Genomic DNA, 57,671 nt, shown 5'->3' with positions numbered 1-57,671 from the left:
TCGCGCTGTCGAGCGACAACGTCTTCGGGGACAATACCACCGCGCAGAACACGCAGATGACACCGACCTTCACCGGCACGCCGACCGCCGGCTACGCCGCCACCGCGGTGATCGGCTTGGCGCGCTGAGACGGGAAAGCTAAGAGGCGCGCCATGACCGGCGCGCCCCTGATCCTCTACAACAGCCTGACCCGCGAGCCGGAGACCTTCCGCCCGCTCGATCCGTCGAACGTGCGCGTCTACTCGTGCGGGCCGACGGTCTACCACTACGCGCATATCGGCAACCTGCGCGCCTATGTCTTCACCGACACGCTCGCGCGCGTGATCCGCTGGAAGGGGTGGCATCTCACCCATGTCATCAACATCACCGACGTCGGCCATCTCACCTCGGACGCCGACGCCGGGGACGACAAGATGGAGGCCGCGGCGCGCGCCTCCGGCCGCGACATCTGGGCGATCGCGCGCCACTATACCGAGGCGTTCGAGCGCAACCTCGCCGAGCTCGCCATCGTGCCGCCGACGCATCTGCCGCGTGCCACGGATCATGTCGCCGAGATGATCGCCTGGGGCGAGGCCATCGCCAAGCGTCACTGCTACCTGCTCGACGACGGCCTCTATTTCGACACCGGCACGGTGCCGGATTACGGTCGGCTCGCCGGCGGGCAGGACGACGCCGCGCACGCGCGGATCGAGGCGGTGGCAGGCAAGCGCCACCCGCAGGACTTCGCGATCTGGCGCCGAACCCCGACAGGGGAGACGCGCCAGATGGAATGGGATTCGCCCTGGGGACGCGGGGCGCCGGGCTGGCATCTCGAATGCTCGGTGATGAGCCGCCGCTATCTCGGCGCGGCCTTCGACATCCACACCGGCGGGATCGACCATCGCGAGATCCACCATCCCAACGAGATCGCGCAGAACCAGGCCTATTGCGACTGCGCCGACACCGGCGCGCAGGTCTGGATGCACAACAATTTCGTCGTCGACCGCGGCGGCAAGATGAGCAAGTCGTCGGGCGAGTTCATGACGCTCGACCGGCTGGTCGAGCGCGGCTTCCACCCGCTCGCCTATCGGCTGATGTGCCTCCAGGCGCATTATCGCAGCGAGCTCGACTTCTCCTGGGAGAACCTCGCCGCGGCGCAGGTGCGGCTCAAGCGGCTGGTCCACGCCGTCGCGGCGCTGCGCGCGCGCGATCCCGGGGTCGCCAAGGGCGCGCCCGCGACTTATCGCGACCAGCTCGACGCCGCGCTGAGCGACGACCTCAACACGCCGCGCGCGCTGCCGGTGGTGGACGCGCTGCTCGCCGACAAGCGGGTCTCCGCGGCGGACCGGCTCGCGCTGCTCGACGAGGTCGACGCGCTGCTCGGCCTGGGGCTGGCGACGCTGACGCGTGAGGCACTGCGCGTCCGCCCGGCGAGCGCGACGATCGACGAGGCCGCTATCGCCGCCGCGCTCGAGCAGCGCCGCGCGGCGCGGGCGGAGAAGGACTTCGGCCGCTCGGACTCGATCCGCGACGAGCTCGCCGCGGCGGGGGTGGAGGTGATGGACGGCGACCCGCTGGGATGGGACTGGAAGGTTCTGGTCTAGACGACGCGCCCACCGCTTGTACCCCGGCGAAGGCCGGGCCCAGGTGGAGGACGAGAGTAGCCTCTACAACCGCTTTCCCATCTGGGCCCCGGTCTTCGCCGGGGAACAGCAGGAGGTACGAAGCCGCCTTTCCAATTAATCTAGGAGGAACCGCACATGCAGCTCGGGATCGAGGGACGTCGCGCCATCGTCTGCGCGTCGAGCCAGGGCCTCGGCCGCGCCTGCGCCGAGGCACTCGCCGCCGCGGGCTGCGCGCTGGTGCTCAACGGGCGCGACGCCGCCGCGCTCGCCACCACTGCCGACTCGATCCGCGCGGCGCATGGCGTCGCCGTCGAGACGGTCGCCGGCGATGTCGCCGACGAGCAGGTCCAGGGCGCGCTGGTCGAGGCCGCGGGTGGCGCGCCCGACATCCTCGTCAACAACAACGGCGGACCGCCGCTGCGCGACTTCCGCGCGATCGACCGCGACGCGTTGCGCGCCGGGGTCGAAGCGAACATGATCACGCCGATCCGCCTCACCCAGCGCGTGATCGACGGCATGGTCGAGCGCGGCTTCGGCCGGATCGTCTGCATCACCTCGGCCTCGGTGAAGGCGCCGCTCGCCGGGCTCGACCTGTCGAGCGGCGCGCGCGCGGGGCTGACCGGCTTCCTCGCCGGCGTCGCGCGGCAGGTGGCGCACGCCGATGTCACGATCAACTTCCTCCTTCCCGGCCAATTCGCGACGCGGCGGCTCGACAGCGTCCACGCCGCCGCCGCGCGGGGACAGGGGATCGACATCGAAGAGGCGGCGCGGCGCGGCGCCGAGCGGATTCCGGCGCATCGGTACGGCGAACCCGACGAGTTCGGCGCCGCCTGCGCCTTTCTCTGTTCCGTCAAGGCAGGCTATATCACCGGGCAGAGCCTGTTGATCGACGGCGGTGCCTATCCTGGTATCCTATGAGGCCGGATCGACACCGATGAACGTTGCGAGTCGCGCATGTTTCGTTCAAGGCGCGCGGCGAAATGGAAGGAAGATTACCGATGGCCACGTCATGGGCCCCCGACAGCTGGACCAAGGCCGAGGCACGCCAGCTTCCTGACTATCCCGATGCCGCCGCACTCGACGCCGCGACGCACCGGCTCGCCACCTTCCCGCCGCTCGTCTTCGCGGGCGAGGCGCGCAACCTCACCGCCGATCTCGCCAAGGTCGCCGAGGGCAAGGCCTTCCTGCTCCAGGGCGGCGACTGCGCCGAGAGCTTCGCCGAATTTCACGCCAACAACATCCGCGACACCTTCCGCGTCATCCTCCAGATGGCGGTGGTGCTCACCTTCGCCTCCAAGCTGCCCGTGGTGAAAGTCGGGCGGATGGCGGGCCAGTTCGCCAAGCCACGCTCAACCGCGACCGAGGTGATCGACGGCGTCGAGCTGCCGAGCTACCGCGGCGACAACGTCAACGACATCGCTTTCAGCCCTGAGTCGCGCTTGCCCGACCCCGAGCGGATGGTCCGCGCTTACGCGCAGTCGGCGGCGACGCTCAACCTGCTGCGCGCCTTCGCGCAGGGCGGTTACGCCAACCTTCACCAGGTGCATCGCTGGACGCACGACTTCATGGGCCGCAGCCCCTGGGCGAAGAAATATGCGGAGACCGCCGACCGCATCGGCGAGGCGCTCGACTTCATGGAGGCGTGCGGGATCAGCCCCGACACCGTGCCGCAGCTGTCGCAGACCACCTTCTACACCAGCCACGAGGCGCTGCTGCTCCCGTTCGAGCAGGCGCTCACGCGGCAGGACTCGCTCACCGGCGACTGGTACGACACCTCGGCGCATTTCCTCTGGATCGGCGACCGCACGCGCTTCGAAGGGTCGGCGCACGTCGAGTTCCTGCGCGGCATCGGCAACCCGATCGGCGTCAAGTGCGGGCCGTCGCTCGAGCCCGACGCGCTGCTGCGCATGCTCGACACGCTCAATCCCGGGCGCGTGCCGGGCCGGATGACGCTGATCACGCGCTACGGCTATGACAAGATCGAGGCGCATCTGCCGCGGCTGGTGCGCGCGGTGACGCGCGAGGGCCATCCGGTGGTATGGAGCTGCGACCCGATGCACGGCAACACCGTCAAGGCGGCGACCGGCTACAAGACCCGCCCGTTCGACCGCATCCTCGCCGAGGTGCGCGGCTTCTTCGCGGTCCACCGCGCCGAGGGCACGCACGCGGGTGGCATCCACGCCGAGATGACGGGGCAGAACGTCACCGAGTGCACCGGCGGCGCGATCGACGTGACCGAGCAGAGCCTCGCCGACCGCTACCACACCCACTGCGACCCGCGGCTCAACGCCGGGCAGAGCCTCGAGCTGGCGTTCCTGCTGGCCGAGATGCTCAACGCCGAGATGGCGGAGCGGCGCAAGGCGGCGTGAGGGGCGTTCCCGGGGGGGCCGCGCGAGAAAAGCGTGCCGCCCCGGGGGCGATGCGGCGAAAGTCGCTTGACGGCGCATTCACCGCCTCCTAACAGCGCGCCTCACACCGCGCACGGCCCCTTCGTCTAGCGGTTAGGACGTCGCCCTCTCACGGCGAAAACACGGGTTCGATTCCCGTAGGGGTCACCAGCATCGCTCGGAAGCGCGGAAATCCAGGATTTACGCCAGCTTCACCGTCCGCAGGTATAGCGAACGGGTATAGAGCGCATGGTGCAGATGATCTCCCCCTGGAAACACCCGCAGACGGGTATCTACTATCTCTACAAGGAGCTGCCGCCGCATCTTCGCGCTGAGATGGGGAAGCGCCAGGTCCGGCGATCGCTGAAGACGCGTGACCCCGCGGAGGCCAAGCGTCTCTTCGTCCAGGCGCACGCCGAACTCGAGAGGGAGATGGCCGCCGCCGAGCAGCGGATCGCCGAGCAGCGTAAGTCCGACGAGATATCGTCCGCGCGAGCGGAGGCCGTCGTCGACGCGTTCATCCGTGGTCAGCACAACCCTGGACACTACGGCCGCTGGCCAACGCTTGGGCTCACGTTCTGGCTGGAGGACGCCGCAAGACGTGTCCTGAACCTCGATCACCCGCTCGCCATGCTTCCCGTCAACGACAGCCCGGAAAAATTGACCGCGCTGCGAGGGAATCCGCTGCCCGGCGACTGCTGGTTGGACGTGGTGCAGCAGATGCCGCCATCGGACTGGCTGCCGGCGTGCCGCAGCGTGCTTTCGCCGCTGAAGGATCAGGACCCGCCGATCGCGCAGATTCCCGCCAACGATCTGCTGATCATGCAGGTCTGGAACGCCCGCGTCCGCGAAGACAACGATCGGCTACGGTCCGACGTGGAAGCACCGCGTCGCCTTGCCACGAAGCCGCGGCTTCGGTCGGACCTGCGCTTTCGCGAATTGCTGAAGCTGTGGAAGGACGAGAAGGATCCGCGCCCTCAATCCTATGTCGAAGTCGAGAGAGCGACCGAGGACCTGATCGACTACGTCGGCGACATACCTGTCGAGACGCTCACCTCGGACATGCTGATGGACTACAGGGACGAGGCTCGTAAGCTACCCGCGACCATGCCGCGCGCAGACCGCGCGCTGGCGTTCAACGAGCGGCTGTCGCGCCACGAGCACAGCGGCACCCCGCGTGTCAGCCCACCGACGCTGAAGAAGCGCATCGGCTCGATCCAGGCGCTGCTCGGGTTCGCCCATCAGCAGCGTTGGATATCGCAGAACGCCGGCACCGGGGTGAGAATCACGGGCTACAGCCGGGTCGCACGCGGGCGCCGCAGCTTCATGCCCGGCGAACTGGCGCAGCTGTTCTCGTCCGATCTGTTCATGCGTCCCGACCAGCTGCTCGTTCGGCGCACGGACGTGAGCGATGTCACATTGTACTGGCTCTTCTTGCTCGGGCTCACGTCCGGAGCTCGCCTCGAAGAGGTGGGGCAGGCGCGGGTGACAGACGTCAAGATCGACGGTTCGATCCTGTACATCGACATCGACGACATGATGGACGCGGGCGCGGCTCCCGATTTCCCTGACAAGAGCGTAAAGACGACGGGCTCACGCCGCATCATCCCGATCCACGAGCATGTCCTGGCGCTCGGCTTCGCTGCCTACGTCGACGCGCTCCGCGACGCCGGCAGCGAGCTGCTCTTCCCCGATCTACGGCCGAGCACCTTCGGAAAGCTCACCAAGGAAGCAAGCCGCAGGCTGAACCGCTACATCAACGCGACGGTCAGCACCGATCAGCGCCTCGTGTTCCACTCGCTGCGGCACCGTTTCAAGGACGAGGGCCGCGGAGCCGACGTTCAGGAGCGCGTGCTTGATCAGCTCTGCGGCCATGTTCCCGCAACGGTCGGAGGCCGCTATGGCGAAGGAGCGGATCTCGATGCGCTGAAACGCAGTCTAGATCGGCTGAAGTTCGCCTCGGTCGACTGGTCACGGCTCGGCGTGGCCGCGGCAGTCGTGGAATGGGCGGCGATCGTCGAGGAGATCGTCGCGCGCTCCAGGGCCAGCGAAGGTAACCGGTCATGACTTCGCGGGATCGAGACCAGCTGAGCGTCTACCTCGTCTTCGCCGAACCCGGCAGCGTGTTCATACAGGCGGCCCGCAGCCTTGCCGGCGCAGGTGCAGCCGTGATCAGCCATGCAATGACCGCCTCCGGTGCCACGCCGCTCGTGATGCTCGATGGTTCACCCTTCGACATCGACGCGGTCGAGAGCGCGCTCCCGGTGGACGGATGCGTATGGATACGTCGGGACGACGGAGGCGAACCAGTCGCATCGATCGAACGTCGATTCCTGGCCCCCTAGCAAGGTCGGTGCTCGCCTTACGACCGGCGGAGACCGAGACACCTCAGTCAGCGAGAGCCTACACCGACCAGCCGAGTTCGATGCTCGACACTACTCCGGCATCGTCGTCGTGAAGCGGCTTCACAAAGCCGCCGAGCTCGGCGATCCGGATACACCCTCGGTCAAGATACATGTGCTCGCCAGACGGCAGGAAGAAATCGACCGGTAGATTGCCTCCCCCAACCGCCTCGGCGATGCGGATGAGATTCCGGTAGAAGACCGCTTGGCGAGCGGTGAGCCTCGCCGCGGCGTCTGCGTAACTCGAGGCCGGCATTCGCGCGTAACCGTTCCCGACCTTCCGGATAACCGGGCTCGGCGACCACGTCTCCAACGTCACGTCGACCACCATATGCTCCACCGCTCCAATGCAGGAATATCCTTAGCGGACCGATGGACATCGTGGCCGCTCGATCTACGCTGCGACTATGCGCATATTCATCAGCTCCTTGATATCGGGCTTCGAACAGCAGCGAGCCGCCGTCCGCCGGGCCGTGACGACGCTCCGCCACGAAGCTGTCATGGCCGAGGATTTCGGCGCGCAGCCGACATCGCCTCAGATCGCCTGCCTGCGCGGGCTGCGGGAATCCGACATGGTCATCCTGGTGCTCGGCGAGGGCTACGGCTTCGTTCCGCCGGGCTCCGCGCTCTCGGCGACGCATCAGGAGTATCGCGAGGCCCGCGAGACGAAGCCCGTTCTTGCCTTTCTTCAAGAGGGAATCGGCCCCGGCCCGGAGCAGGCCGCCTTCATCGCGGAGGTCCAGGCATGGGAAGGCGGACTGTTTCGCGGCACCTTCCGACATCCGGACGACCTTCAGGACGGCGTGACCCGCGCACTGCACGACGTAACCCTCGCGAATGCCACTGGTCCGGTCGACGAGCGGGAGATGATGGCTCGCGCCCTCGCCATGTTCTCACCGGAGAACCGCAACCAGGCGCTGCCGGCGATGCTGGAGCTGGTGGTCGTCGGCGGACCGGGTCAGCGCATTCTGCGCCCTGCCGAGATGGAGGCGCCGCAGTTGGTCGAGCACCTCGAACAGATGGCGCTGTATGGCGACAGCCGACTGTTCGACCGTTCCCTCGGGGTCATCAGCGGCCTGGATGGATCCGACCTCGTACTACGGCAGGAACGGGGTGCTTCCATCCGTATCACCGAGCAGGGATCGGTTTCGTTGCGAATGCCGCTGGACCGACCACGAAGCGCACGTGGCTTCGACGCCATGAGCGGCTTGGTCGTGATTGAGGAGACGGTGAAAGAAGGGATCGGCATTGCGCTTGCCTATGCCGCGGGAGTCCTCGAGAAGATCGATCGGACGCAGCGCCTGACCCATCTTGCGATCGCCCTTCGTATTGCGGGCGCCGAGCATCGCGGGTGGCGGACACTGGCGCAGCATGCGGCGAATACGACCTCGATACAGATCGGGCATGGCGGCATGCGAGAGCGGCAGCCGATCACATCGATGGTGCGCCGGTCCGTACTTGGGCTCGACCGTACTGCGCTGGTTGAAGATCTGCTCGTCCCGCTGCGACGGCAATTCCCAACGGCAGGCTAACAGCCGACGACCCAATCGCCGCCTGCCTTCAGTTTACACCGATAGCCGTATCCAGAAAACTCTTCCCTGAGGAACGTGAAGGCGGTTTACACGCGACTCGGCAGAAAAGCGTCGTTTCCGTTGGATTTGCAGACCGAAGCCTTTGCCATCCATCCGGAAATCATTCGCGATCCATCCAGAAAGCTGTTCGCTAAATATCACTCTCGATACGCACAATATTTCCGCTCTTTTACCGCTTTACCCAAGAGAGAGCAATTTCAGATATTCTCGTGCCATCCTGAAAATGGAGCGGCAGTTTACAAATCGGTTTACAATCATGTTTCATGCGATGCCAATTTTGGCGATGAGATTGGCTTGCGAGTGCGCCAACTTGTCCTTGTTGACGTATCGCTTCAGCATTTCCTGTACGCCGACAAGCGACCATCCGACGATGTCGGCGATCTGATCGGCGGGCAGTCCGGCGATGGCCAGACGCGTCACGAAATTTCCCCGCATGTCGTGCAGGTGCTTGTCAACGTCCGCCGCCATCATCGCACGGCTGAACGCCTTTCCGAGTCCGTCAGGCGACCACGGCTTCCAGTCGGCCATGGAGAGGATGGTCCTTGGCAGCGGCACACGCTTTCCGGGCAATCGGCCCCCCATCTCATCGGCATGGCGGGCCTTGATGGCGGCCAGCAGCTCCCTCGTCTCCGGGAGGAGCGGTATGATGACGGTCTTCTTGCGTTTGCTCTTCGACGTCTTCCAAGTGATGGTGAAGTCGTCGATGGCGTCCCACGTCACTTCTGCTAGATCCGTGCGCCGAAGGCCGGTGCAACCCTCCAGCTTCAATGCCTCCACCAACGGCGTCCTGCTCGTCGCGACGAACGCCTCGATGTCGTCCTTCGTCCAGACGATGACGCTTCGGTCAACCTCATAGAGTGGCGGAATTTTGAAGGCGCAGTTGATGTTCAGCCTGAAGGTGGACTGGCCGAAGCTCAGGATCCGTCGGATCGATTGAACCGCGTGGTCCGCTGCGCGCGCTTGCTCGCTCCAGCCATCCCTCCATTCGACGATGTCGAGCTTCATTTTCTGGTCGTCGAACACCGACAGCGGAACATCCCCGAATTTCTCGTTGATGCGGGGGATCCACGTCTGGAAAGTACGTTGGCTCCCTTTCGAAAGCCGGGCGTATTCACCGCTGGACTGCCAGCTGTCGGCCAGGTGCCGGAGCAAATAGGCGCCCTGTTCGGGACGAGCGCGGCGTGCGTCGGCCGCGGCGTCATGAAGCGACAACGTGAGCGGAGGCTTCCGCTCGCCCTGTGTGCGATGGATCAGCGGTCCGCCCCGCCAAGCGTAGACGTAGTGAGTCTTCACGCCCGAGGCGAGCCGCTTCGACACGACGTGAATGCCTGCTGCCATTCGCTATTTCCTTCCTGCCTTCCATTGATCGTACGCCGACCCTGTCGGCGCCTGCGTCGCCGTGATGATCCTGATGTTGCCGGTCGGCCCGACCTCGAAGCCGTCAACCTTGATTCCCGAGGCGCGCGCGACCTCAATCATGCGCTCGATCACCGCCTTGCGCGGATAGCGCTGCCGTTCGTTCGACACTTTCCGTCCCCCGCCATCATGCCGGGGATCCGGAGCCACGCTCGCGCGCGAATGCCGCGCGCCATGCATTACCGATGGCGATAGCGTCCTCGACGCCAACGTCGGCGCTCATTGATCTGCCTAGCGGACGATCGGTACGGATGAGGCCACCCGACAGGTCGGCGGATATCTTTCCCCTCGAGATGAGACGACCATATTCACGCATGGCGACGCCCGGTTGCACTCCTGCCCGGAGCGAGGCCTCGATCAGAACGTCGGCCAGCGTCTCGTCGTGGTTCGCGTCGCCCATTGCGCGCAATAGCGCGTCCCGAACGTGGTACATGCGACGACCGGGCACGAGCGGCACCACGCTGCACTCGGTCAGGAAGAGCTGCGTCGCTGCCAGCGTCCAGTCCGCCCATTCCTCCGTCAGCAGAGTCCAAGGCAGGCCGCAGGACCGATAGGCCTGACGCACCGCCTCGCGATCGGTAGCCTCGGCAGTCACCCCGCGCAGGATCGTGACGGCCTGGTACATATCTCGCCCGGCCACGTCCGCGTGCACCAATAGCGTCGGCGCGAGACCCGCCCCATCGACGCGCCGCCACGTGTCAGTAAGCTCATCCGCATTCCCCGAGCCAGCATGCGCCGGCTTGTAGATCGACCGCACACCGACGCAGCTCTCCATGCGGAGACACAGCGCGAGTTCCAGAACCGAGGTGCAGGACAGCACCGTACGGCTGCCCAGGCCACGGATCTCATAGCGCCCGTCCGCCCGACGTACGTGGTCGGGGGTGTAGGCAAGGCAGCGCGGCAGAACGCCGTCCGAAGCGATTGAGGCAAGCGGGGTGGACGTGACGAGGGTATCGACGGTCATGTGACTTCTCCGGGCATGAGGGTGCCGTTCGCGCATCGACGTTGCGCGAGGGCCGCCGTTCGGCAGCAGTCCCTTAACGAACATAGTAGGAACAGTTTCCGGATAGGACTACATTTTGTAGAAGTCCTATCCTGCAACTAGCTTGTCAGCCGCTCGTGGCGCCTGCGCGAAGGAAGCCAACAGCGATGAGAACGAAGGTCATCCCGCTTCAACCGAAGCTCCAGGGGCCTCGTCCCAAAACGGCGCACGCCCCGCCTCGGTCCATGCGCGACGGAAGGTCTCCGCCGTGGCGCGCCCCTTCTCCGTGATGATCCAGCGGCGTCCCGCCCCGTCGTGCTCGACCTCCATCATCTTCCGGTCCGGATCGGACATCTTCTTCAGGAGCGGCGAGATCGAAGTCTTAGTGACGGCCTTGTCCGCCATGTTCACGGCAAGGCCCCAGTTGACGATGTGGCTCACCGGGGCGCCTTCAGGAAAACGTTCGAGCGCAAGAAGGCAGATGATCCGGTGGGTGACGCGCGGTGCCCTTCCCCCACCGCCCCGAAGTGCGCTGTTGGCTGATGGCGACAGCGGCGCGCCGACCGTGAACCGATTGTCCCTCGCGTAGCTCAGAATGGTGTCGATCCCGCGCTCTTCCTCGTCGAGACCACTGAGCTTCTCGAGAAGCGGGGTCCGCTCGTCCTCGATAGCTGCCTTGCGGCGCAGAAGGGCCGCGACGTCGATCGTGACGTGGGACGGGGCGGAACCAGACTCGCGTTTGCTCATAGCACGATGATGTAAGCCAAGAGACTATGTAGTCAACCGCCTATTTCCTTCTTTTCAGACAGAATGGAGAACTTCACATGACGAAGGGTGACGACGACAGGCTTATCGAGGCCTTGATCGAGGAGATCAGCGCGCTCGGCCGTGCCATCGCAGACGCAGTGGGCCAGTCGGAGAGCCTCATCGACCGCAGGCTCGCCGCGATCAGGCGGCTGCACGAGGCCGCCGATCGGCACGTCCTACTCGCTGATTTGCCCACGACCATCAGCGCGTTGGCTACTTCCCGAACGCCGCCGCTGCTTGTGGACATGGTGCTGCTCGCCGTGCTCGAGACGGGCGACAACGGAGCCTCCGTCGCACACATCCACAGCACCCTGCGTCATCGCTACGCCAGGAGCATGGACGCCGATGCGGTGGAGTATGCCATCCGCCGTCTTACAGCGGACGGTCGCATCCTCGATCGCGGAACGAAGTTCTTCGCTCCCATGGCGGATCTCACCCGTCTGACCGGAAGCCGCGACACGCCAACCATCAAGGCGATGATCGTGGAGGCGCTAGAGAATGGGGGCGCCAGCGGACTGCCCCCGCCCGCCATCAGGGACTCGATCGCCAAAAGACACCGCCGCGAGATTCCCATGACCAGCCTCTACCCGGTCATTCGGCAGCTGGAACATGCGGGCCGGGTCGCGAAGGCGGGCCGGAGCTGGAAGCTGGTCGACCGATCAGGCGCCACCGCTCAGGATCGGCCATGCCATACGACCGTCTACAAGCCGGAAAACTCATCCTGAAAAGAAGTCCTATCCTGAAAGTCCTTCTAATAAGGAAACCTTTCGTTCCTTCTACGTTCTGCATGCCGGACGCAAAGTCCTCTCATCCGTAAATCACTGGGCGATCCCGTCGCCCCCAGACGGAGCATGCATCATGCGTAATCTCGAACTCGAGGCAGAGCTAGCGGCCCACTCCGAACACCGCGCCCCGCCGCTCACGTGGTGGCGAACCCTTCCCGCCAATATCTTCATCGCCGAACGCGGCATCGTCGAGGCGGCCATCGCCTCGGTGGTCACCGCCAGCAGACTCGCACCGCCCGACCTGATCGGCGACATGCTCTCCGCCCAGGCCGAGGAGAAGACGGGCGTCTACAACCGGCTTGCCGCCCACTTCGTGTGCCTGGACGGTATGAACATGGGGGTTCTCTGGGAAGTGGCCGGCAGCTGCAGCGCGCTCGCCGCCGCGGACTATGATCCCGTCGGTCTTCTGCGCACTCTCAAGGGACTGTCCGAACCATACATCACCGCGCGACCGGAGGTCCGCCTCTCCGTGGCGGCGACGTGGCTGGGCGAGATGGGCGGCATCCTCAATCCCACGGTCATGTCGAGGGTCGATTGGGAGCACTCGCTCGGAGGCGAGCGTCGCGCGGATGGCGACACCTCGGTCTGGGAGGAGGCGGAATGATGCACGTTCACGACCTTCGCGCCATCAACGTCTTCGGCATCGGCGCCGCAGTCGTCGGCTTCGCCGGCCTCTGCATCACGACGCAGGCGCTACGCGAGACGTATGCCGTCCCGTCCTCCGCGACGAGGCGATGCGTCCTCGCATCGATGCTGTTCGTCATGAGTGTCGACCTCATCATCACCGCCTTGGGATGCTTGGTGACCCTGCTCGATATGCAGATCGCAGGAGGCGCCCGTGGCTAGGCGTACCAGCAGGGCCATCTCGAAGGGCTCGACCGCACGGACGGATCTGGTGCTGCGGGGACGGCCGGTCGACGTCGCCTACCGCGTACCAGACGTCCAGCCCTCAGCGGCGGGGCCGTGGCGCGCCGAGGCGGACAAGATCGCGTGGACCGATCCGGACAGCGCCTATCCCTGCATCATCAGGCGAGAGCGGAACGGCGGCCATCTCGCCTACTACGTCGGGCTGCCGCGAGCGCATCCGCTGTACGGATGGAATGCCAAGGCCATCCCGGCCAGCCTGATCGACGTGCCCGGCGGCCTCGACCACTCGGCGCCGTGCGACCAGAACGGCCCGGAGGACAGGTCGATCTGCCACGTTCCCGCGAATGCGGCACACGACGACGATCTATGGTGGCTCGGAACCCGCTGCAACCGCATCACCGACCTCGTCCCTGACGACAAGGAGCATGCAGCCAGGGCCCAGCAGTTGGGTATCGCCCAACGGTATCGCGACGTCAGCGAGCTGTTTACCCGCTGCACCGAACTCGCTTCGGACCTGAAGAAGCTCGATCACGAGGAGGATCGGCGATGATCGGGGTGGATATCAAGCATGACGGCGCCCTCGCCTGGGGATGGTGGATGCGCATCGCCGGAAGGCCGAACGTCGGAGCGGTCATCGTCGACGAGAACGGGCGCGAGTGGCGTAACATGCGCGATGCGCTCTGGGCCGGCCGGCTGGGCATGAGCCTGGACAACCCCGTCATCGTAAACGAGGGGCTCGAACTCCTGCTCGCGATGCTTGCATCGAGGTCGCGCGGCATCGTGCCGCCCGTGGAGAACTCCATTGCGATCTTCAACGGAGACGCGAGGTTCTATCGGGTCTGGACATACTGGCTCGTGTCGACCGGACTTGTCGAGCTGACAGGCAGTCTGCGCGCGCCGTTCGACGCCACCGTCAGTGCCGAGGGTGCCTCGGTCATCAGGATGCTAGTGGCCACGAGATCGCCTGAACTCGCCGCCGTTCCGATCGGCAAGGAGGCGCTGAAGCTCTTTGGCCAGCAGGGATCTGCAACCGAGTGCGATCGCGATCGCTTCGATGCCGCCGAGGCAGCGCTAAGGCGCTTCCCCTTCGCGATGGTACGCGAGGACCGCTTCGAACAGCACCTGATCGCCATGCTGCACCGAGACGTCGAGGACCCGATCCCCATGGCGCGTACCATCTGGAGCCTGGCCTGCCCGGATGCTGCCAGCCGGGATCGGCTTCACCGGTGGATGCACGATCGGGTTGACCGCTGGTCGCGCTGGGGAGAGATCGTCGCCAGCGAGGGTCCGCACTCCTTCACCCAGCACTTGCTGGCGCTGATCGTCGTGGGTGAAACCATACCGAAGCCAGGGCCCGGTCAGCAGCAGGCGGGATCGCAGCTCGCGCTTCCGCATCGCTCTTGACGGCGTCCGCAAGATGACCCGCCGCACTATCGACGACCGCCCCGACGCTTCCCCCGCGGCGGTGACCCCCGGCCCGGGTCGCTCGGGCGCTTCCCGCTTCAGAGGCGATCGCGTCGATTTGCCCGTCATCCTCGTCACCGCCCTAGAAGCGACCAGCACCGACGTCGGCGTTTTCCTCAACCGCCTCGTGCGCGGTTCGATCTGGCAGGACCAGGCGATCCGATCGGATGACGGAGCAACCGCAATTCAGGCGTACCTGGCGCGGGAGGGTCTACGCTGCGTCGTCGATCTTGGTGGAGGCTGCTGGTATCACCACCCGGCGGACGTGCTCCACGTCTTCGGTGAGGAACTGCCCGTGGCAGTCGTGGCAATGCGCGACGTCCCGCTGACCTCGATCCTGCGCCACCCGCTTCTCGACGGCATGGAACTCGTCGTGCGACGCATCGCCCTTCTCAATCCCAGGTACCCCCAGCTCGGTATTGCGATCGAGGTGCATATGCCCACACGTCCAGTCCAGCTCCCTTCGCGCACGCTCGCGCCGGACTATATGCCCCCCATGATCCAGCACGCCACGCCAGCCAGCCCGCAGCCCGCCCTCGGCTTCCATAGCGCTTACGACGGCGGCGACTGGACGACCTCCTGGTCGGACCTCGTCAGCTACCTGATCCAGCAGGCCGAGAGCCGCTATGGGCCGCGCGACTCCCGCTGGTTCTTCACGGGAGTCGAGTTCGCGGACGTGCCGGTGCCCTGCACCCTCTACACCGGCAATCGCCCCTTCCACATCGGTATTCAGCTGACCGCCACCGTCTCCATGACTCCGAGGATCGCTCACTTCCAGCTCGCTCACGAAGTCGTGCACCTCCTTGGGCCGTCCGAAAGTCACGATCGTGCCAATGTGCTCGAGGAAGGCATGGCAGCGGCGTTCCAGCAGGAGATGTCGACCCGTTCGGGCCTCGGCATCGACGTGACGGTGCCGTCCTACGTGTCGGCCATGGAAGCGCTAGCTGAACTGCTCACGATCGATCCGGACGCAGTACGCCGCCTTAGATCCATCCATCCCGACCTCCGTCTTCTGGACGTTGCAAATTTGATCCGCATCGTGCCCGGCGCCGACGACACGCTGGCCGATCGGCTCTGCTCCCCGTTCCAGGCCTGACCGCGAACACGTCTGATCATGCGGGTAGCTTGTTGGCCGCGAACACCGTGCAGACCGCCATGGCGATCATCATCACGTTCTCGGCCAGCGACAGAAAGCCGCGCGGCACGTTGCTGGAGCCCCCCACCCGCGAACTACCGAAATGCTGTTCGGCGGCGTCACCCGGTCGCTTCTGGACGAGACGCCGCTGCCGATGCTCACCTCGCGCTGACACGCGACTGGCGCCTGCGGATCGCCCGTCAATTTCCGAGCCCGTCGACGCGGCGGAAGCGCGGCCTGGCGTCTAGGCTCGCCCCGCTGTCGTCGAGCATCCTGCCCCAAGGCTCCGCGTCACTCTAGTCTATCAAGCGCCACGCGGCTGATACCAGCATCACTCGTCAGAAGTGGCCAGCATCGTTGATGCTTTGCCGGATCGCGGTCGCAAGAGATTGGATGTCAGGGTCGCCCGAGCCCAGCAGCGCATCGATGCGCGCCACTACCTCGTCGTAGTCGAGGAAGGCTTCGACGTTCTCGCGTTTCAGGACGGAGTAGGTCCCTTCCGTCGTTCCGACCTCGGATCGAAGGACGTCCAAGATCCGCAGAAATCCTTCGTCGGGAGCAGCGGCGGCAACCACGGCGGCCTTCGCCGCGGCTCCGTCGCCACCCTGGCTCCAGGCGAACAGGATGGACCGCGGTGAGATCTGGCGGAGAATAGCGTCCATGCCGAGCGCCCGATACCGGGCGTTCATGGCAGAGGAGAGCCGCTCGAAGTCCTCCGCTGAAAAGAACCACTCGTCTTCCGACTTCGCGCGCTGACCGGAGCCGCCGCGCGCCGCCGTTTCCCGGCGATATAGATCCGTCAGCCAGTCGAGCGCCTGCCCCTGTGCAAACATCCGGTCGACCAGCCCCGACCTGCGCTCGGGCGAGGCGGCGCGCAAAAGCGACGGGATCATCTTCTGCGCACGATCCCACAGGGAGGTGATCCAGCTGCGGCTGAAGCTACGCTTCCTCCACGCGTTATCCATCGCGTCGGCGAAGCCGAGCAGGATGTTCTCGGCTCGAGACGGCGAGATCGGGGCGCTGCCACCGCTTACCCTCTCGAGGAGAAGGTCGGCTTGGCCGATCGCGCGCGACGTCACCCTGCCATGAAGATCGAGCAGGACAGAGGCGACAGCGGCTGGTCCGTCATCAGCGGCTTCCCAGAAGGCCGTGAAATCAGCCTGTTTCAATGCATGGGACGGATCGGCGAGAGCGAAGTAGAGACGATAGTGGTCGGGGCTCGAAAGTCGGCGCTCGGCGATAGCGCGCCCATGCTCGAGGTCCGACGTGCTCCCGAACAGGCTGAACGGTGGCTCGTCCTTGCCGAACAAGGCCTCCATGCCGGCAAGGTGCTCGGCAAACGCGTGTCTGTAGTAGACGTTGGCGAACCAGTCCGACGGCACCGCCTCGATGAGTGCCTCGCGCTGGGCTGTACGCTCCTCGTCATCCACCCGCGCCACTCCGAGCGACTTCTCGGCGGCGATGGCGCAGTAGTTCTCGATCCAGCGGTAGAGCCGCGGGCTGCCGTTGCGGATGAGCTGCAGCCAGACGAGATCGGCGAAGTCGGCACCCTGCTCGCGAAGAGGCGGCCAGAGTAGCCGTATCGCGTCCAGTGCGCGGTTGACCGCCCGCGGCGTCGTCAGCCTCCGACCGCCCTCAAGATCCACGACGGTGCGAAGCCTGTCCGTCCCCTCGTCGCTCATGCTGCCTACGATCGCGCGCAGCTCGTCCGCGAACCAGAACCTCAGCTGAAAGGCCTCGGGCTGAGGAACCGAGATTGTGAGCTGGACGATCTTCTCCAGAAATGCGTGACCATCGGCAACGTTCGCCGCGCCTTCGATGCTCCGCGCGAGGACATCGCTGTCGTAGCACAGCAGGTATATGACGTGGGGAAGGTCGGCCACCGAACGAACGAGCCGCAGGACCTCCACCGCTTCGAGGGGCTCGAGGCGGTCCAGATCGTCGATGGTGACGATGATGCGCCGGTCGAGATCCTTGAGCGCGTGCACGAGCGCGGCCTTGGAGGCGGCGAGCGACTTTGGCTCCGTCTTTCCGGCTAACTTGTCGAGTGCCTTCAAGCCCTTGCCGACGAGGTTCAGGGGCGAGAAGCTGGTCGCCGTCCCGGCCAGCTCGAAGGCCTCGCCCGCACGACCGGCCGCCCGCGCGAAGTTGCGAACGGCATCAACGGCACGCCTGCTCTTGGCCAACGTATCTCTCGTCGCGTCGCCCTGGTTGAGCGCGATCGCGTCGAGCGCCGCCGACAGTTCGGCGAACAGCACGGCCAGCAGCGCGTCGCGATCTCCGACGAGCCATGGGCTGAAGTGAACGATGCTCGTTGGCTCGTCGCCGCCGTAGTTCCTGACCCGCTCAAGCACGAGTGTCATCAGGCTCGACTTGCCGGAGCCCCACTTCCCCTCCAGCCCGAGAACGATGCTGCTTTCCAGCTCCTGCTCGACAAGGGTCGCCGCAATGCGCGCCGCGACGTCGTTGAACCCGAGACGATCCTCGTCCTCGCCGCCGAGAATGCGGTCACCTCTAAGCGGGATGCTGTGCTCGTTCATGACGTCGACTAGCCCGAATAGTGGTATAGCGAAAAGTATGTTTTATGTCGGCTTGCTACACTTGCGGTCACGCATCGATGGTGCGACCGCCCCGGAGAGGTGGCGAGGTCAGGAACGACGTCGCTGAGTTGCAATGACCGCGACCATGAATGGGTGGAGATGGATGCAGACATCACAGGTGGTAGTGAGCCTCGGGGCCAGCGTTCTCACGCTACTTGGTGGTGGCGGCGTCGTTCTAGTTGCGATCTGCGGTTTCCTGTCCAAATTCGTTGCCGACCGTACGATCGAAGGTCACAGGGCTGCGCTCAACATAGAACTGGAGCGTGTAAAGAACGAGCTGGCGAAGGAGGCCGAGGGACACAAGCTGAAGCTGAAGAAGGCTGAAATCCTGTTCGCCCGTGAACTGGACGCGACTTCGGAGTTCAGCGCGCTCTACCACAGAATCCGCCCCGACTATTCTCGTCCCGACATGGAATGGGATGATGCCTGCACCATCGTAGCTGGCCGCTTCCCGTCCATCGAACAGGATCTTGAGGCCTATCTGACGAAGCACGGTCCGGTGCTTACCGAGACGATCCGCACAGACCTGAAAAAATGCGTGACGTATGCATCGCACAACAAGTTCGGTGCGTACGAAATGCGGGAGGAACAGGCGGATGCTGAGGCAGGCGCGGCTGCTGGAAACCTGCTGAACCTGCTCGAGTCTGTCGAGGTGCAGCTTTTCAAGCTGGTCAGGAATGAAGCCCGCGTTGAGTGAGCCGCCCTTGTCTCCGTCAAGCCAAACCTGCAAACACCTGCGGGTCGAAGTCCCTTCCGCTGAACCGATCAGTGTCGGCGTTCGCCCTCCAAAAGCTGACGACGTCATCGTGCTCCACGAATTCCACCTTGCAGATCGATGTCGTGTTCTCCTCGTCGTAGGGGGCGACGATGCCTGTCCTGGTACGAGCGTCTCCTACGATCACGTAGTCGAAGCGCTGGAGATACGTGAATGGAGGAGTCGCTGTTTCCGAAAGGAAGTCCAGGGCGCAACCCGGCTGCAGGCCGATCCTGAACACCGCAGGAAGAACCGCTTCGTAGAACACGCCCATGACGTCTCGCTGATCATGACGGATCAGATGGGCGGAGGCGATCATGTGATCAGGTACCCAGAGGGCGAGCGTGGCCGAGCGGTCCGTCGTTGCGCTACGGGTGACCTTGATGATGACCACATCATCCGCTGAGGCCGCATCGTCCAGCCGAAGCCCAAACAGTTCATCGGTCGCCATTGCAACAGCGGCGAGATCGTCGTCGCTTGTGATGGCCGGCAGATTCGTAAGGTAGGCGTAGCCGACGTTCTCTAGCCGCTTGTTGCCCTGCAGGTTCCAGGGCGACCCTCTGACATGACCGCTCGACACGATCAGCGGCAGGGTTTCCGGTCTCGTGTGGTGGAAGAGCCGAAGTTCGAAGGATCCGTCGGCAGCGCGGCGAGCGTCGCCGCTGTGTCTCGTGGGGAAGTCCGCCAGCCCGACGACGGAGCATGCGAACAGCTGCGATCCGTCCGGCAGCCGCCCGGCGAGATCCCCGTCGGTGAAGCTCACATGCAAGGTGTCGCCACTCGGCGTATCCAGCCAGACCTGGGCCAACGCGTCGGCATCGTGGAACGCCAGACGCGGAGGACCGAACATTGACGGCTCGAAGAACAACCAACGCCCGTCCTCGTCGACGTACACCCGATCCAGAAGAAGAAGACTGAAGTCCTGGCCGTGCGCGAGCTTCACCTTGACGATGCCATCCCGGCGGACCTGGCCTGGTGGGACGATGGGACGGAAGTCGATCATCGTGCCTTGTATCCTCCGCCTGATGCCGGAGCTAGAATTTCTTGATCCAGAAGCTCCGTCACCGGTAGGGGCGGCCGTATGCGCGAGGCGATCGAAGGCGGGCGAATGGACGAGGCCTGGGCGCCGCGAGCGCAAGTCCAGAAAGGCGATGTCTGAGGTCCACGAAGGAACATCGGACCCGTGTCGCCTCTCTCGCGCAGATTGTAAGCGACTCATGCTCGTCGGGGCGGCGAGACCATAGGATTGGAACCATGGATCGACTACGCTCCGGCATGGTCCTTCCCGATCCCAACGTCGCCCAGCGCTACTTCGAGCAGCTGGATCTACCCGGCCAGGAGGCGTCGTCGCAGCATCGTGCCGCTCTTGCGCGGGCCCACGAGCTGCGCAAGTTCGAGATCGAGAACTATTGGAAGCGTTCGGCGTATTTCTGGGGCTTCCAGCTGGTCTCCTTCGCCGCACTCGCACTCAGTGCTAAGGAGGGGCGGTTCTATCCGCCGATCGTCCTTCTCGTGGCCGTGCTCGGGGCGCTCGCCGCGCTGACCGGCGTGCTCACCGCAAGGGGATCGAAGTTCTGGCAAGCCAACTGGGAAGCGCATGTCGACTTTCTCGAAACCGCCGTCGAAGGCCGACTGCACACCACCGCCCTGGTGGAGGACGAGCTCAGCTACTCGGTAAGTCGAGTCAACGAACGCTTCCTCGAGGTCCTGCTCGCAGGATGGATGCTCGTCTTCGTAGCCGCCGCCGCCGTTCTCGTCTTTCCGGGCCTGAAGGAACTGAAGCCGTGCGCCGCGGCTGCAGCCCAGATCATGATCCCCCTTGCCGCCTTCATCGCGGGATCCTGGTGGATCGTCGTGGGCCAGAAGTCCGGACTGCGGGGACGCGCCTTCATGCGCGACACCATGAATCCCTGTCAGTGACATCGAGCGTCGCGTCAGCGGCGATCATTCCGTGGATTCATCGACGCTTCGAGCAACTGATCACCGCACGTTCGGTCGGCATCACAATCCGCTGTTGAGGCGGCCCAGCCAGGAGCGGCTGCGGCTGCACTCGTCCAGCGTCCGCGTCTCCATCCTCTCGAGCGGGAGCAACGAAATACGACTTGCATCGGTTCGTGCAGCTGCAGGCGGGTGAATCAGTGCGATGTTCACCAGTCCGGATAAGAAGGTAATCGCGCGCATCCTTCCATCTTCCAGCGAATAGCCGATCGTGACCCGGTGCTGTCGCACGATCATTTGTTAATGGCCGCTTGATTGCAGGCGCCAGCTTCTGCACGCTTCTACGAGGGGGAACGAGATGAAGCTGATCATCGATCGTACAAAGCTGGCGCGCGAGCTGACAAGATGCATCGATAGGCACGATCGCCTGTCCTTCGCCGTCGCGTGGGCGACGCCAACGAAAGTCTACAACTCGCTTCTGGCCCGGCGGGACGCGATCGAGAGCGGCGTAATCGGCACGCACTTCTACCAGACCGATCCCCAGGTGCTCGACGACTTCGTCGACGAGGGGAAGGTACGCTTCGTCCTGCAGCCGTCCGGCGTGTTCCATCCCAAGATCTTCCTCTTCCGGACCGGTCGTCGCTTCGACGCGTTCGTGGGATCGGCGAACCTGACGCACGGTGCGATGGCGCGGAACAGCGAGGCGGTCATGCACGTCAGCCAGGACGACGACGGTGCCGTCACCGTGCGGGATGAACTTGCCGAGGCCATCCGGACGTACCGCGGCATGGGACGCAAGGTGCGCCAGGAGGACATCGACGTCTATCGTGCGGCGCACGAGCGCATGCGCAGCAGCCGCGAGAGGCTGGACGGCACCTACGGCTCGGCCCGCTCCACCTCGCCGCTCGAATCCGAGGTCATGCGGATGAGCTGGAAGCAGTATGTCGCCAGGGTCCGCGACGCCGGAGACGACCACCTGCGCAATCGAATCGCTCTCCTCAGGGACATCCGCACACAGTTCGCACGAGCGACCAGCTTCGCGGAGATGGACGTCGACGTGCGTGCGATGATCGCAGGACTGCCGAATGGGCGGACGGACAACCAGGGCTACTTCGGCAGCATGCGGGGCGACGGCTACTTCCACAATGCCGTGAAGTCGTCGCCGGGGGGCATCTCGGCGGCGCTCGACTGCATTCCGCTCGAGGGTCCCGTCACGCGCCAGCACTACGATAGCTTCGTCGGGGTGTTTGCCCCGGCGGTCGCTGGCGAACGGCAGCGTCCAGGGGTCGCAAGCCGTCTGCTGGCCATGAAGCGTCCGGATCTGTTCGTCTGCATCAGCAAGCGTAACCGGACCGCGCTGGCCAGGGACTTCTCGATCGCCGCAAGTCGGATCGACTTCGACCTCTACTGGTCGGCGATCGCCGAGCGCATCCGCGACGCGCGCTGGTGGTCGCAACCCCGCCCGGCGGCGGGACGCGAACTGGACATCTGGCTAGGACGCTCCGCCATGCTGGACGCGATCTTCTACGAATAGAACAAGATCCGCATCGGCCATTGTATGCACACATGTGCAACGTGCCGGTTTGCACAGGTGTGCATAACTCAGACGGTTTATGTACATGTGTGCAAGTGGTGCCGTTTGCACACATGTGCATCCGCGTGCCCGATTATGCACACGTGTGCATAATCGCGGGCGCGACTTGGAAACGAGCGTTTGCACATGTGTGCATAACGGCTGGCACGGATGCACATGTGTGCAAACGTCGCCTGCAGACCACGCTTTGAGCGCCACCTTCAAAATGCAAGATCGTCGGTTTTCCGCCGGTTTCAAGCCGTTGACGTTGTCCCGGCTACAGCGCATGCACGCGGGCTAGCGCGCGCTCGCGCCCGCGCGCGGATTTCTCTAATCTCTAGACTCTATAAGAAGAGAGATGAGAGACTCCGTGCGCGCGAGGCGTCATCGCCGTTGAACCGCGGATCGTTCAGGTTCGGAAGGAAGCACGATCAGCCACCAGCCGGTTGCGCCTGATCGTCCATGGGCATCAGCAACGGCTAGAGCCGTCCACCTGCTTCCCAGTATCCAGGTCACCTTGAAAACCATCGCGGTGAGGTTCGGAAGAAAATCGCGCCGCGACCTTGCTGCGTTCTGCGAGCCTTCCTAGAAGGTGGAAGATGGAAGAAAGCGTTCTGCGAGCGGCCGGCGAGGCCCTGTACGGTGGCCAGTGGCAGTCGCCGCTTTCGCGCGATCTGGGCGTCACCGACCGGACCGTGCGGAACTGGGTGATCGGACAGCACAGCGAACCGTCCGATCTGCCTTCTCGTCTCCTCCCGCTCCTCCGCGCCCGAGCGGATCAGCTCGCCGCCGTCATCGCGCTCGCCGAGCGCCTCCAGAACAGGTAACCACATGGCCTCGACGACGATCTTCGACACCTGCCAGCCGCGGCAGGACATCCTGAACGGCACGATGTCCGAAGCCGAGTTCGCTGCGCGTCTCGGTCCCGTGCTGTCTGGGCAGGGCCCCGCTGACTACGTCGATGCGCGACGGTTCTTCGCGAATACCTATCCAACCGCCGGCCTCAAGGAGCTGCTCGGCCAGGTGCTGGGCCGCCTGTCCGGCCACGGCTCGTCCTCGGCCGTGTTCAGGCTCGACACCAGCTTCGGCGGCGGCAAGACGCACGGCCTGATCGCCCTCATCCACGGCGCACGCGAGGGTTCGAGCGTGCCGAACATGGGCGAGTTCGTGTCGCTGCCCACGCTGCCGACGGGGACGTCGGTCGCGGCCTTCGACGGCGAGGCCGCCGATCCGTCCAATGGCCGGACGATGGGCGACGGCATCCGGGCCTTCACCCCCTGGGGCGAGATCGCCTACCAGATCGGCGGGGTTGCCGGGTACGAGATCGTCCGCAAGTCCGACGAGATGCGACGGGCCCCCGGCGCCGACACACTCGCGGAGGTGTTCGGCGACCGCACCGTCCTGGTCGTGCTGGACGAGCTCGGCGAGTACCTGCGCAAGTGCCCTGACGCCTATGGCCGCGACCAGATCTCGGCCTTCCTCAAGGCGCTGTTCGCCGCCGTCGAGAGTCGGCCCCGCGCAGCCGTCGTCTTCACCCTGGCCGTCCGTTCCGATGGCAAGGCCACCGATGCCTTCGCCCGCGAAAACGAGGAAATCTCGCGGATCGTCGGCGAGCTCGAGAGCGTATCCGGCCGCAAGGCCACGATCCTCAACCCGACCAGCGATGACGAGACTGCTGCGGTGCTGAAGCGCCGCCTGTTCGAGCGGGTCGACGTTCCGCAGGATACGCTGGACGCATACTGCCAGCTCTGGACCCAGCACCGCGACCGGATCGATGCCGGTCACCAGGGCGCCGAGGCGCGTACCGCACTCGGCAACAGCTATCCCTTTCATCCCGACCTGCTCGACACCCTGACCGGCAAGACCGCTACGCTCGCCGACTTCCAGCGGGTGCGCGGCATGCTGCGCATCCTCGCCAAGACCGTCGCCAGCGTCTGGGCCAGGCGTCCCAGGGACGCCGCGATGATCCACACCCACCATGTCGATCTCGGCGAAGAGGGCATCCGTCGCGAGTTCACGACCCGGCTGAACCAGAGCCAGTACGACTCCGCGATTCTCAACGACATCGACGGCAAGGCGGGCCGCGCCGCCCTGGCTGCCAGCATCGATGCGGACCGGTTCGGTGGCCTGCTGCCGTATGCGAGCTATGTTGCCCGGACGGTCTTCGTCCACACGATGGCGTACAACAACGAGCTTCGCGGGCTGACGCCGGCTCACCTGCGCTACTCGGTGCTGTCGCCCGACGCCGACCTCAGCTTCGTTTCGGACGCGGAGGCTGCCTTCATCCAGGGGTCGGCGTACCTCGACGACCGGCCCGGCGTACCGCTGCGCTTCAACGCCGAGGCGAACCTCACCCAGATTATCGCCCGCGAGGAGCGTAACGTCGATTCCGAGGCGCTACGGGTGGAGGCGGACAGCCGCATTAAGGACATCTTCGGCGGCAGCGGCTCGTTCGAGGCGGTACCCTTTCCCGCGGGCGCCTTCGACGTTCCCGACGACATCGGCGACGGCAAGCCGCGCCTCGCGATCATTCACCACCAGGCACTCAGCATCGGCAATGCCGTCGAGGAGGTGCCCGACCTCATCTCGACCATATACCAGCGCAAGGGGCAGGACGGCGCAGGGCTACGGCAGCTGCGAAACAACCTCGTCTTTCTTGTCGCCGATGACCGGCACGTGCCGCACCTGACCGGGACCGTGTCGCGTCACCTCGCGCTGCAGGAGCTGAAGCGCGCGGACCGACTGAACGAGCTTGCCGATCACCAGAAGGCGCAGGTCATCGAGCTGGCGCGGCGGTCGGAGTCAGACATCGCGATCGCCATTCAGCAGTGCTACCGGCACCTCTTCTATTCGAGTCGGACTGCACTCGGGGGTGGCACCATCTCGCTCGACCTTGCGACGATCGACCAGCATTCGGCGTCCGAACGTCCTGGTTCCGGCCAGACGCAGATCGTCCGTCAGCTCTCCGACATCGGCAAGCTGCGCACGCCGGAGGATCAGCCGGACTTGCCGCAGTTCGTGCGCGACCGCACTCCGCTGAAGCGCATCGGACAGATGACCGCCGCCGAGCTGCGCGCCGAGTTCCGCCGGGACCCGTCCCTTCCGATGCATGTCGGTGACGACCCCTTCCGCAAGTTGGTGATCAAGGGCATCACCGACGGCGTCTTCGTCTACCAGCGCGAAGGCCTTACTGCCGGCAAGGGCGACCCTGTCCCGTCGATCGTCATCGACGGCAGTTCGATCATCTCGACTGCGGACTACGCTCGCGACCACGGCATCTTCCCGCGACCAGTGAAGGCACCTGAGCCGGAAGCAAAGACAGGGGGCACCGGCACCAGCACGGGCGAGCAGTCCGGCCAATCGCCGACGGAAGCCGGTCGCGCGGATACCGTCACCGTCCTTTCGGCTGATGGTCAGGCAGCCAGAGGTCAGCCTGCCGCTCCAGGTCCGTCGGGCGAGCCAGCTGCGCAGACGTTCACCGGCGAAGGAGTTCTGAAGGACGCTCTTTCCACTGTTTTTCAGCGTGCGCGCGCGGCGAAGATTGAAAAGGTGTCGACGCTGTCGCTGACCCCGTTCGAGTTCGGGCACTTTTTCATGCTGCTTAACGTGGTGGAAAGCGTGCCCGGCGCCACGAAGAAGGCGAACGCCACAATCGAGTACGAGACTACTGCTGGGTCCGTCATCTCGATGTCCATCGACGGCACGGTCGCTGACGCCAAGCAGACCCGGGAATTCGTCGAGCCGCAGCTTCGCGCAGCCGCTGAGAAGCACGTCGCGACGGGTATCCAGCTCGACTTCGCTGATGGCCTCGTGTTGTCCGGGGATGAACCCGAAAAGATCATTGAACGACTGACGAAGTTCGGCACGTCCGCCGCCTTCGTCGAAGTCACCGCGAAGGCATGAAACTGTGGTATCCAGAACAGCAAGGGTCGAGCGCGTGACGCTCCTCACCATCGAACCGTCTTATGAGGTGCGCGCCAAGCGGGTTGCCGGAAACGAGCTCCAAGTTGAGATCTGGCAGATGCCCTCACCGGCATCACCGCACATCCACGTGCCTGTCCGCATGGCGGGACTGGCAGGCCGGAATCTGGAAATTAACCATGTCCGCGTGCTCAAGAAGCTGAAGGATGCCGGCATTCGCCTCGAGGTCATGCCGATTGATGGACTCAGAGCCCCCATTCGAGAGGACGCGGCGCTTCGGCTTGCCCTGCTGTTCCGCACTCTGGCTCCAATGAGGTCACGCGCTGCGATGGTGCATGTCGCCGAGGGCATTGAGGCGATGGCCCGCGAGGAAGCTGCATACTGGCTGGGCATGGCCGTCCATCGCAAAAACCCGCGTCGCGTACTCACCGCACTACGTATTCTCCTGACCGCGCCAGCGCGCTGAGATCGGACTATCGATGACAACCACACGCTTAATTGAACGTTGGCTACCGATAGCTGATATTGGCGAGGAAAGTGCTCGCGAGCGTCGATCAATGACCGCTCTGCCAGGAATTTACTTCCTTCACGTCTGGTGGGCTCGACGTCCTCTTGTCGCTTCTAGAGCTGCAGTGCTGGCGTCTCTTTTACCGGCCGGTACCGACCCAGCTTCTTTCAAATACGCTCTCGGGATCCATGGGGAACCTGCCAAAACTAAAATGCAGATTGAGGTTGCGAAAAAGTCGAAGAAGAACCTTGGGCCCAATCCATATGGCTATCGGCGTGCGTTCCAATTTCATCCTCACGTGGCGGCGCGGCAGCTTCGCCCCGATATTGGTGATCTCACTGTGCTTGATCCTACCGCTGGGGGGGGAGCTATTCCTCTTGAAGCAATGCGGCTTGGCGCTCAGGCGATTGCCAATGACATCAATCCTGTCGCGAGCCTGATCATCCGCGCAACTGCTGAGTTACCCGCTCGATACGGTAGAAAGCTCGTCGCGGAGTACACCGAACTCTCGCGCGAGTTTTATGATCATTGCAAAACTGCTTTAGAAGGCGTGTACTCTGATGAGGGCGCAGATAGACAAGTAGATGGATATCTTTGGGCGCGCACAGTGTCCTGCCCCTACTGTAGCGGCGTGATTCCAATGTCGCCGGGTTGGTCTATCAATTCAGCGGGAGTAGGCGTTAAACTCACTCCATGGACAGGGAGTGGGTATGGAGATCCCGCTAGAAGGTGCTCGTTTCAGATAGTAGATCGCGAGGAAGACCAATCTCAAGGTACTGTCGCCAAAGGCGATGCGCTATGTCCTTTTCCAGACTGTGCGCGTTCAATCGACGGGGACGAAATCAAACGTCAAGCTCAAGAGCACGGCTTAGGCGATCAGTTGTATGCTGTCGTTTATCGAGAACAGGTTGAAGGGCAGACACCAAAAGGTCGAAAAACGGTTTCTTGGCAAAGGAAATATCGCGCACCGTCTGCATCGGATGAGGATGCGTCCAAAATCGAAGACCATCTTCGCGCAAAGTTGGAGGAGTGGGATGTGTTGGACACGATCCCAAGCGAACCATTTCCCGAAGGCACTAACGACGATAGACCACGCTTGTACGGGATGCCGCTTTGGAGAGATATGTTTTCTCCCCGGCAACTGCTGGCGGTCGGGACATGCGTTGACCGCTTTCGCGCTTTGTTCGATCGGGATAGCAAATCAGGCTCGCTTACCGAATTGAGGAAAGCGGCATACATCTATGTTGCCATCGCAATTGACAGTATTCTTAATTATGGCAATCGGTCCTGTCGATGGGATGCAACATCGGAGCGAGTTAGGTCAATATTCGACCGCCACGATTTTGCATTTTGTTGGTCATACAGCGAAATGGCACTCGCTCATGCCGGAGCTGGGCTTGATTGGGGGCTTAAAAAGACCGGCAAAGCACTTGCTGAACTTGTTGACATGGTGGCCGATGAAAAACGAGGCGATCTTTTGGACGCGACGAAGGATGAGGTGGGCTCAATCCGCGTCACCAATGGATCCGGAGCAATGCTACGCACGGTTGAAGATGCTTCGGTCGACTGCATAGTGATGGATCCGCCCTACGGCGCCAACGTAATGTATGCTGAACTATCTGATTTTTTCTATGTATGGCTTAAACGGACCGCAGGACTGGTCTATCCCGAAGCGTTCACAAGACAGCTAACGGACAAACAGGGGGAAGCGGTAGCAAATCGAGCACATTTCAAGGGACAAAAGGGTGCGGCACGCCTTGCGGATGACGACTACCGCATAAAGATGGAGGGCATCTTCGCCGAATGTCGCCGCGTTTTGAAGGACGACGGCATCATGACCGTCATGTTCACGCACAAGGATACCGGCGCGTGGGATGCGCTCGCCATGTCTCTCATGGAGGCGGGCTTCGTCATCACCGCGTCGTGGCCGGTCAACACCGAAGCCTCGGGGTCGCTGCATATCAAGGACAAGGCGGCTGCGAATTCGACGATTTTCCTCGTCTGCCGCCCACGCGGGGAGCCTCAGGGAGACACGATGTATTGGGAAGACGTCGAACCGGAGGTCGCCCGCGCGGTCAAGGCCCGGGTTGGGGAGTTCCAGAAGGCCGGGATCCAAGGCGTCGACTTGTACCTCGCCAGCTTCGGTCCTGCGTTGGAGGCCTTCTCGCGCCACTGGCCTCTCACCCGCGGCAATGCTGCGCCTGAGCCGAAAAAGAGACGACGCACGCAAGGCGAGATGTTCGAGGAGTTCGATCCTTACGCTGTCCGCCCCGAGGATGCGCTCAACTCGGCGCGTCGCGAGGTTAAGGCCTGGCGCCTCGCCCAGCTCGCGTCCGCGAAGGCGCAGGCCGACATGGACGGACCGACGGCGTTCTACGTACTTGCCTGGGACGCGTTCAAGGCGGTCAGCTTTCCATATGACGAGGCCCTGCGTCTCGCTCGCGCCGTCGGCGTCGATCTCGAGACTCAGGTGATCGGCCGTCTGGCCGAGAAGAAGGCGGCGGAGATCAAGCTGTGGGATTCGGCCACCCGGATCGCGAAGGGCGCCGTCGGTCCCGCCGACGGGTCCCAGGGGATGATCGACGCCCTCCATCATGCGGCGCATGTCATGCGCACGCGGGGTGCTGAGGCGGCGCAGGAGATGTTGGCGCAGGCCGGCGTCGCGCAGGAGGACGAGTTCAAGGTTGCAATGGAGGCACTCCTCGAAGTGCTTCCGCCGTCGAAGACGTTCTCCGGCATCGACGCCGACAAGGCGGTGAAGCCGGCGGCGGACGACTTCGACGCGCTCGAGAAGCTACGTCGTATCGCCTATGAGGGCGAGATCGGCGAGCCGCAGCAGCTCGAGCTGTACCGAGAGCTGATGGCGGCCGAGTGACATGCTACTGCAGGACCGCACCTGGAAGCTGAAGTATAGCCGCGAGGACGGCGACCTCGTGTCGCGCTTCTGGGTGCCGGCGCTGTCGTCGGCGATCCGCTACGACCGTACCACCGGATACTTCCGGGCGGGCAGCCTGGCGCTCGCAGCTCGGGGTATCGAGCATCTCGCGCTCAATCAGGGCAGGATGCGCCTGCTCGTAGGCTGCACGCTCGACGACGGCGAGGTCGAGGCGATCGAACGCGGCATGTCGATGATGGACGTCGTAGCCGGCAAGGCCGACTTCGGCCTTCCTGAGACGGTGTCGTCCAGCGAGCGCGAGGCGCTCGAGCTTCTCGCCTGGCTGGTCGCGCGAGGAATGCTCGACGTCCGCGTCGCGCTGCCTTGCGACCCGGTCACTCGCGAGCCGGTCGTCGGGACAGCGATCTTCCACGAGAAGACCGGTATCATCGAGGACAAGACGGGCGACCGGATCGCGTTCACCGGATCGATCAACGAGACGGTGCAGGGCTGGATGAACAACGGCGAGACGTTCACCGTCTTCAAGTCCTGGACGCCCAACGTGGAATATGTCGACGAGGAGGACAGGTCCTTCGCCACGTACTGGGCCGATCGCGCAGAGCGTATCCGCACCTACGACGTGCCTACCGCAGTCCGGCTCGATCTGCTCCGCTTCCTGCCCCCCGACGATCAGCTGCCCGCGCGGCTGCGAGAGAAGCCGAAGCCTGATCCGGAGCCCATCGTCCTTCCCGCGCCCACGGCACCGCTGGTGCCGATGCACGACTGGGACCAGGAGCGCGCCGATCTCTGGCACCGCGTGCGAACGGCGGCCCGGAACTCGACCGGCGGAATATGGGTCGGCGAGGCCACGTCGCCGGTGGAAGCATGGCCCCACCAGCGTCGCGCCTTCCTGCGCATGTACGGCGATGCGTCGGACCATGCGCCGCGGCTGCTGATCGCCGACGAGGTCGGCCTCGGCAAGACGGTCCAGGCGGGGCTGCTCGTCCGCCAGGCATGGCTGGCAGGCCGGCTGAAGCGTGGCCTGATCCTTGCGCCCAAGAACGTCTGCACTCAGTGGCAGGCGGAGCTGCGCGAGAAGTTCGCGCTCGACTGGCCCATCTACGACGGCAGGAGCTTCCGCCGCTACGATGCCGCGACGCAGTCCATCGTCGACACGCCCGTGACGCGTGACGCATGGTCGGCCGAGCCGTTCGTGATCATGTCGAGCCATCTCGCCAGACGGAGCGATCGACGACCCGAGCTGCTCGATGCGGAGCCGTACGACCTGGTGGTGGTGGACGAGGCGCATCATGCGCGGCAGAAGCGCACCGGCGGGCGCGTGACGCCGAACATGCTGATGCGGCTCCTGCGCGACCTGCGATACCGCGCGCACGGTCTCATCCTGCTTTCGGCGACCCCGCTGCAGACGCATGCGCTCGAGCTCTACGATCTGCTGTCGCTGCTTGGGCTCCCGCCCGAGTGGGATGCCGTCGCGTACGAGCGCTACTTTGCCGCACTCGCCGACCCGCACTTCTCTGTCGAGAAGATGGAAGACTGTGTCCGCCTCTTCCAGGCGACCGAAGCCTTCTATGGTACGCTGGCCCCTGAGCGCGCAGCTCGCATGGGCGGAACGGGAGGCGAGACGCTGTCGGTCGTCCGCACGCGGAGGATCGTCGCGGCACTTCGTGGAGCACCGTCCATTCCGCGCCGTCAGCTGAGTGGCGAGGATCGCGTTGCCGCGGTGCGGATCATGAAGCGGTGGACGCCCGTGGCCGCGCTCATGTCCCGCCACACCCGTTCGCTGCTTCGACGCTACCAGGCAGAAGGCAAGCTGCAGGCGCGGATCGCCGTTCGCGACGTGCAGGACCGCTTCATCCACATGGAGCCGGCCGAGCGCGACATCTACGAGCGCGTCGAGAACTTCATCCGGTCCGCCTACCAGAACGCGGACCAGTCGCAGCGCACCGCAATCGGCTTCGTGCTCACGATCTACCGCAAGCGTCTGTCGTCCAGCTTCGCAGCGCTCGGGCACAGCCTTCAGGGGCGGCTCGAGAGGCAGGTCGACGACGACCAGTTCGATCTCGAGGAGAGCGGCGAGGAGGTCGAGACCGACGAGGTAAGGGAGAAGGAGGACGTTGCGCGCAGGCTGCTGGAGAGCGCCGCAATCCGCGACATTCTCGCCGATCTCGAACGACTGCCGATCGACACGAAGGCCCGCGCGCTGAAGGACGAGCTCACGAAGCTGGCGGCGGCCGGCTATCAGCAGACGATGGTGTTCACCGGCTACACCGACACGATGGACGGACTGCGTGACTGGCTTGCCGATCAGACCCGTCGCGAGGTCATCTGCTTCTCCGGCCGCGGTGGCGAAATACGCATGCCGGACGGCAGTTGGCGGTTAGTGTCTCGTGCAGAGATCAAGAAGCGGTTTCGCGAAGGCAAGGGCGATATCCTGCTCTGCACGGACGCCGCCGCCGAAGGTCTGAACTTCCAGTTCTGCGGATCTCTGATCAACTACGACATGCCGTGGAATCCGATGCGCGTGGAGCAGCGGATCGGTCGCATCGACCGCCTCGGCCAGCGCTTCGACGACATCCGCATCGTGAACCTGCACTATCACGACACGGTCGAGACCGAGGTCTATCTCGCGCTGTCCGGCCGTATCAAGCTGTTTGAGGACATGGTCGGTGGCCTCCAGCCGATCCTGTCGGCGATCAGCCGCGAGATCGGGTCGCTGGCTCTCGCCGGCGCGCATGTCGACGTCGACGCGATGGTCGCGCACACGATAAGTGTCGTGGACACGCCCAACGTCGATATCGACGATGTGGACGATCTCGGCGACATGCCGGAAATGGGGCGGCCCGCCCTGTCGATAGCGGACCTGAAGGCGATCGTAGCTCAGCCACGGCTCATGCCGCAGGGTTACGAGCTCCAGCGGCTGGACGGCGACGACTTCGCGGTCGAGGAGCCGACGTCCAGGCGTCGTCGTCGGGCAACCCTGTCACGCGGGTTCTACGCCAACCATTTCGACCACACCGACTTCTGGACGCCGGGCAGCGCTTCATTTCCGCTCGAAGGATTACCTGAACCCGTCGAGGCGTAGTGGAGCAACTCCAGGGTGATTCGCCAGAAGGCGTTGCTTCCCAATGCGATCGTGCATAGCATCTGACATGTCCGGGTGACGCTCGTCATGCCGATCGGGGAGGCATGAAGTGGGTCTTGCACCCAACGCGACCAATATCACCGTGCGCCAGGTTCTGGAGAAGCTCGATGGCGAATTCGCCGCAACCGCGAGCGCGGTTGAGAACGGCGAATTTGCACTGTGGGTCGGATCGGGGATCTCGCGGAAGGCACCGAGCCTCGGCGGTCTCATCGCAGCGGCGATGGAGTATCTTCGCGTTCGAGCCGTCGATCCGACGACCGAAGCCGGATACATGCCCGCATTGGACGAGGCTCTACAACTAGCCGGTACGGATCGAGCGGCAGTCGGCGCCGACCTCCACTCGGCGTTCGCGACATGGGGCGCCCACGATGCGATCGTCAGCGCGCTTTGGAACAGCTATTCCCGCGTTCTCGATATTCGCGTCGGTACCGAACCTGGCGACTTCGTCCTCTGGATGGCGATCGACATCCGGCGCCAGTTCGAAAATCCGCCACCGCCTGCGGCGGCGCACCTCTGCATCGCGCTCCTCGTACTCGAGGGTGCCGTCAAGACCATTGCATCCGGGAACTGGGACGGTTTCATCGAAGCCGCCATCGACCGTCTCGGCGGCGGCATTCCTGGAATCCTTCAGGTCGTCGTCGATCCAGACCATCTCCGCGATCCGCCCGGTTTGGCGCGATTGCTGAAGTTCCATGGATGCATCATCCACGCCGAGCAGGACGAAGGGCGATATCGCCGTTTTCTTACCGGCAGCCACACGCAGATCGCAATGTGGCCGAACAACCCGAACTTCGCCGCCATGCGGAACGAGGTGCTCGGGATCGCCACGAACCGCAAGACGATGGTCCTCGGTCTTTCGATCCAGGACATGAACCTGCAGGGCGTGTTCGCCGCCGCGACTGGAATTCACAAGTGGCCCTGGCCATGCGCGCCGGATGCCCCGGGCCACGTGTTCTGCGAGGAACAAATCACCCAGGGTCAACGCGACGTCCTGCGGATCGTCTACGGCGACGACTACAACGGAAACGTCGCAGCTATAAACGCGGCCAGCCACATGCGGGCGTGGGGCGAACAGATGCTGGTGGCGTTGGTGCTCAAGATGGTCGCCGACAAGCTCAACTGCCTGATGGGGCTCGCGCTCGCCGCTACCGGCAGAGGTCCGCTTCTGGCTTCTCTTGCCTCATCCGTAAACGCGCTTCGCGACCAGATGGCCGACGGCGCCGTCGTCGACGCGACCGATCAGAGCCGGACACCTGCCGTCAACAAGGGTATCAATCTATGGTCACGCGCAGTGGCCGTCTTCCGGGGCGGGCAGCTCCCGCAGGACCCGGCAGCCTACGAGCCGATCAGTCCGAACACCATCGGCCTGCTGGCAACGGACCAAAACGCCCGAGCTAGCAGGCTCGGGCATCTCGCCATCGTGGTCGCGCTGCTGGAGCATGGCCGGTCGACAGCGCAGTGGTCGCTCGCATCGCCAGCGGACGACGATCTTTCCGCCGGCGTCGCCTCGCTTCAGGCTAATCGCGCTGGAGCGCCTGTTCGCCCCGTCTTCCTGGTAAAGTCGGCATCGGAAGCGATCCGCCTCCAGGCCGACGGCGCGTACGCCAACGACAATTCCCTCGTCATCCACTCCGACGACACCTGGCATCTCACTATGGCCTCTCGCTCGAGTAGGTCACCATCGAGCGCGCCGGGCCGGACAGGATCGCTCGCTCCCTCGCATGTGAGCGTTGAGAGTCTCCTCCGCGCGTCCGGCGACATTGACGAACTGCGCGCGTCCTTCGCCGCCGAGGTGCTGTTATGACCTCATCGCCCCTGATCGCCGCCATCCGACAGCACCTCAATGACGCCGGATACGACGACCTGCCGACCCCGTTCAGGATGGCTGGCGTCGAGTTCCAGTTCACCGGGGCGCTTCGAGGTCGGCACGGCCGGGCCCTCGACCTCGTGCTTCTTGTCGACACCACGGCGGGTTCGTTCGGCGACATCGACGGCGCGCGTGTTCGTGCCAGGATCCAGGCACTGAGCCGCGCGCTCGACGTCACCGCATCGCGATACGTCCTGACAGTCGTGCTCGCGGGAGCGACGCTGCCCGGAGACGTCGAGGCGCTGGCGGACACCGCACGCGTCCTGCATGTCGAAACGCTTCCCTTCGACGCATCGGGATCACCGGACTTCGATCGCCTGGAAGACAGCATCCGCGTGCTGCTGCCCCTGTCGATCCCGCAGCCGGCCGCCGACGAGCAGGACGGCACGGCGCAGGACCAGCTGGAGAAGGCGTTGAAGAACGTTGTCGATGGAGCGACAATCAAGACCATCATGGACGCCGCGGAGCGCGGCGAAGAGGCCGTTTCCGAGGCGATCGCTAGCCTGATCGATGCAGCGCTCGCAAAAGAGGAGGAGGAGAAAGCATGACCGACCTTCTTCTCAAGGAACTGGACGTCACCGACTTCCGCAGCATACGCGGGCGCGTGCACGCGCCGCTCGACGCGCAAGTCGTGCTCATCCACGGCGAGAACGGCGCCGGCAAGACGAGCCTTCTGTCAGCTATCGAGCTTGCGCTGACGGGAGGCGTCCAGTCGCTCCGGCGGGCAGACCCGGACTACGCGTCGCAGCTGATGCACCGCTCCGCCGCACGGGGCAACGTGTCGGTAGCGACGGTGGGTACAGGCGCGGCCACCTATGGCGCGACGCTGTCCCGCGATGGAATTGCGACATCAAATTCCTTGGACGCGACGCTCGCGTCGTTCTTCAGCGAGCGCAGCTACCTGCCGCAGGCGCTGCTCGGGCAGCTCCTTCAGATATACCAAGATTCCGGAAGCGGCGCGAACTCTCCGTTGGCGAAGTTCGTCGGCGAACTGCTGCGCCTGGACCGACTCGATGCCATCGAAGCCGGGCTGAAGCCGCTCGGGGACGTAAGAAACGTCCGCAAGGTTGTGGATGGCTGGTCGGATAACGAGCTGGAGAAGACCCGGCTCGACGCGCTCATCAAGGACCAGAAGCTCAGCCTGCTCCAGATAATCGAGGACATCGGTTTCCAGATGTCGGCCATCGAAAAGGCGGCGGACGCTCTCGGGCTCGTCGTGAACCTCGACGACCGCAAGCTAGACGCCATCGAGCAGGCGCTTCTGCCAGCCGACGACGAACAGCGCCTTGCGGTGATCATCGATCGCCGACGTGAACTGGGGTCCATTCGGCGGGATCTCGTGCGAGCGGCAGGCGCAGGTCCGTCCGCATCCTTCACTGCGGAGTCGTCGTCCGACGTGTACGAGCGCTGGGCCGCAACCTACCTAGAGCGCTACTCGGCGCTTCGCTCGAAGATCGAGGCAATCCTACCCGCTACGCCAATGCCCGGCGACATGGCGGCCTTCGGCGACGCTGCGATCCGCCACCTGACACTTCACGCCGACCAGGCAACGTCCCGCGCGAATAAGGCTAAGACCGACGCCGAGCGGCTTGCCACGGCCGAGAGCGAGATCGAGGTCGCGCGATCGCGCCTCAAGGCCATCAGCGGAGAGATGGCGGGAACCTCGACTTCAGCAGGCGGCCTCGCCGCAATCCTGTCGGAAGTGACGGCCTTCATCGACGGCGAGACCTGCCCCGTCTGTGATCGCGATTATGCCGAGCTGAACGCCGGTACGCTTGTCGAGCACGTCCACGGCAAGGTGCGGCGCCTGTCCGCCTCAGCCCAGCGTCTGCTGGAGCTCGGGCGTATGAACACGCAGGCGCAGGCGCTCGTCGACAGGCTTGAACGTGAAATTGCCACGCTGATCGACGCGATCCCGGACGAGCGGACGCTAGCCGAACTCGACCGCGCCGCCGCGGACTCGAACTCGGCTCGCGCCGAACTCGCCGATATTCTCGACGCACTGAAGGAAGGATCGCGGCTGCGCGCCGCTCAAGTCGCGGCGCAGCGTGCCGTCACCGAGGCGCAATCGCGCAGCGTGGCGCTGACCGCGGCCCGCCAGACCCTGTCCGACTTCGCCGTGGCCGTCGCGACCCCCCCCATCGCCGATGGCGAGGACCTCAGCGTGGCGGCCGAGCGGGTTCAGGCCCTCCTTGACGCGGAGAACGCAACGCTCGAGGTCCGGCTATCGCTGCGGCGCGAGGGCCGCAGCGCTGTCGCGACGATCCGCTCGCTCCAGTCGCGGGCTGACCGTCTATCGGACGAGCTCAAGCAGCACGAGGCAACGCTCAAGATCGTCACCGGGGCGCAGCAGCGAGCGCAGAAGGTCAGGGTGCAGGGGACAAAGATCCGCGACGCCGTCGACGCGATCCGGTCGAGCATCATCCGCCGGGCGTTCAACGAGCGGCTTAACCGTCTTTGGCGAGATCTCTTCGTGCGCCTTGCGCCGGGGGAGCCGTTCATTCCGGCGTTCCGAATCCCCGAAGCGGCAACTCAGCGCATCCAGCCGCGCCTCGTCACCGACCATCGCGCTGGCGGCGCCGCCGGCGGCACGCCGGGCGCAATGCTCAGCGCCGGCAACCTCAACACCGCGGCGCTGACGCTGTTCCTGTCGCTCCACCTGTCGGTCCCGAAGACGCTGCCCTGGCTGATCCTCGACGATCCCGTCCAGTCCATGGACGACGTCCACATTGCCCATCTCGCCGCTCTTCTGCGCACGCTCTCGAAGGAGCACGGGCGGCAGATCGTCATCGCGGTCCACGATCGCCAGCTTTTTGAATATCTCCGCTTGGAGCTTAGCCCCGCGTTCCCGAACGACAGCCTGCTCACGCTCGAGCTGGCCCGAGGGCCGCATCAGGACACACGATGCCTGTCGCGGCGGTACAGCTTCAGGGAGGAGACGTCGCTGCTGGCGGCGTAGACACCATTCAGCCTGCAACGTGATCGTGCGACAGGACGGCTCGTAAAGACGAATAGCTGTGCGGCACGCAGGTAGGCGGCGTCAGCCGCAATGCCGTCGTGGGAAAGGCCAAGCGGCTGCGACTGACGTTTCGGGGATCGGCCGTTTCTGGATGACTCATCCATCCAGAAAATGTACGGCCGTTCCGTCGTGGCGCCGCCGCGATGCGGACGTGTCGCTGGTATAAGGATCAGTGGGGCCCCCAGGTATAGAAGCCGTAGGGACGCCATTTTAGAATCCGCGGATTTCCGCCGTTTTCCGACGATGGCGATTTCTCCCGTAGGGGTCACCAGCGGCGGATCGTGCGACCTGCGGGTTCGCGATCAGCGCCGGCGGTGGCGGGGTTTCCGCCCTCTCCTTCCAGCTATGTCAGCGTTACGCCGCGATCGAGCGCACGCGCGCGACGAGCCAGCGCGACCAGGCCGGCCAGCGGCGCAGCGCGCGCGGGATCACGCGCGGCCGGGGGGCGCAGCGCGACATGCCACAGCTATGCCCGTGCCCGCCTCTCCTGTCACCCACCAGTGCGAGGAGGAGCTGCCTCGCTCAGCGCGCCCCGCCCAAGCGCACGCTCATCGCCGGCGATGGCGCCACGAGCCGATCGAGATACTGCTGGTGCGTCGGCAGCGCCGCCACCTGGCGTGTCACGTCGCGGCCGAGTTCCGCGAGCGTCGCGGCCAGGCGGCCCGGCGGCATCATGCGCGCGACGCGGTTGTGCGCCTCGGGCATGAGCCGCTGACCGAGCAGCACCTGGACCCAGGACGTCACGGTGAACAGCTCGTCGCTCGCCTGAAAGGCCTGCGCGCCCTCGCGGAACAGCGCCAGCCGCGCCGTCAGGCTGTCGGGCAGCGGCATGTCGCGCAGCCGCTGCCAGAACGGCTCGTCGCGCTGGTTGACGTGATAGTGGAGGATGATGAAGTCGCGCACGCCCTCGATCTCGCGGCGCGCCATGTCGTTGAAGCGCGCCGCGAGCGATTCGGTCACCCCGTCGTAGGGGAAGAGCTGGAGCAGCCGAGTCAGCGCGATCATGATCAGGTGGATGCTGGTCGACTCGAGCGGCTCGACGAAGCCCCCGGCGAGACTCAGCGCGACGCAGTTGCGCTCCCACGCGCGCTCGCGTCGGCCGGTGCGGAAGCGGATCAGCCGCGGCTCGATCAAGACCTCGCCCTCGACCGTGTCGAGCAGCCGCGCGCGCGCCGCATCGTCGGAGAGATAGGCGCTGCTGTAGACGATGCCGTTGCCGAGGCGGTGCTGCAGCGGGATGCGCCACTGCCAGCCGGCATCGTGCGCGATCGCGCGCGTGTAGGGGGCCGCGGGTCCGGTCGCGGCGGTCTGCACCGCGACGGCGCGGTCGCATGGCAGCCAGTCGGTCCAGTCCTCATAGCCGACGCCGAGCGTCTCGCCGATCAGCAGCGCGCGGAAGCCGGTGCAGTCGAGGAAGAAGTCGCCCTCGATCCGGCGCCCGTCGGCCATCACCAGCGCGGCGATATCGCCGCTGGCGTCACGCTCGGCGCGATCGATCCGCCCCTCGACGCGAACGAGACCGTCGCGCTCACAGCGCTCGCGCAGGTAGCGCGCGTAGCGCGCGGCATCGAAGTGGAAGGCGTAGTTGAGCGAGGCCGCAGGCGGTCCGGCGAAGCGCCCCGCGCGCGCGGCCTCATGCTCGACGCAATAGGCCCCGATCTCCTCCGCGACGCCCTGCGCGCGTGCCTCCAGCCAGAAATGGTGGAAATCCGCCATCCAGGTCGATCGGCCCAGCGTGCCGAAGGAGTGGAGGTAGCGCTCGCCGGGCCGCGACCAGCCCTCGAACGAGATGCCGAGCTTGTAGCTGGCGCCAGTGGCGCGGACGAACTCCTGCTCGTCGATGCCGATGAGCTGGTGGAAGGCGCGCACCGTCGGGATCGTCGACTCGCCGACGCCGACGGTGCCGATCTCCTCCGATTCGACCAACGTCACCTCGACGAGCGCGCCGAGCTGGCGCGTCAGGATCGCGGCGGCGAGCCAGCCCGCGGTGCCGCCCCCGGCGACGACGACGCGGCGCACCGGCCTCACCGGTTGAGCTTCCGCAGCAGCTCGGCGCGCAGGCGCCGCGCGCCGAGCTCGTCGAGCCGGGCCAGCGCGCCGCGCGCGTGCGCGGGCAGGTGCGCCGCCGGGAGGTCGGCGTCGCCGAAGACATAATAGTCGAACATCGCGCGCCACGCTTCCTTCTCTCCCGCGGGGCGGTCACGCAGGCTGAGCAAGGCGTGGAGCAGCGTGTTCATCGGCGTGTCCATGAACGCCGGCGCCTCGTTCCACCAATAATTGACGAGCACGTTGAACGAGTCCAGCGCCTCGACCTGGTGCCACCACAGCGCGGGATAGACCACCGCGTCGCCCGGCTCGAGCTCGGCCACCCGCGCCGCCGCGATCGCCTCGGCGAAACGCGGGTAGCGGGCGAGATCGGGCTCGCGGAAGTCGACCATGGAGACGACCTGCCCGCCCGGCGTCGGCGCGAGCGGTCCGGGGTAGAGGTTGGCGACCTGGCCGGGCGGGAACAAGGTGAAGCGGCGGCGCCCCGCGCCGACCACAGCGACGTTGTTCGACATATCGTGGTGCGCTACCGCGGTGGTGCGGTTGCCGATCCAGATGCTCCGCAGCGCGCGGTCGAAGCCCGCCTCGGGCAGCGAGTTGGCCTCCGTCAGGCCGGGGAAGAACAGGTCGAGGTCGGTCGAGCCGACGTAGAAGGACTCGGCGTCGTCGCGGTCGAGCATCTCGAGCAGGCGCGCGAGATAATCGTCGAGGCGCACGCGCTCGCCCTCGAAGTCGAGCCGGGTCACCTCGGCGTCGTAGAAATAGCGGCCGCCCAGCTCGGCACGCGCGGTATAACCCACCACCGGATGGCCGTTGTAGAAATCGAGCAGATAGTCGGCGAGCGCGCGCGGGCCTAGGCGTCCCGCCGCGACCAGGGGCCAGTCGGCGACCAGCCCGCGCACCACCACCGGCTCGCCCGCGGCCACCAGCGCCGCGAGGTCGCGCGCTGCCGGATCGTTCGCCGCGATCTCACGCGCGCGCCGATCGGTGATCGGCGCGGTCACGCCGCCGCCCGTCGCTTGTTCTTGAGCTCGATCAGCCGCGACACATTCGCCAGCGACGCCACCGCCATGGTCGCGAGCCGCAGCAGCCCGGCACGATGCAGCCGCGCCAACTCGGCGTCGGGCAGCGCGGCGAGCGCACCCTCGTCGACCGCGAGCACGCCGGGCACGTTGTAGCCGCCCTCGTCGCCGAGATCGATCTCGAGCACCACCTCGCGCAACAGTCCCGCCGCGGCGAGCTGGGCGTTGATCGCGCGCGCCTGCTGCGCGCCCTCGTAGATCGTGCGCAGCGCCGCCGAGACATGCTGAAGATACGGCGCGTCGCCCCCATGCGGCAGGAAGAGCGGCAGGCCCGCGTGGTCACCCACGCGCGGGTCGTCGAGGTCGACGTGGACCATCGGCTCGCCCGCCTCCCCGCTCGCCCCGTCGCGCGCCAGCGCGATCGAGAAGGGACCGCGACGCTGCATCGCGGGCACGTAGCGGCTGGTCCAGCCCTGCTCGTCGAGAAAGAGGTTCTCGTCCGAGTCGAGGCCGAGCAGGACGACCGCGTCGATCGACTCGCCGTCGCGGCGGAACAGGATCGGGAAATCACGCTGCGCCTGCTCGAACTCGGCGGGGTAGATCGGCAGCTGGTTGGCACGGTCGCCGAACTCGGCGCCGGTGCGCGGCGCCACGCGCAGGTCGGCATGGTCGACGTTGTTAAGCAGGACTCGTTTCATGCGACTCTCTCGACGCGGCGGCGCCACCCTCTCCGCGAGCGTTGTGCACCAGAGCGTTCCGGCGCGAAAGCGACGATTTGCACCGTCGTGCTGACGTCAAACCTCCATCATCCCGAACTCGTCTCGGGATCCACCGTGCGGCCCATCCGAGCGGAGAGGCTCTCGCGGCACGATGGATCCTGAAACTAGTTTAGGATGACGGAAAAACCGGGGAAGGCTGTCGTTCCCCAAGGAAGATAAGGGGGCCGCCACCACCGGCAGCCCCCTCCCCTCAGGCTCAGAACTTGTAGCGAGCGCCCAGCAGGAAGCGCGGCTTGAGTTCCTGCGCCAGCACCAGGTTCCGCTCGGTGCGGCCGTAGGTCTTGACGCTCTCGCTGGTCAGGTTGATCCCCTCGAGCGTCACCGCGATCGTGTCGTTGACGTCGTAGCTGATGTTGACGTCGACGGTGCCGAACGGTGCCACGAACAGCGGGTTGCGGTTGCCGCCCTGGTTGGTGGCAGCGAGGTACTTGTCGCGCCAGTTATAGGCGACGCGCGCCGAGATGCCGTTCTTGTCGTAGATCGCGGTGGCGTTGGCGCTGTTGCCCAGGCCGGTCAGCGCGAAGATGTTGACCGTCGGGTCGGCATACGGGTCGACGTTCACGTCGCCGCTCACCTTGGTGAACGAGCCGGCGAAGCCGAAGCCGGTGTTGCCGAAGAAGTTGGTCCACGCCAGCTCGAAGCCGTGGATCTTGCCCTCGCGGTTGTTGATCGGCTGCGACACCGAGAAGTTGAACAGCGGATCGTTGGCGTCGGACGAGACGTCGATCTGCGACAGCACCTGGTCGACGAAGGTCTGCTGCAGGCCACGGCCGGCGACATAGTTGGCGTTGAACTGCGAGGTCGCCGCCGCCTGGTTACCACCGTTCTGCACCAGCAGCGCCGTATAGGTGAACAGATTGACGTCGCTCAGGTCATAGCCGCTGGAGCGGAGGAACGCCGCCGCGGTGCCCGAGCGCGAGCCCGCCGCCCCCGAGCTGGGATCGCGCAGACCGAACAGGTTCTGGTTGATCACGCCGGTGCCGAGGAAATTGGCGACACGCTTGTCGAAGAAGCCGATCGAGACGAAGCTCGAGGGCTTGTAATACCATTCCAGCGAGACATCGAAGTTGTCCGACAGGAGCGGCAGCAGGTTGGCGTTGCCGGTGCTGCCGGTCGGGATGCCGCCGAGCAGCGTCGGGCGACCCGGCGCGCCAGCCGAGGCGGTGGCGAACAGGTTGCCGTAATCGGGCCGCGCCAGCGTGCGGCTGAACGACACACGCGCCTTGACGTTCGTGATCGGCTCGATGCTGAAGTCGACCGCGGGCAGCAGGTTCTCATATTTGCCGCGCTGACGGATCGCGGTGAACACGCCGCTGGCGTCGCCGCGGAAGTCGTTGTCGGCGGTCCAGACGATGTTGTTGTACGTCTGCACCGCGTCCGAGACGACGCGGGTCTGCTCGTAGCGCGCGCCGATCACGAGGTTGGCCGGACGGTTGGCGACCTCGCCGTTCCAGGTGAACTGGCCGAACACCGCCCAGATCTTCTCCTGCACCGTGTCGTCCGCGGGCGCCGACGGCACCGGCGGCTGACCCAGCCCGGAGTAATAGGGGCTCAGCACGTTGTAGAGATCGATGGCGTTGCCGCGGAAGGCGATCAACGACGACCCCTCGGACGCCGGGTTGAAGTGGTCGAACTTGCAGGTCAGGCAATATTGCTGGACCAGCTCGGGCGCCAGCTGCTGGATGATACCTGGGTTCTGCAGGCCCCAGTCGCCCAGCGTCTGCTGAGTCTGCGACTGGGTCGAGTGCATCTTCGAGTCGGTGTACGAACCGCCCGCGTCGAAGCGGCTGCCGCCGCCGAGATCCCAGCCGAGCCGCGCCTGGATCTGGTCGATGCGCTGCGTCTGGCGGGAGATGATCGTGCGCGCCGGGGCGGCGCCCAGGTCACCGATGTCGAGCACGCCGTTGCAATTGCCCTTCGGCGCGGCCGTGGGCGTGGCACGATAGCAGTCGTTGATGATCTGCGCCTGCTGCGGGAAGCCGGTGCTGAAGTCGAGCGAGTGGCCCGCGATCACCGGCGCGCCGAGCGCGACCGTGGTCGCGGTGGTACCGTTGGGATTGTCGGGCGACGACTTGGACTCGGAGTGATGGCCGTCGAGCGTCAGCGTGAAGTTGGGCGCGAAGTCCCACTTCACGTTGAGGCCGACCGAGGCGAGCCGCGCCTTGGTGGCCGCCTGCTGCTGCTCGAAGCCCTCGTCCTTCGGGCTGGTCGGCAGATAGTCGCGCAGGAAGATCGCGGTCGCCATGTTCGGGTTGTCGTCGAACCGGACCTCGCTGAACGGGCGGTTGAACCAGTTGGTCTGCTCGCTGCGCTGCTCGCGCAGGCGGTTCTGCGCGAACAGGCTGTCGAGGGTGAACTCCAGCGTGTCGGTCGGGCGGAATTGCAGCACGCCCTGGAAGTTGATGCGCTCGCGACGATTCTCGGAGAACTGATAGCGGCTGTCGTTCGGCACCAGAACGTAGGGCGCGGTCGGCTTGTTGCCGTCCAGCACCGTGGTCGAATTGATGTACGTGCCCGGGTTGAAGAAGTCCGCGGTCGGGATGACGTTCCAATAGTTCGGGTTGGACTGGGCCGACGCCGAGTAGCGCAGCTGGTAGCTGCCGAATACCGCGGCGCCGAACGTGCCCTCCTCGTTCTTGTAGTTGAGCAGGCCCGAGACCTCGGGCGTGACGCGGTGCTTGTCGCCGACCGCCTTCTCCACCGAGGTGTCATACAGCGCCTTGGCGCCGATCGAACCGGTCACGCCGGTCTCGCGCGAGTCGAGCGGCTTGCGCGTGTTGATGTTGATCGTCGCGCCGATACCGCCGGTTGGCACCGAGGCGCGGCCGGTCTTATAGACCTCCAGTCCGCTGACGCCCTCCGAGGCGATGTTCTGGAAGTCGAACGAGCGCCCCGCGCCGCGCGCGAACAGATTGCCGCCGCTGGTGTCGATGTTGGTCGCGGGCAGCTGGCGGCCGTTGATGGTGACAAGGTTGAAGCCGCCCGAGAAACCGCGGACCGAGACCTGCGAGCCCTCGCCGTTGACGCGGTTGATCGACACGCCGGTGATGCGCTGCAGCGACTCGGCGAGGTTGGTGTCGGGGAACTTGCCGATGTCCTCGGCCGAGATCGCGTCGACGACGCCCGGCGAGTCGCGCTTGATCGCGATGGCGCGATCGAGGCTGGCGCGGACGCCGGTGACGACGATGTCGTCGACCGCGCCATTTTCCTGGTCCGCGACGGTACCCGACCGGGCGGTGTCGCTGTCGACAGCCTGGCCGCCGCCGGGCTGGGCGTTGGTCGCCGACGGTTCGCCGCCGGTGGTCTGCGCGAATGCGGGTGCGGCGGCGATCGCCAGCGCCCCGAGCGACGTGGACAGAGCAAGCTTCGACAAGACGTTAAGGCGCTTCATCATCCCCCCCTAAGGCGCTGCTGCGGAACCTTCCGCAGGCACGACCGGCGCCCCTGTGGGGTCACCAGATGTGATAACGCTATCAAGTACCACGCCGCTGTCAACTCAGCCGACGGTATAATGTCGCGCCCGATTGATCAGATCAAACACAGGTGAGAAGGTAATTAATACATTCAATTCTTTTATTCTTCTTCACTGCTACTGCGCGTTTTCAGGGTCGTTTCAGCGGAAGCGCAAGGAAATCCAGCCACTTGATGGCTGGAGGGAAGCGACGCCGTGGGGGCCTCACGCGAGAACGCGCCCGCTCTCCCGAGCGGACGCGTCATTGGCCAGCAGTGCTGCGGCTCAGACGAGCGCGGGCAGCTGCGACAGATGTTTGTCGAGTGTGACCGGATAGTCACGCACGCGCACGCCGGTGGCGTTGTAGATCGCGTTGGCCACCGCGGCACCGACCCCGCAGAGGCCGAGCTCGCCGACTCCCTTCGCCTTCATCGGGTTCGCCTTGTCGTCCGCCTCGTCTAGGAAGAGGACGTCCTGGTGCGGGATATCGGCGTGGACCGGCACCTCATAGGTGGCGAGGTCGTGGTTGATGAACAGGCCGAAGCGCGTGTCGACCGCCAGCTCCTCCATCAGCGCCGAGCCGACACCCATCGTCATCGCCCCGATCACCTGGCTGCGCGCCGACTTGGGATTGATGATCCGTCCCGCCGCGCACACCGCCAGCATGCGCCGCAGCCGGGTCGCGCCGGTGTAGGAGTCGACGCCGACCTCGACGAAATGCGCACCGAAGGTCGAGAGCTGCCAGCTCTTGTCGAGCCCGCCATATTCGATCTTGTCCTCGCCGGTCAGCTCGCCCTCCGCCGCTGCCTCGGCGAGCGCCACCGAGCGGTTGCCCGAGACGACCTTGCCACCGGCGAAGCGCGCGTCGGCCGAGTTGACCCCAACACGCTGCGCCACCGCCTCGCGCAACTTGACGCAGGCGGCATAGACGCCCGCGGTGGCGTTGGCCGCGCCGAACTGTCCGCCCGACCCGGCCGACACCGGGAAGGCCGAGTCGCCGAGCCTCACCGTGACCTGCTCCATCGGCACCCCCATCATCTCGGCCGCGGTCTGCGCGATGATCGTGTAGCTGCCGGTGCCGATGTCGGTCATGTCGGTCTCGACCGTCACGCGCCCGTCGCGCCCGAGCCGCACGCGCGCACCCGAGGGATAGTTGATGTGGTTGCGGAAGGCCGAGGCCACCCCCATCCCCACCAGCCAGCGCCCGTCGCGCACCTGCGCGGGCGTGGCGGTGCGCCGCGACCAGCCGAACCGCTGCGCGCCCTCCCGCAGGCAGCGCACCAGCTGGCGCTCCGAGAAGCGCCGCTCGGCCTTCTCGGGATCGACCATCGTGTCGTTGCGGATGCGGAAGTCGACCGGATCGAGCTTGAGCTGCTCGGCCATCTCGTCGATCGCGATTTCCAGCGCCATCATGCCCGGCGCCTCTCCCGGCGCGCGCATCGCGTTGCCCTCGGGCAGGTCGAGCACCGCCAGTCGCATCGCGGTCAGCCGGTTCTTGCCGGCGTACAGCAGCTTGGTCTGGTTGACCGCGGTCTCGGGGCCGCCACCGGGCTGGTCACCGGAGCCGCTCTCGTGCGCGATGGCGGTGATCGTGCCGTCGGGCGTCGCGCCGATGCGGATGCGCTGGCGCGTCGCCGGGCGGTGGGTGGCGTTGTTCGCCATCTGCGGGCGGGTGAGCGCCACCTTGACCGGCCGCCCCGCCGCACGCGCGCCGAGCGCCGCCAGCACCGCGTCGGCGCGCAGGAACAGCTTCCCGCCGAAACCGCCGCCGACATAGGGCGAGATCAACCGCACCTTCTCCTTGGGCAGGTTGAGCGTGGTCGCGAGATCGCCCCGCCCCCAGTCGATCATCTGGTTGGAGGTCCACACCGTCAGCGAGTCGCCCTCCCACATCGCGAGCGAGGCGAACGGCTCCATCATCGCGTGGCTGTGATCCGGCGTCGTGTAGCGCTGGTCGAGCTTGACCGGTGCCGCGGCGAAGGCCTGCTCGAACGCGCCGGTGCGATCCACCGGCGGCGCGCCGCTGCCCTCGTCGCTGTCGCCGCCGGTCAGCGGCGCGGTCTTGAGTGCGCTGTCGAGATCGTAGCGGCCGGCGGTGCGCGCATAGTCGACGCGGACCAGCGCGGCGGCGGCGCGCGCCTGCTCGAACGTCTCCGCCACCACCAGCGCGATCGCCTGGTGGTAATGGTCGACCTCCGGACCGCCGAACAGCTTGACCGTATTGTACTTGCCCTTGCCGAGCTTGCCCGCGTCGGCGGCGGTCACCACCGCGATGACGCCGGGTGCCGCCTTGGCAGCGGCGGTGTCCAGCGTACGGATACGACCCTTGGCCACTGCCGCGCCGACGACATAGCCATAGGCCTGATCGGCGGCGACCTCGTGATGCTCATAGGCGTAGGGCGCGCGGCCGCTCGTCTTGAGCGGGCCGTCGACGCGGTCGTGCGCGCGGCCGACCACCTTCATGGCGTCGATGGGGTTGGTGCCGGCTGGCGTATCGAACTTCATGGCCTCAACCCTTCTTCTGCGCAGGCGAGCCAGCCTGGTCGAGCACCGCGGCGAGCGCGCGAGTCGCCAGCGGCAGCTTGAACGCGTTGTCCTTGGTCGGCGTGGCGCCCTGGAACGCACGCGCGGTGACCGCCGCTGCGCCCTGCGGCAGAAGCGCCTCCGCCGCCTCGACCCGCCACGGCTTGGGCGCGACGCCGCCGAACGCCACCCGGCCGGTGCCGTCGCGCTGGATCACCGCCGCGACCGACACCAGCGCGTAGGCGTAGGAGGCGCGGTCGCGCACCTTCTCGTAGAAATGCTGACCGCCGAGCGGCCTGGGCAGGACCACGGCGGTGATCAGCTCGCCCGGGCGCAGCGTCGTGTCCTGCTCGGGATGGTTACCCCACAGCCGGTGGAAGTCGGCGAACGGGATGCTGCGGCGCTGGCCGTCGGCGTCGACCGTCTCGACCACCGCGTCGAGCACGCGCATCGCCACCGCCATGTCGCCGGGGAAGGTGGCGATGCACGACGAGCTCACGCCGATGACGCCGAGTTGGCGCGAATAGCCGCCGATCGCGGCGCAGCCGTCACCGGGCTTGCGCTTGTTGCACGCCATGTTGGTGTCGTAGAAATAGGGGCAGCGCGTGCGCTGGAGCAGGTTGCCCGCGGTCGAGGCCTTGTTGCGCAGCTGGCCCGAGGCACCCGCCAGGATGGCGCGGCTGAGCACGCCATAGTCGCGCCGCACGCGCGCGTCGGCGGCGAGGTCGGTGTTGGTCACCAGCGCGCCGATGCGGAGGCCGCCTTCCGCGGTCTTCTCGATCTTGTCGAAGCCGAGGTCCTGCACGTCGACGAGGTGCGTCGGCGTCTCGATCTCCAGCTTCATCAGGTCGAGCAGGTTGGTACCGCCCGCGAGGAACTTGGCGCCCGGCCGCTGCGCCACCGCGCGTGCCGCGGCGACCGCGTCGGTGGCGCGCTCGTAGGTGAAGCTCCTCATGCGCGCTCTCCCGCGACGTCGGCGACGGCCTCCGCGATGTTCGAATAGGCGCCGCAGCGGCAGATGTTGCCGCTCATGCGCTCGCGCAGCTCCATGTTGCTGAAGCGTGCCTTGGCGGTGAGGTCACCCTGGACGTGGCTGGGCACGTCGCGCTTGATCTCGTCGAGCACCGCCACCGCCGAACAGATCTGTCCGGGCGTGCAATAGCCGCACTGATAGCCGTCGTGCTTCACGAAGGCGGCCTGCATCGGGTGGAGCTTGTCGGGCGTGCCCAGCCCCTCGATCGTGGTGATCTCGTCGCCGTCGTGCTGCAGCGCGAGGCTGAGGCAGGAGTTGATCCGCCGCCCCTCGACGATCACGGTGCAGGCGCCGCACTGGCCGTGGTCGCAGCCCTTCTTGGTGCCGGTGAGGTGGAGATGCTCGCGCAGCGCGTCGAGCAGCGTAGTGCGCGGGTCGAGCGCCAACTCGCGCTTCTCGCCGTTGACGGTGAGGCGCACCGGCATCGTCGGGGTGGCACCCGAAGGCGTCCGCTGCGGCATCGTTTCAGCCGGTGCCGCCGCGGCGACCGCGCTGGCGGCGCTCCCGGCGAGCACCCCGCGGCGCGAGAGCGCGAATTCTGCTGTGTCCGACATCGCCGGCATCCCTCTTCCTGCCCTCCCGGGCGCAGCGTCCAAGTCCCTGTCGACTCAACAGGATCCTAACGCGCGTCAGGCCTATGTGGATCAACCGCATCATTCAGGGATATGATGAGCCACGCTCAGCGTCGCGATATCGTCACGTCGACGCGTTGCTCCTCACAGCTCGCGGAGCGCCGCCGCTGGTCGGGCACGCAGCACCGGCAGGCTGCCCGCCACGCCGATCACCACGGTCGCCGCGACGCCGACCAGCAGGGTCGCCGTCACCGCACCCCAGTCAGGCAGCCAATCGAAACCGAACAGCTGGGTAACCACATACCAGCCGCCCGCTACCCCGAGCAGCAGCGCCACCGCCGCCGCCACCAGCGCCAGCAGCGCATATTCGAGCAGCTGCATCACCAGCACCTGCCGTCGCGTCGCGCCGAGCACCTTGAGCACCACCGCGTCGTAGGTCCGCGTCGCGCGCGCCGCGGCGATCGCGCCGACCAGCACGGCGATGCCGGCGAGCACCGCCACGCCCGCCGCGGCCGCGATCGCGGTGGCCATCTGGCGCACCACGGTCTGTACCTGCGCGAGCACGCCGCCGACCTCGATCACCGACAGTGAGGGGAATCGTGGGAGCAGCGCGCGGGTCACCGCACCGGTGCGCGCCGCGGGCATGTCGATCGTCGCGGCGAGATTGTGCGGCACGTCGGCCAGCGCGCCGGGCGAGAACACCAGCACGAAGTTGAAGCCGAGCGTGTCCCAGGCGATGCGGCGGAACGAGGCGACAGTGGCGGTGCGCTCAAGCCCCAGCACCGAGATCGTCAGCGGGTCGCCGATCTCGAGCCCGAGCGACTGCGCCAGCCGCTCGTCGACGGAGACCAAAGGACGGCGCGCCTCGACCGCGCTCCACCAATGGCCGGCGCTGAGCGTGCTGCCTGCGGGCAGCGCCGAGGCGAAGGTCAGGCCGCGCTCGCCGCGCAGCGCCCAGGCACCCTCCGGGATCACAGCGAGATCGGCGACGCGCGTCCGGGCATAGCCGGTGATCGTGCCGCGCATGAGCGGAACGGTGGCGATCCCAGCGCCGGGCGAGGCCGCAGCGACGGTGGCGCGGAAGTCGCGCTCGCGCTCGGGCGGCACGTCGAGCACGAACAAGGCGGGCGCACGCTCGGGCACGCTGCGGGTTATATTGCCATCGAGGCTGGTGCGGATCGTCGCGAGCAGCACGAACAAGGTCAGCCCGAGACCGAGCGCCACCACCAGCGCCACGGTCCGCGCGCCTGGACGGTGGAGCGCGGCAAGCGCGAGCCGTGGCAGCGGGCGCCGCGGCGGCGGGATACGCGCGGCGAGCCAGCGCACCGCGCAGCCGAGCGCAACGAGCAGCAGCAGCGTCGCCGCGGCGGCACCGAGAAAGCCGGCGGCGAACAGCGGCCGCTCACTCGTCGCCAGCACCAGCGCGACGAGCGCGGCCGCCGCCGCGACCATCCAGGCGGCGGCGAGGCGCCCGCCGCGCGCGCGCCGGTCGTGAACGCCGCGCAGCAGCGCGGCGGCGGGCACACGCCCCGCCGCCACCAGCGCGGGCGCGCAGAAGGCGAGCGCGATCAGGAGCCCGTAAAGCGCCGCCAGCGCGAGCGGCAGCGGGGCCACGACGAAGCCGGGCGCCACCGGCAGCACCGCGCCGGCGAGCGCGCCGACCAGCGGCACCGCGACCAGCCCGGCGGCGAGACCGAGCGCGATCCCCACCCCCGCCACCGCGAGCACCTGGATGAGATAGACCCGAGTCACCGTCGCCGACGTCGCACCGAGCACCTTGAGCATCGCCACGCTCGCGCGGCGCTGCTCGAGATAGGAGGAGACGCCGTTGCCGACGCCGATCCCCGCGATCACCAGCGCGGCGAGCCCGACCAGCGTGAGGAACTCGCCCATGCGCGCGATGAAGCGGCTGGCGCCGGGTGAGGCGCGGTCGCGCGTGCGCGTCTCCCATCCCGCCGCGGCGAAGCGCCTGCCGAAGCTTGCCACCGTCGCGGCAGGGTCGCGCGCGCCGATCGCGACGCGGTATTTGGTCTCGTACAGGCTCCCGGGTTGCACCAGCCCGGTCCGCGCCAGCCCAGCGCTCGACACCAGCACGACCGGGCCGAAGCTGAAGCCCTCACTCAGCCGATCGGGCTCGTCCGCGATCACGCCGGCGACTCGGAAGGTGGCGGCGCCGAGCCGCAGGGGGTCGTGGACGCGCAGGCCCAGCCGCTCGACCAGCGCGGGCGCGACATAGGCGGTGTCGGCACCGATGACACGCACCGCTTGTCCCCCCGCGAGCGTCAGGCGACCGTAGAGCGGATAGGCCGCGTCGACCGCCTTGAGCTGCACCGGTGCGGTGGCACCGTCGCGCGCCACGGCCATCGACTGCATCCGCACCGTCTCGGACACGCGCCCGAGCCGCGCGATCGCGGCGCGCTCGTCCGGATCCGCCGCCCGCTGCGAGATCGCGACCTCGACGTCGCCGCCGAGCAGCACCCGCCCGCGCGCGGCCAGCTCGCCGGTGATCGCCTGGGTCAGGCTGCCGATCGCGGCGAGCGCGCCGACGCCGAGGAAGAGGCATAGCAGCAGCAGGCGCAGGCCCTTGAAGCGAAGCGACAGCTCGCGTCGGGCGAGCCGCCAGGCCAGCGCCCAGCCGCTCATCGCAGCCGCCCATCGGCGAGTTCGACGATCCGGTCACAGCGCCGCGCCAGCTCCGGGTCGTGGGTGATGATGACCAGGCTGGCGTCACTGGCGTGGCGCCGCTCGAACAGCAGGTCGACGACGCGCGCACCGGTCGCGGCGTCGAGGTTGCCGGTCGGCTCATCGGCGAACACCAGCGAGGGACGCGGTGCCAGCGCGCGCGCGATCGCGACGCGCTGCTGCTCGCCGCCAGAGAGCTGCGCGGGGTAATGGTCGAGCCGGTGCGCCAGTCCGACCGCCGCGAGCTCGGCCTCGGCGCGAGCGCGCGCGTCACCCGCGCCCTGCAGCTCCAGCGGCACCATCACGTTCTCGCGCGCGGTCATCGTCGGCAGCAGGTGGAAGGCCTGGAGCACGATGCCGATCCGGCCGCGCCGCGCCACCGCGAGCGAGTCCTCGTCGAGCGCGGCGAAGTCGAGCCCCGTCACCTCGACGCTGCCCGAGGTGGCGCGCTCCAATCCGGCGAGCACCGCCATCAGCGACGACTTGCCCGATCCCGAGGCGCCGAGCAGCGCCACGCTCTCGCCCGCCGCGACCTGGAGATCGACCCCGCGGAGAATCTCGACCGGCTCGGCGCCGCCGAGCGTGAGCCTTACATCGCGCGCGGCGATGACCATATGCGGCGGCGACATTCAGCGGAGCCAGGGCGTAAGTGACGCGATCATATCTGACATATGCGGCGCCGGCGGCGCTTCTCCAAGCCGCGCTGTTGGTCGCGGGCTGTTCGCCGCGCGACGACTCTGCTCCGGACGGGCCGCGCGTCAGCGGCAACGACAGCGAGGCCCCGCCCGCGCCGGTCGCCACCGTGCCGGTGAGCGGGCCCGAGCGGACGATACTCGCGCTCGGCGACAGCCTCTACGCCGGCTATGGGCTGGGCCGCGGACAGAGCCTGCCCGACGCGATCCAGGCGCGGCTGCGCGCCGGGGGGATCAACGCGCGGCTGGTCAACGCCGGCGTGTCGGGTGACACGACCTCCGACGGCCGACGGCGGCTCGGCTACACGCTCGACCGGCTCGGCAAGGCGCCCGACCTGGTGCTGCTCGGGCTCGGCGGCAACGACGTGCTGCGCCAGCTCGACCCCAAAGTGACGCGCGATAATCTCGCGGCGATGCTCGACGAGTTGGAGAAGCGGCGCATTCCGGTGGTGCTGACCGGCATGCTCGCGCCGCCGAACCTCGGGCCTGACTATGCGGGACGGTTCAACGCCATCTACCCTGCGCTAGCGAAGCAGCATCACGCGCCACTGTACCCGTTCATCCTCGACGGCGTGATCGGCAACCGGGCGCTGATGCTCCTCGACGGGGTTCATCCGAACGCCAGCGGGGTGGCGCGGATCGCCGATCGCTTGACGCCGGTGGTGCGGCAAGCGTTGACGGACATGGCGGGGCGCTGAGGGCCTGCGAGCCCGTTCTTGATCGTCCGCGACAACCGGCTTCACAACTGCCCACCTGCTCCGTCATCCCGGCGTAGGCCGGAGTACACTCGTCCGCGTATTCTCCGGCGAGTGAGGTTCCGGCGCGGTGGATCCCGACCTTCGCTTCGATGACGGTAGTAGGACACGACGGATCGCGGTGGATTATTGCAGCCTCGCGAGGCCGCCCTATCCACAGCCTGCTCTCACCCTCACGCCTTCTTCAGCTCGTCCGGCTTGTGGACCGCTTCCTTGCCCGACTTGTCGCTCTTGACGCGGTACTGAGGGTCGTCCTTGCTCGCCTTGGCGGTGTGGCCGCCGGCCTTCGTGGTCTTGGTCTCCTTCTTCACCACTTTCCCGCTGGTCTGGCCCTGCGGCGTATCCCACTTCACCTTGTCGCCGGCCTTGAGGGTCTTCGTCATGGCTGCTCTCCTGTGGCTCGTCGGACTAAAGTGGATTAGCCCGCCGCTTGTTCCTTCGCGCCGCGGATGCGGCGTTTCGCGCGCTCGCGGGTTGGAGGTCGCGGTTCCGAGGAGAGAGCGATGAGCGAGAGCGAGAAGATCACGGCCGGCGCGAACGACCGCGCCGTCGACGAGCCGCTGGCGAGCGGCGCGCCCGGCATCCCCGACGACGCGCTGCTGCCGAGCGAGAACCTGCCCGATCCGCCCAGCGACGAGGAGGTGGCGCGCGTCGCCCGCCAGCTCGGCGCGAAGCTGCCGGACGCCTGAGCGCAGCGCCGCAGGTTCTACCCGTGCCGAGCCGCCGCTAGAACCGCGCCCGCACCGCCCCCGCCAGCGTGCGCGGGTCGGCGGGCGCGTGGAGCCGCTGCGCGCCGTCGTACCAGACATATTCGTGGCGGTCGTTCGCGAGATTGCGGAGTTGCAGTGACAACTCGACCGCGCGGGTCAATTGGTAGCCCGCCTCCGCGGTGAGCTGCACATAGCGGCCGTAGCGCCCCTGCGCGTCGGCCGGCGTAAGCTCGTACGACGACTGACCGTTGCCCCACAGCGACCCGCGCCAGCGGCCACCGCGCGGCGCCCATTCGAGCCCCGCGGTGTAGACGTCGTGCGGCACGTGGTCGATCTCGTTGCCCGCCTGCGACGGCGTCGCCGGGTCCGGCACGCGGATCAACGCTTTCTGACGCGACCAGCTCGCCCAGGCCGACCAGCCGCGCCCGGCCTGGAGGCTCGCCTCGAAGTCGAAGCCGCGCCGCCGCGTCGCGCCGAGATTGTCGAACTCGCCCGCCGGGTCGTTGAGCCGGCGGCGCAGCTCGCCGCTCGCGGTCTGCTGCCACAGCGCCGCGCGCGCGGTCAGCCATCGCCCGCGCGCCAGCCGCACGCCCGCCTCAAAGCCCTCGTTGATCGAGGGCGCGAGGTCGCGCGCGCGCGGCGGCACGATGAAGGCGCCAGAGCCAGCGCCGATCTGGAAGGTACGCCCGTAATTGCCATAAGCGGTCACGCCGGCGATCGGCTCGACCGCGACCGACAGCTTGGGCTGGCTGATCGTGCCGTAATCGTTGACCGGATAGCCGCGGCCGTTGAGCCGGTTGACGTAATCGCCGCCGACGCGGTCGAGCCGCCACGCCGGCGTCACGCGCAGCCAGCGCAGCGGGTTCAGCACCACCTGGACGTAACCGCCGCCGACGGTCAGGTCGATGTCCTGGTCACGCGTCGCGGCGACGACGCGGCGGTTATCGGTCGTCCAACGCCGACCGATATTGTGCTGCCATTGCACGTCGCCGCCCGCCTCCGCCATCAGCCACGGCGCGGCGTGCCAGTGGACCGCGCCGACGACGCCATATTGCTGCTCCTCGGTGAGCCGCTGCTGCTGCGGCACGCCTGCGGAGAAGCGAACGTAGCGATTGTCGTCGATCATGTTGGCATAGCCGCTCAGCGATAGCGCGACGTGCTCGCTGGGCGCGGCGTCGAGCGTCAGCGCATATTGGCCGAGCTCGCGCGTGCCGCCGTCGCCCGCCGATACCGGGTAGGAACGGCGCCGGACGGTGTACGCGTCGGCGTCGGTGAGATAGCCCGGCTCGTCCGCCGCGGCGCGACTGTGGCGTGCGATCAGCCCGAGCTGCGCGTCGCCGAGATCGAGCCGCCACTTGCCCGACAGGGTCAACCGGTCGAAACCGGCATGGTCGCGATAGCCGTCCGAGCGGCGATAGCCGAGCGCGAGGTTCTGGCTGAGCCGCCCGGTCTCGGCGCCGGCGGCGAGCTGCGCCTCGGCGGTCCCGAACGCGCCCGCGCTGACCCGCGTGTCGAGATAGGTGCCGCCGCTGCGGGTGATGATATTGGCGCTGCCCGCGATGGCGTGGAGCCCCCAGCGCGGGTCGGAGGTGCCGCGCACCAGCTCGACCGAGCCGATCGCCAGCGGAGAGACCAGGTCGATGAAGTCCATCCGCCCGGCATTGTCGTTCGATGGGATGCCGTCGATCAGCAGCTTGACCGCGTTGATCTCGCCCTCGCCGTTGAAGCCGCGGATCGAGAAGCGCCCCGAGGTGGTGCCCTGGCCGAAGTCGGTCAGCACGACGCCGGGCAGCCGCGCGAACAGCTCCCAGGCATTGTCGACGTTCTGTCGCTGCGCGACGTCGCCGCCGAGCAGGTCGACCGAGGTGAGCACCTCGCCGGTGGAGCGGGTCATCGAGCGCGCGGTGACGACCACCTCGCCGATCGTGACACCGGTGGTTGAGGTCGGGTCGGGCGCGTCCTGCGCGCGCGCCACGGCGGGAAGACAGGCGAGCACGACCGCGCCCGCGGAGAGAAATTGACGAGACATGAGGGTTCCGATCGCTCGCGCGCCGAGGGGCACGCCGCCGCTGACAGGCCCGCGCGCCACAGGGCGCGGGGCGGATGGTCGGGGGTCAGACGGGCGCGGGCGGCGCCTGCGCGGGCGGGCGGAGGCGGTCAGCCGCAGCGAGCCGGAGCGCCCGGCCGTGCGCCGTCGCGGCGAGCGCTACGGCGTCGATGCGAGGAGCCAGCGGTGAGAAGTCGCCCGCGGCGAGCGTGGGCAGGCCCAGACCGGCGAAGGCGCAGGGCGGTTCGGTGTGGCGGTGCGGCTCGCCGTGGCCAGTGCGTTCGTGTGCCGCGTGATGCGCCGCCATCGTCGGCACCGCACCCCATTCGGGGCAGGCGACCAGCGTGAGACCGCGCGCCGCACCGGCGGGCATGAAGCCGGCGGGCACGATCAGTCGAAGCGCCATCGCGATCAGCAGCAGCCAGGCCACCGCGACCGGGCGCCGCTCGATCAGGTGCCGGAGCCGCGTCATCGCCGCTCAGCCCCTGACCGCGCGCGAGCCGCCGCCGCGGCGAGGGCGGGTGGTGTCGGATAGGGCGGCAGACTTCACCATCGACTAACCATGCTAAGCGCGTAATGGTAAACACCAGATTGAGACAGCGATTTGCGCTAACAGATTAGAAACAGATCGGCCTTATCTTGACCTCATCATCCTGAGGTCCCTTCCATGAAGAACATGAAGATCAGCGCCAAGCTGCTCACCGCCTTCGGCATCCTCGCTGCCGCCTTGGTCGCGATGGCGGCGATGTCGATCGACTCGCAGAGCAAATTGAACGACTACGCCGAAACGCTGGGCCGCAGCCGCCGGGATAAGCTCGTCGCGATCGCCACGATCAACACGGCGACATCGGACTATCGCGTCGCCGAGGCCACCAGCATCCTGTCGGATGAACCCGAGAGCATCGCCGCATCGGAGCAGGACGCGACCAAGCGCATCGCGCTGATCGATACCAGCATGGACTTCCTCGACCGCAATCTCACCGCGCCTGTCGCGATCACGTCGTTCCGCACGTTCCGCCAGCATTGGGCCGACTTCCTGGCGCAGTCGCGGGTGACGATGCAATTGTCGCACCAGAACCTCAACAAGGAGGCGCTCGCGAACTATCGTCGCAGCAAGTCGGTCTTCGACCGCGCCAACGACGACGCGGCCGAGATGCAGCGCATCCAAGTCGAGCTGATGGACAAGGACATGGCCGCCGCGACCGCCACCTACGTCTGGTCGCGCAACGCCTCGATCGCGATCGCCGTCGCGGTGCTCGCGCTCACCGTTTTCATGCTGCTCTCGCTGATCCGCGGCATCGCCACGCCGCTGACGGCGATGACCGCGACGATGCGCCGGCTCGGCGCGGGTGACCTCGACGCCGAAGTCGCGGTCGATCCCCGGCGCGACGAGGTGGGCGAGCTCGCCTCCTCGATGGTGGCGTTCCGCGACCAGCTCGTCGCCGCCGAGCGCGCCAAGCAGGAGCAGACCCGCCTGATCGTCGACAGCGTCGGCAGCGGGCTCGACTCGCTCGCGCGCGGCGACCTGACCGCGCGGATCGCGGCCGAGCTGACCGGCCCCTTCGCCAAGCTCAAGGACGACTTCAACAACGCGATGCAGTCGGTCGCGGGCACGCTCACCGCGGTCAACGCCAGCGCCGAGGGGATCACCAACGGCGCCAGCGACATCCGCCAGGCCTCGGACGACCTGTCGCGCCGCA

Annotated in this window: 48 protein-coding genes and 1 tRNA gene (1 of these 49 running past the window's edge); 28 read left to right on the top strand and 21 right to left on the bottom strand. The window is 66.4% G+C overall.

Annotation, left to right across the window (positions count from 1 at the left end):
* The 7 genes from K7957_RS00245 to K7957_RS00215 form a co-directional block, all read left to right on the top strand.
* Positions 1 to 128: the 3' portion of a dioxygenase family protein gene (locus tag K7957_RS00245; RefSeq protein WP_223010026.1), read on the top strand. Its footprint begins 772 nt before the window's first position; 128 of the gene's 900 nt are visible here — the last part of the coding sequence; its start codon lies beyond the left edge, outside the window; it ends in the stop codon at positions 126 to 128.
* 24 nt (positions 129 to 152) lie between these two features.
* Positions 153 to 1,583: a cysteine--tRNA ligase gene (cysS, locus tag K7957_RS00240; RefSeq protein WP_223010025.1), complete on the top strand. Its 1,431-nt coding sequence runs from the start codon at positions 153 to 155 to the stop codon at positions 1,581 to 1,583.
* Between the two features lie 156 nt (positions 1,584 to 1,739).
* On the top strand, positions 1,740 to 2,522 hold the full coding sequence (locus K7957_RS00235) for an SDR family oxidoreductase (RefSeq protein ID WP_223010024.1): 783 nt from the start codon (positions 1,740 to 1,742) through the stop codon (positions 2,520 to 2,522).
* Positions 2,523 to 2,602: 80 nt separating this feature from the next.
* Positions 2,603 to 3,973 (top strand): class II 3-deoxy-7-phosphoheptulonate synthase, encoded by a 1,371-nt coding sequence (locus K7957_RS00230; RefSeq protein WP_223010023.1) that lies wholly within the window; start codon positions 2,603 to 2,605, stop codon positions 3,971 to 3,973.
* Positions 3,974 to 4,087: 114 nt separating this feature from the next.
* A tRNA-Glu gene (locus tag K7957_RS00225) sits at positions 4,088 to 4,162 on the top strand.
* Between the two features lie 78 nt (positions 4,163 to 4,240).
* Positions 4,241 to 6,058, top strand: coding sequence for a site-specific integrase (locus tag K7957_RS00220; RefSeq protein WP_223010022.1), 1,818 nt, complete (start codon positions 4,241 to 4,243; stop codon positions 6,056 to 6,058).
* Positions 6,055 to 6,336 (top strand): hypothetical protein, encoded by a 282-nt coding sequence (locus K7957_RS00215; protein ID WP_223010021.1) that lies wholly within the window; start codon positions 6,055 to 6,057, stop codon positions 6,334 to 6,336. The genes K7957_RS00220 and K7957_RS00215 overlap by 4 nt, the downstream gene beginning before the upstream one ends.
* Before the next feature lie 58 nt (positions 6,337 to 6,394).
* On the opposite strand, the gene K7957_RS00210 is transcribed toward K7957_RS00215, so the two are convergent.
* Entirely contained in the window at positions 6,395 to 6,721 is a 327-nt protein-coding gene (locus K7957_RS00210; RefSeq protein WP_223010020.1) for a hypothetical protein, read from the bottom strand.
* 79 nt (positions 6,722 to 6,800) lie between these two features.
* On the opposite strand from K7957_RS00210, the gene K7957_RS00205 reads away from it, so the two are divergent.
* Positions 6,801 to 7,925, top strand: a complete 1,125-nt coding sequence (locus tag K7957_RS00205; protein WP_223010019.1) for a DUF4062 domain-containing protein — start codon at positions 6,801 to 6,803, stop codon at positions 7,923 to 7,925.
* Positions 7,926 to 8,246: 321 nt separating this feature from the next.
* Here K7957_RS00205 and K7957_RS00200 read toward each other — a convergent pair whose 3' ends face one another.
* The 4 genes from K7957_RS00200 to K7957_RS00185 all read right to left on the bottom strand — a co-directional run bounded on the left by K7957_RS00200 (position 8,247) and on the right by K7957_RS00185 (position 11,130).
* Entirely contained in the window at positions 8,247 to 9,323 is a 1,077-nt protein-coding gene (locus K7957_RS00200) for a tyrosine-type recombinase/integrase (protein ID WP_223010018.1), read from the bottom strand.
* A gap of 3 nt (positions 9,324 to 9,326) precedes the next feature.
* Positions 9,327 to 9,512: a hypothetical protein gene (locus K7957_RS00195; protein WP_223010017.1), complete on the bottom strand. Its 186-nt coding sequence runs from the start codon at positions 9,510 to 9,512 to the stop codon at positions 9,327 to 9,329.
* 16 nt (positions 9,513 to 9,528) lie between these two features.
* Positions 9,529 to 10,365: a PDDEXK family nuclease gene (locus K7957_RS00190; RefSeq protein WP_223010016.1), complete on the bottom strand. Its 837-nt coding sequence runs from the start codon at positions 10,363 to 10,365 to the stop codon at positions 9,529 to 9,531.
* Positions 10,366 to 10,563: 198 nt separating this feature from the next.
* Positions 10,564 to 11,130, bottom strand: a complete 567-nt coding sequence (locus tag K7957_RS00185; protein ID WP_223010015.1) for a hypothetical protein — start codon at positions 11,128 to 11,130, stop codon at positions 10,564 to 10,566.
* Positions 11,131 to 11,207: 77 nt separating this feature from the next.
* Here K7957_RS00185 and K7957_RS00180 point away from each other — a divergent pair, with 77 nt between their 5' ends.
* The 6 genes from K7957_RS00180 (at position 11,208) to K7957_RS00155 (ending at position 15,402) form a co-directional block, all read left to right on the top strand.
* Complete coding sequence (locus K7957_RS00180; RefSeq protein WP_223010014.1) at positions 11,208 to 11,915, top strand: hypothetical protein; 708 nt, start codon at positions 11,208 to 11,210, stop codon at positions 11,913 to 11,915.
* A gap of 133 nt (positions 11,916 to 12,048) precedes the next feature.
* Positions 12,049 to 12,579 carry a hypothetical protein gene (locus K7957_RS00175; protein ID WP_223010013.1) on the top strand — a complete coding sequence of 177 codons (531 nt, stop codon included), beginning with the start codon at positions 12,049 to 12,051 and terminating at the stop codon, positions 12,577 to 12,579.
* Positions 12,579 to 12,821: a hypothetical protein gene (locus K7957_RS00170; protein ID WP_223010012.1), complete on the top strand. Its 243-nt coding sequence runs from the start codon at positions 12,579 to 12,581 to the stop codon at positions 12,819 to 12,821. Before K7957_RS00175 ends, K7957_RS00170 begins: the two co-directional genes overlap by 1 nt.
* Positions 12,814 to 13,392, top strand: coding sequence for a hypothetical protein (locus K7957_RS00165; RefSeq protein WP_223010011.1), 579 nt, complete (start codon positions 12,814 to 12,816; stop codon positions 13,390 to 13,392). Before K7957_RS00170 ends, K7957_RS00165 begins: the two co-directional genes overlap by 8 nt.
* On the top strand, positions 13,389 to 14,246 hold the full coding sequence (locus K7957_RS00160; protein WP_223010010.1) for a hypothetical protein: 858 nt from the start codon (positions 13,389 to 13,391) through the stop codon (positions 14,244 to 14,246). The genes K7957_RS00165 and K7957_RS00160 overlap by 4 nt, the downstream gene beginning before the upstream one ends.
* A 13-nt stretch (positions 14,247 to 14,259) precedes the next feature.
* A complete protein-coding gene (locus K7957_RS00155) occupies positions 14,260 to 15,402 on the top strand; it encodes a hypothetical protein (protein WP_223010009.1) in 1,143 nt (380 codons plus the stop codon).
* A gap of 377 nt (positions 15,403 to 15,779) precedes the next feature.
* Here K7957_RS00155 and K7957_RS00150 read toward each other — a convergent pair whose 3' ends face one another.
* Positions 15,780 to 17,981, bottom strand: a complete 2,202-nt coding sequence (locus K7957_RS00150) for a KAP family P-loop NTPase fold protein (RefSeq protein WP_223010008.1) — start codon at positions 17,979 to 17,981, stop codon at positions 15,780 to 15,782.
* Between the two features lie 133 nt (positions 17,982 to 18,114).
* Between K7957_RS00150 and K7957_RS00145 the strand changes: the two genes are divergently transcribed.
* Positions 18,115 to 18,738, top strand: coding sequence for a hypothetical protein (locus K7957_RS00145; RefSeq protein ID WP_223010007.1), 624 nt, complete (start codon positions 18,115 to 18,117; stop codon positions 18,736 to 18,738).
* Positions 18,739 to 18,754: 16 nt separating this feature from the next.
* Here K7957_RS00145 and K7957_RS00140 read toward each other — a convergent pair whose 3' ends face one another.
* Positions 18,755 to 19,798: a hypothetical protein gene (locus K7957_RS00140; protein ID WP_223010006.1), complete on the bottom strand. Its 1,044-nt coding sequence runs from the start codon at positions 19,796 to 19,798 to the stop codon at positions 18,755 to 18,757.
* Between the two features lie 251 nt (positions 19,799 to 20,049).
* Here K7957_RS00140 and K7957_RS00135 point away from each other — a divergent pair, with 251 nt between their 5' ends.
* On the top strand, positions 20,050 to 20,715 hold the full coding sequence (locus K7957_RS00135) for a RipA family octameric membrane protein (protein ID WP_223010005.1): 666 nt from the start codon (positions 20,050 to 20,052) through the stop codon (positions 20,713 to 20,715).
* An 81-nt stretch (positions 20,716 to 20,796) separates the two neighbouring features.
* Here K7957_RS00135 and K7957_RS00130 read toward each other — a convergent pair whose 3' ends face one another.
* A complete protein-coding gene (locus K7957_RS00130; protein WP_223010004.1) occupies positions 20,797 to 21,030 on the bottom strand; it encodes a hypothetical protein in 234 nt (77 codons plus the stop codon).
* 61 nt (positions 21,031 to 21,091) lie between these two features.
* Between K7957_RS00130 and K7957_RS00125 the strand changes: the two genes are divergently transcribed.
* Positions 21,092 to 22,267, top strand: a complete 1,176-nt coding sequence (locus K7957_RS00125) for a phospholipase D family protein (protein ID WP_223010003.1) — start codon at positions 21,092 to 21,094, stop codon at positions 22,265 to 22,267.
* 551 nt (positions 22,268 to 22,818) lie between these two features.
* Here K7957_RS00125 and K7957_RS00120 read toward each other — a convergent pair.
* Complete coding sequence (locus K7957_RS00120) at positions 22,819 to 23,163, bottom strand: hypothetical protein (RefSeq protein ID WP_223010002.1); 345 nt, start codon at positions 23,161 to 23,163, stop codon at positions 22,819 to 22,821.
* Between K7957_RS00120 and K7957_RS00115 the strand changes: the two genes are divergently transcribed.
* From K7957_RS00115 to K7957_RS20720, 8 genes are all read left to right on the top strand, one after another.
* Positions 23,138 to 26,209, top strand: coding sequence for an ATP-binding protein (locus K7957_RS00115; RefSeq protein ID WP_223010001.1), 3,072 nt, complete (start codon positions 23,138 to 23,140; stop codon positions 26,207 to 26,209). The genes K7957_RS00120 and K7957_RS00115 overlap by 26 nt on opposite strands.
* Positions 26,210 to 26,243: 34 nt before the next feature.
* Positions 26,244 to 26,693 carry a DUF7680 family protein gene (locus K7957_RS00110; protein WP_223010000.1) on the top strand — a complete coding sequence of 150 codons (450 nt, stop codon included), beginning with the start codon at positions 26,244 to 26,246 and terminating at the stop codon, positions 26,691 to 26,693.
* Positions 26,694 to 26,706: 13 nt separating this feature from the next.
* The gene (locus K7957_RS00105) at positions 26,707 to 29,610 is read left to right on the top strand and encodes a DUF1156 domain-containing protein (RefSeq protein WP_223009999.1); all 2,904 of its coding nucleotides are present in this window, start codon (positions 26,707 to 26,709) and stop codon (positions 29,608 to 29,610) included.
* Between the two features lies 1 nt (position 29,611).
* A complete protein-coding gene (locus tag K7957_RS00100; RefSeq protein ID WP_223009998.1) occupies positions 29,612 to 32,713 on the top strand; it encodes a DEAD/DEAH box helicase in 3,102 nt (1,033 codons plus the stop codon).
* A 109-nt stretch (positions 32,714 to 32,822) separates the two neighbouring features.
* The gene (locus K7957_RS00095; protein ID WP_223009997.1) at positions 32,823 to 34,577 is read left to right on the top strand and encodes an SIR2 family protein; all 1,755 of its coding nucleotides are present in this window, start codon (positions 32,823 to 32,825) and stop codon (positions 34,575 to 34,577) included.
* Positions 34,574 to 35,188 (top strand): hypothetical protein, encoded by a 615-nt coding sequence (locus K7957_RS00090; RefSeq protein ID WP_223009996.1) that lies wholly within the window; start codon positions 34,574 to 34,576, stop codon positions 35,186 to 35,188. The genes K7957_RS00095 and K7957_RS00090 overlap by 4 nt, the downstream gene beginning before the upstream one ends.
* Entirely contained in the window at positions 35,185 to 37,599 is a 2,415-nt protein-coding gene (locus tag K7957_RS00085; protein WP_223009995.1) for an AAA family ATPase, read from the top strand. Before K7957_RS00090 ends, K7957_RS00085 begins: the two co-directional genes overlap by 4 nt.
* Before the next feature lie 56 nt (positions 37,600 to 37,655).
* On the top strand, positions 37,656 to 37,754 hold the full coding sequence (locus tag K7957_RS20720) for a GcrA family cell cycle regulator (protein ID WP_223011036.1): 99 nt from the start codon (positions 37,656 to 37,658) through the stop codon (positions 37,752 to 37,754).
* Positions 37,755 to 38,181: 427 nt separating this feature from the next.
* On the opposite strand, the gene K7957_RS00075 is transcribed toward K7957_RS20720, so the two are convergent.
* The 9 genes from K7957_RS00075 to K7957_RS00035 form a co-directional block, all read right to left on the bottom strand.
* Complete coding sequence (locus tag K7957_RS00075; RefSeq protein ID WP_223009994.1) at positions 38,182 to 39,687, bottom strand: tryptophan halogenase family protein; 1,506 nt, start codon at positions 39,685 to 39,687, stop codon at positions 38,182 to 38,184.
* The gene (locus tag K7957_RS00070) at positions 39,684 to 40,709 is read right to left on the bottom strand and encodes a cupin-like domain-containing protein (protein ID WP_343228247.1); all 1,026 of its coding nucleotides are present in this window, start codon (positions 40,707 to 40,709) and stop codon (positions 39,684 to 39,686) included. Before K7957_RS00070 ends, K7957_RS00075 begins: the two co-directional genes overlap by 4 nt.
* On the bottom strand, positions 40,706 to 41,425 hold the full coding sequence (locus tag K7957_RS00065; protein WP_223009993.1) for a SapC family protein: 720 nt from the start codon (positions 41,423 to 41,425) through the stop codon (positions 40,706 to 40,708). Before K7957_RS00065 ends, K7957_RS00070 begins: the two co-directional genes overlap by 4 nt.
* A 277-nt stretch (positions 41,426 to 41,702) precedes the next feature.
* Complete coding sequence (locus K7957_RS00060; RefSeq protein WP_246616584.1) at positions 41,703 to 44,897, bottom strand: TonB-dependent receptor; 3,195 nt, start codon at positions 44,895 to 44,897, stop codon at positions 41,703 to 41,705.
* A gap of 345 nt (positions 44,898 to 45,242) precedes the next feature.
* Complete coding sequence (gene paoC, locus K7957_RS00055) at positions 45,243 to 47,462, bottom strand: aldehyde oxidoreductase molybdenum-binding subunit PaoC (protein WP_223009991.1); 2,220 nt, start codon at positions 47,460 to 47,462, stop codon at positions 45,243 to 45,245.
* A gap of 4 nt (positions 47,463 to 47,466) precedes the next feature.
* A complete protein-coding gene (locus K7957_RS00050; RefSeq protein ID WP_223009990.1) occupies positions 47,467 to 48,435 on the bottom strand; it encodes an FAD binding domain-containing protein in 969 nt (322 codons plus the stop codon).
* Positions 48,432 to 49,067: an aldehyde dehydrogenase iron-sulfur subunit PaoA gene (paoA, locus tag K7957_RS00045; RefSeq protein ID WP_223009989.1), complete on the bottom strand. Its 636-nt coding sequence runs from the start codon at positions 49,065 to 49,067 to the stop codon at positions 48,432 to 48,434. The genes K7957_RS00050 and paoA overlap by 4 nt, the downstream gene beginning before the upstream one ends.
* A gap of 162 nt (positions 49,068 to 49,229) precedes the next feature.
* A complete protein-coding gene (locus tag K7957_RS00040; protein ID WP_223009988.1) occupies positions 49,230 to 51,728 on the bottom strand; it encodes an ABC transporter permease in 2,499 nt (832 codons plus the stop codon).
* Complete coding sequence (locus tag K7957_RS00035; RefSeq protein WP_246616583.1) at positions 51,725 to 52,396, bottom strand: ABC transporter ATP-binding protein; 672 nt, start codon at positions 52,394 to 52,396, stop codon at positions 51,725 to 51,727. The genes K7957_RS00040 and K7957_RS00035 overlap by 4 nt, the downstream gene beginning before the upstream one ends.
* A gap of 20 nt (positions 52,397 to 52,416) precedes the next feature.
* Here K7957_RS00035 and K7957_RS00030 point away from each other — a divergent pair, with 20 nt between their 5' ends.
* Entirely contained in the window at positions 52,417 to 53,157 is a 741-nt protein-coding gene (locus K7957_RS00030; protein ID WP_343228246.1) for an arylesterase, read from the top strand.
* 230 nt (positions 53,158 to 53,387) lie between these two features.
* Here the strand turns inward: K7957_RS00030 and K7957_RS00025 are convergent, their stop codons facing one another.
* On the bottom strand, positions 53,388 to 53,597 hold the full coding sequence (locus tag K7957_RS00025; RefSeq protein WP_183919502.1) for a hypervirulence associated TUDOR domain-containing protein: 210 nt from the start codon (positions 53,595 to 53,597) through the stop codon (positions 53,388 to 53,390).
* Between the two features lie 120 nt (positions 53,598 to 53,717).
* Here K7957_RS00025 and K7957_RS00020 point away from each other — a divergent pair, with 120 nt between their 5' ends.
* A complete protein-coding gene (locus K7957_RS00020; protein ID WP_223009987.1) occupies positions 53,718 to 53,903 on the top strand; it encodes a hypothetical protein in 186 nt (61 codons plus the stop codon).
* 37 nt (positions 53,904 to 53,940) lie between these two features.
* Here the strand turns inward: K7957_RS00020 and K7957_RS00015 are convergent, their stop codons facing one another.
* Both K7957_RS00015 and K7957_RS00010 read right to left on the bottom strand, forming a co-directional pair.
* Positions 53,941 to 55,953, bottom strand: coding sequence for a TonB-dependent receptor (locus K7957_RS00015; protein WP_223009986.1), 2,013 nt, complete (start codon positions 55,951 to 55,953; stop codon positions 53,941 to 53,943).
* Positions 55,954 to 56,038: 85 nt separating this feature from the next.
* The gene (locus K7957_RS00010; RefSeq protein ID WP_223009985.1) at positions 56,039 to 56,443 is read right to left on the bottom strand and encodes a hypothetical protein; all 405 of its coding nucleotides are present in this window, start codon (positions 56,441 to 56,443) and stop codon (positions 56,039 to 56,041) included.
* A gap of 195 nt (positions 56,444 to 56,638) precedes the next feature.
* Between K7957_RS00010 and K7957_RS00005 the strand changes: the two genes are divergently transcribed.
* The coding region (locus K7957_RS00005; protein ID WP_223009984.1) for a methyl-accepting chemotaxis protein at positions 56,639 to 57,671 on the top strand (1,033 nt) is incomplete at its 3' end.

The sequence above is a fragment of the Sphingomonas yunnanensis genome (assembly GCF_019898765.1).
In the GTDB taxonomy this organism is placed as follows: domain Bacteria; phylum Pseudomonadota; class Alphaproteobacteria; order Sphingomonadales; family Sphingomonadaceae; genus Sphingomonas; species Sphingomonas yunnanensis.
This window is presented reverse-complemented; position numbering and strand designations above follow the sequence as displayed.

Bases quoted from the DNA above. Each gene is read 5' to 3' on its own strand.
- K7957_RS00155 (WP_223010009.1), top strand. From the start codon at position 14,260: ATGACCCGCCGCACTATCGACGACCGCCCCGACGCTTCCCCCGCGGCG.
- K7957_RS00025 (WP_183919502.1), bottom strand. From the start codon at position 53,597: ATGACGAAGACCCTCAAGGCCGGCGACAAGGTGAAGTGGGATACGCCG.
- K7957_RS00145 (WP_223010007.1), top strand. From the start codon at position 18,115: ATGACCGCGACCATGAATGGGTGGAGATGGATGCAGACATCACAGGTG.
- K7957_RS00100 (WP_223009998.1), top strand. From the start codon at position 29,612: ATGCTACTGCAGGACCGCACCTGGAAGCTGAAGTATAGCCGCGAGGAC.
- K7957_RS00015 (WP_223009986.1), bottom strand. From the start codon at position 55,953: ATGTCTCGTCAATTTCTCTCCGCGGGCGCGGTCGTGCTCGCCTGTCTT.
- K7957_RS00170 (WP_223010012.1), top strand. From the start codon at position 12,579: ATGCACGTTCACGACCTTCGCGCCATCAACGTCTTCGGCATCGGCGCC.
- K7957_RS00230 (WP_223010023.1), top strand. From the start codon at position 2,603: ATGGCCACGTCATGGGCCCCCGACAGCTGGACCAAGGCCGAGGCACGC.
- K7957_RS00175 (WP_223010013.1), top strand. From the start codon at position 12,049: ATGCGTAATCTCGAACTCGAGGCAGAGCTAGCGGCCCACTCCGAACAC.
- K7957_RS00140 (WP_223010006.1), bottom strand. From the start codon at position 19,798: ATGATCGACTTCCGTCCCATCGTCCCACCAGGCCAGGTCCGCCGGGAT.
- K7957_RS00200 (WP_223010018.1), bottom strand. From the start codon at position 9,323: ATGGCAGCAGGCATTCACGTCGTGTCGAAGCGGCTCGCCTCGGGCGTG.
- K7957_RS00190 (WP_223010016.1), bottom strand. From the start codon at position 10,365: ATGACCGTCGATACCCTCGTCACGTCCACCCCGCTTGCCTCAATCGCT.
- K7957_RS00020 (WP_223009987.1), top strand. From the start codon at position 53,718: ATGAGCGAGAGCGAGAAGATCACGGCCGGCGCGAACGACCGCGCCGTC.
- K7957_RS00050 (WP_223009990.1), bottom strand. From the start codon at position 48,435: ATGAGGAGCTTCACCTACGAGCGCGCCACCGACGCGGTCGCCGCGGCA.
- paoC (WP_223009991.1), bottom strand. From the start codon at position 47,462: ATGAAGTTCGATACGCCAGCCGGCACCAACCCCATCGACGCCATGAAG.
- K7957_RS00010 (WP_223009985.1), bottom strand. From the start codon at position 56,443: ATGACGCGGCTCCGGCACCTGATCGAGCGGCGCCCGGTCGCGGTGGCC.
- K7957_RS00180 (WP_223010014.1), top strand. From the start codon at position 11,208: ATGACGAAGGGTGACGACGACAGGCTTATCGAGGCCTTGATCGAGGAG.
- K7957_RS00060 (WP_246616584.1), bottom strand. From the start codon at position 44,897: ATGAAGCGCCTTAACGTCTTGTCGAAGCTTGCTCTGTCCACGTCGCTC.
- K7957_RS00115 (WP_223010001.1), top strand. From the start codon at position 23,138: ATGGCCTCGACGACGATCTTCGACACCTGCCAGCCGCGGCAGGACATC.
- paoA (WP_223009989.1), bottom strand. From the start codon at position 49,067: ATGTCGGACACAGCAGAATTCGCGCTCTCGCGCCGCGGGGTGCTCGCC.
- K7957_RS00150 (WP_223010008.1), bottom strand. From the start codon at position 17,981: ATGAACGAGCACAGCATCCCGCTTAGAGGTGACCGCATTCTCGGCGGC.
- K7957_RS00090 (WP_223009996.1), top strand. From the start codon at position 34,574: ATGACCTCATCGCCCCTGATCGCCGCCATCCGACAGCACCTCAATGAC.
- K7957_RS00160 (WP_223010010.1), top strand. From the start codon at position 13,389: ATGATCGGGGTGGATATCAAGCATGACGGCGCCCTCGCCTGGGGATGG.
- cysS (WP_223010025.1), top strand. From the start codon at position 153: ATGACCGGCGCGCCCCTGATCCTCTACAACAGCCTGACCCGCGAGCCG.
- K7957_RS00040 (WP_223009988.1), bottom strand. From the start codon at position 51,728: ATGAGCGGCTGGGCGCTGGCCTGGCGGCTCGCCCGACGCGAGCTGTCG.
- K7957_RS00130 (WP_223010004.1), bottom strand. From the start codon at position 21,030: ATGATCGTGCGACAGCACCGGGTCACGATCGGCTATTCGCTGGAAGAT.
- K7957_RS00085 (WP_223009995.1), top strand. From the start codon at position 35,185: ATGACCGACCTTCTTCTCAAGGAACTGGACGTCACCGACTTCCGCAGC.
- K7957_RS00035 (WP_246616583.1), bottom strand. From the start codon at position 52,396: ATGTCGCCGCCGCATATGGTCATCGCCGCGCGCGATGTAAGGCTCACG.
- K7957_RS00135 (WP_223010005.1), top strand. From the start codon at position 20,050: ATGGATCGACTACGCTCCGGCATGGTCCTTCCCGATCCCAACGTCGCC.
- K7957_RS00205 (WP_223010019.1), top strand. From the start codon at position 6,801: ATGCGCATATTCATCAGCTCCTTGATATCGGGCTTCGAACAGCAGCGA.
- K7957_RS00065 (WP_223009993.1), bottom strand. From the start codon at position 41,425: ATGAAACGAGTCCTGCTTAACAACGTCGACCATGCCGACCTGCGCGTG.
- K7957_RS00125 (WP_223010003.1), top strand. From the start codon at position 21,092: ATGAAGCTGATCATCGATCGTACAAAGCTGGCGCGCGAGCTGACAAGA.
- K7957_RS00215 (WP_223010021.1), top strand. From the start codon at position 6,055: ATGACTTCGCGGGATCGAGACCAGCTGAGCGTCTACCTCGTCTTCGCC.
- K7957_RS00185 (WP_223010015.1), bottom strand. From the start codon at position 11,130: ATGAGCAAACGCGAGTCTGGTTCCGCCCCGTCCCACGTCACGATCGAC.
- K7957_RS00220 (WP_223010022.1), top strand. From the start codon at position 4,241: ATGGTGCAGATGATCTCCCCCTGGAAACACCCGCAGACGGGTATCTAC.
- K7957_RS00105 (WP_223009999.1), top strand. From the start codon at position 26,707: ATGACAACCACACGCTTAATTGAACGTTGGCTACCGATAGCTGATATT.
- K7957_RS00235 (WP_223010024.1), top strand. From the start codon at position 1,740: ATGCAGCTCGGGATCGAGGGACGTCGCGCCATCGTCTGCGCGTCGAGC.